Origin of the sequence: Nocardioides sp. CFH 31398, assembly GCF_022436705.1 — a bacterium.
Taxonomy (GTDB): Bacteria; Actinomycetota; Actinomycetes; order Propionibacteriales; family Nocardioidaceae; genus Nocardioides.
The window spans coordinates 57,672-108,072 of sequence record NZ_JAKUHT010000025.1; the positions used below are offsets into that span (position 1 = coordinate 57,672).

The 50,401-nt window shown below is 74.3% G+C and carries 46 protein-coding genes and 1 pseudogene (1 of these 47 running past the window's edge); 21 read left to right on the forward strand and 26 right to left on the reverse strand.

The window, feature by feature from the left end; genetic code table 11:
* From MJ876_RS17535 to MJ876_RS17545, 3 genes are all read left to right on the forward strand, one after another.
* Positions 1-135 carry the end of an SIMPL domain-containing protein gene (locus MJ876_RS17535; RefSeq protein WP_240238350.1) on the forward strand. The gene continues 534 nt to the left of window position 1, outside the view, so 135 of the gene's 669 nt are visible here — the last part of the coding sequence; its start codon lies off the left edge, out of view; its stop codon occupies positions 133-135.
* A 33-nt stretch (positions 136-168) separates the two neighbouring features.
* The gene (gene coaE / locus MJ876_RS17540) at positions 169-777 is read left to right on the forward strand and encodes a dephospho-CoA kinase (protein WP_240238352.1); all 609 of its coding nucleotides are present in this window, start codon (positions 169-171) and stop codon (positions 775-777) included.
* A 146-nt stretch (positions 778-923) separates the two neighbouring features.
* Positions 924-2,090 (forward strand): glycoside hydrolase family 3 N-terminal domain-containing protein, encoded by a 1,167-nt coding sequence (locus MJ876_RS17545; RefSeq protein WP_240238354.1) that lies wholly within the window; start codon positions 924-926, stop codon positions 2,088-2,090.
* Positions 2,091-2,144: 54 nt separating this feature from the next.
* Here MJ876_RS17545 and MJ876_RS17550 read toward each other — a convergent pair.
* From MJ876_RS17550 to MJ876_RS17560, 3 genes and pseudogenes are all read right to left on the reverse strand, one after another.
* Positions 2,145-3,104 (reverse strand): annotated as a pseudogene (locus MJ876_RS17550) (RNA polymerase sigma factor RpoD/SigA); the annotation flags it as partial.
* 242 nt (positions 3,105-3,346) lie between these two features.
* Positions 3,347-5,539, reverse strand: a complete 2,193-nt coding sequence (locus MJ876_RS17555; RefSeq protein ID WP_240238356.1) for a S9 family peptidase — start codon at positions 5,537-5,539, stop codon at positions 3,347-3,349.
* A gap of 9 nt (positions 5,540-5,548) precedes the next feature.
* Positions 5,549-6,886, reverse strand: a complete 1,338-nt coding sequence (locus tag MJ876_RS17560; protein ID WP_240238358.1) for a DNA polymerase IV — start codon at positions 6,884-6,886, stop codon at positions 5,549-5,551.
* A gap of 111 nt (positions 6,887-6,997) precedes the next feature.
* On the opposite strand from MJ876_RS17560, the gene MJ876_RS17565 reads away from it, so the two are divergent.
* Complete coding sequence (locus tag MJ876_RS17565; RefSeq protein ID WP_240238360.1) at positions 6,998-8,029, forward strand: DUF4192 domain-containing protein; 1,032 nt, start codon at positions 6,998-7,000, stop codon at positions 8,027-8,029.
* An 8-nt stretch (positions 8,030-8,037) separates the two neighbouring features.
* Positions 8,038-9,510 carry a glutamate-cysteine ligase family protein gene (locus MJ876_RS17570; protein ID WP_240238362.1) on the forward strand — a complete coding sequence of 491 codons (1,473 nt, stop codon included), beginning with the start codon at positions 8,038-8,040 and terminating at the stop codon, positions 9,508-9,510.
* Here MJ876_RS17570 and MJ876_RS17575 read toward each other — a convergent pair.
* Positions 9,507-9,983, reverse strand: a complete 477-nt coding sequence (locus MJ876_RS17575; protein WP_240238437.1) for a hypothetical protein — start codon at positions 9,981-9,983, stop codon at positions 9,507-9,509. The genes MJ876_RS17570 and MJ876_RS17575 overlap by 4 nt on opposite strands.
* 131 nt (positions 9,984-10,114) lie before the next feature.
* Here MJ876_RS17575 and MJ876_RS17580 point away from each other — a divergent pair, with 131 nt between their 5' ends.
* On the forward strand, positions 10,115-10,513 hold the full coding sequence (locus tag MJ876_RS17580; protein ID WP_240238364.1) for a universal stress protein: 399 nt from the start codon (positions 10,115-10,117) through the stop codon (positions 10,511-10,513).
* On the opposite strand, the gene MJ876_RS17585 is transcribed toward MJ876_RS17580, so the two are convergent.
* Entirely contained in the window at positions 10,503-10,940 is a 438-nt protein-coding gene (locus MJ876_RS17585) for a VOC family protein (RefSeq protein ID WP_240238366.1), read from the reverse strand. The genes MJ876_RS17580 and MJ876_RS17585 overlap by 11 nt on opposite strands.
* Before the next feature lie 10 nt (positions 10,941-10,950).
* Complete coding sequence (locus MJ876_RS17590) at positions 10,951-11,373, reverse strand: GNAT family N-acetyltransferase (protein WP_240238368.1); 423 nt, start codon at positions 11,371-11,373, stop codon at positions 10,951-10,953.
* Positions 11,374-11,404: 31 nt separating this feature from the next.
* Here MJ876_RS17590 and MJ876_RS17595 point away from each other — a divergent pair, with 31 nt between their 5' ends.
* The gene (locus MJ876_RS17595) at positions 11,405-11,965 is read left to right on the forward strand and encodes an HhH-GPD-type base excision DNA repair protein (RefSeq protein ID WP_240238370.1); all 561 of its coding nucleotides are present in this window, start codon (positions 11,405-11,407) and stop codon (positions 11,963-11,965) included.
* Between the two features lie 160 nt (positions 11,966-12,125).
* Complete coding sequence (locus tag MJ876_RS17600) at positions 12,126-13,589, forward strand: RNA polymerase sigma factor (RefSeq protein ID WP_240238371.1); 1,464 nt, start codon at positions 12,126-12,128, stop codon at positions 13,587-13,589.
* Positions 13,590-13,974: 385 nt separating this feature from the next.
* Here the strand turns inward: MJ876_RS17600 and MJ876_RS17605 are convergent, their stop codons facing one another.
* The 3 genes from MJ876_RS17605 to MJ876_RS17615 form a co-directional block, all read right to left on the reverse strand.
* Positions 13,975-14,223, reverse strand: coding sequence for a hypothetical protein (locus MJ876_RS17605; RefSeq protein WP_240238372.1), 249 nt, complete (start codon positions 14,221-14,223; stop codon positions 13,975-13,977).
* Between the two features lie 53 nt (positions 14,224-14,276).
* Entirely contained in the window at positions 14,277-15,242 is a 966-nt protein-coding gene (locus MJ876_RS17610) for a FlgD immunoglobulin-like domain containing protein (RefSeq protein WP_240238373.1), read from the reverse strand.
* A 182-nt stretch (positions 15,243-15,424) separates the two neighbouring features.
* Positions 15,425-16,159, reverse strand: a complete 735-nt coding sequence (locus MJ876_RS17615) for a FlgD immunoglobulin-like domain containing protein (RefSeq protein ID WP_240238374.1) — start codon at positions 16,157-16,159, stop codon at positions 15,425-15,427.
* A 340-nt stretch (positions 16,160-16,499) separates the two neighbouring features.
* On the opposite strand from MJ876_RS17615, the gene egtA reads away from it, so the two are divergent.
* Genes egtA through egtD form a run of 4 tightly spaced genes read left to right on the forward strand, consistent with a single transcriptional unit; the run spans position 16,500 to position 20,789 of the window.
* Positions 16,500-17,777, forward strand: a complete 1,278-nt coding sequence (egtA, locus tag MJ876_RS17620; protein ID WP_240238375.1) for an ergothioneine biosynthesis glutamate--cysteine ligase EgtA — start codon at positions 16,500-16,502, stop codon at positions 17,775-17,777.
* Positions 17,770-19,074 (forward strand): ergothioneine biosynthesis protein EgtB, encoded by a 1,305-nt coding sequence (egtB, locus tag MJ876_RS17625; protein WP_240238376.1) that lies wholly within the window; start codon positions 17,770-17,772, stop codon positions 19,072-19,074. The genes egtA and egtB overlap by 8 nt, the downstream gene beginning before the upstream one ends.
* Positions 19,075-19,095: 21 nt before the next feature.
* Positions 19,096-19,821: an ergothioneine biosynthesis protein EgtC gene (egtC, locus tag MJ876_RS17630; RefSeq protein ID WP_240238378.1), complete on the forward strand. Its 726-nt coding sequence runs from the start codon at positions 19,096-19,098 to the stop codon at positions 19,819-19,821.
* Positions 19,818-20,789 (forward strand): L-histidine N(alpha)-methyltransferase, encoded by a 972-nt coding sequence (gene egtD / locus MJ876_RS17635; RefSeq protein ID WP_240238380.1) that lies wholly within the window; start codon positions 19,818-19,820, stop codon positions 20,787-20,789. Before egtC ends, egtD begins: the two co-directional genes overlap by 4 nt.
* Before the next feature lie 15 nt (positions 20,790-20,804).
* On the opposite strand, the gene MJ876_RS17640 is transcribed toward egtD, so the two are convergent.
* Together MJ876_RS17640 and MJ876_RS17645 are read right to left on the reverse strand one after the other, a co-directional pair.
* Positions 20,805-21,281, reverse strand: coding sequence for a DUF456 domain-containing protein (locus MJ876_RS17640; RefSeq protein ID WP_240238382.1), 477 nt, complete (start codon positions 21,279-21,281; stop codon positions 20,805-20,807).
* 94 nt (positions 21,282-21,375) lie between these two features.
* Positions 21,376-21,600, reverse strand: coding sequence for a hypothetical protein (locus MJ876_RS17645; protein ID WP_240238384.1), 225 nt, complete (start codon positions 21,598-21,600; stop codon positions 21,376-21,378).
* Positions 21,601-21,825: 225 nt separating this feature from the next.
* Here MJ876_RS17645 and MJ876_RS17650 point away from each other — a divergent pair, with 225 nt between their 5' ends.
* Complete coding sequence (locus MJ876_RS17650) at positions 21,826-23,889, forward strand: type IIA DNA topoisomerase subunit B (RefSeq protein WP_240238435.1); 2,064 nt, start codon at positions 21,826-21,828, stop codon at positions 23,887-23,889.
* A gap of 51 nt (positions 23,890-23,940) precedes the next feature.
* Here MJ876_RS17650 and MJ876_RS17655 read toward each other — a convergent pair whose 3' ends face one another.
* The 5 genes from MJ876_RS17655 to MJ876_RS17675 form a co-directional block, all read right to left on the reverse strand.
* Positions 23,941-25,437: a hypothetical protein gene (locus MJ876_RS17655; protein ID WP_240238386.1), complete on the reverse strand. Its 1,497-nt coding sequence runs from the start codon at positions 25,435-25,437 to the stop codon at positions 23,941-23,943.
* A 130-nt stretch (positions 25,438-25,567) separates the two neighbouring features.
* Positions 25,568-26,062 carry a carbonic anhydrase gene (locus MJ876_RS17660; protein WP_240238388.1) on the reverse strand — a complete coding sequence of 165 codons (495 nt, stop codon included), beginning with the start codon at positions 26,060-26,062 and terminating at the stop codon, positions 25,568-25,570.
* A 21-nt stretch (positions 26,063-26,083) separates the two neighbouring features.
* On the reverse strand, positions 26,084-27,841 hold the full coding sequence (locus MJ876_RS17665; RefSeq protein WP_240238389.1) for an MFS transporter: 1,758 nt from the start codon (positions 27,839-27,841) through the stop codon (positions 26,084-26,086).
* Positions 27,842-27,875: 34 nt separating this feature from the next.
* Positions 27,876-28,616, reverse strand: coding sequence for an LppX_LprAFG lipoprotein (locus tag MJ876_RS17670; protein WP_240238390.1), 741 nt, complete (start codon positions 28,614-28,616; stop codon positions 27,876-27,878).
* Positions 28,617-28,620: 4 nt separating this feature from the next.
* Positions 28,621-31,107 carry a DNA topoisomerase (ATP-hydrolyzing) subunit A gene (locus tag MJ876_RS17675; protein WP_240238391.1) on the reverse strand — a complete coding sequence of 829 codons (2,487 nt, stop codon included), beginning with the start codon at positions 31,105-31,107 and terminating at the stop codon, positions 28,621-28,623.
* A gap of 66 nt (positions 31,108-31,173) precedes the next feature.
* Between MJ876_RS17675 and MJ876_RS17680 the strand changes: the two genes are divergently transcribed.
* Positions 31,174-33,930: a bifunctional GNAT family N-acetyltransferase/acetate--CoA ligase family protein gene (locus MJ876_RS17680; protein WP_240238392.1), complete on the forward strand. Its 2,757-nt coding sequence runs from the start codon at positions 31,174-31,176 to the stop codon at positions 33,928-33,930.
* Positions 33,931-33,991: 61 nt separating this feature from the next.
* Here MJ876_RS17680 and MJ876_RS17685 read toward each other — a convergent pair whose 3' ends face one another.
* From MJ876_RS17685 to MJ876_RS17700, 4 genes are all read right to left on the reverse strand, one after another.
* Complete coding sequence (locus tag MJ876_RS17685) at positions 33,992-35,350, reverse strand: MFS transporter (protein WP_240238393.1); 1,359 nt, start codon at positions 35,348-35,350, stop codon at positions 33,992-33,994.
* 31 nt (positions 35,351-35,381) lie between these two features.
* On the reverse strand, positions 35,382-36,401 hold the full coding sequence (locus MJ876_RS22345) for a PDR/VanB family oxidoreductase (protein WP_240238394.1): 1,020 nt from the start codon (positions 36,399-36,401) through the stop codon (positions 35,382-35,384).
* A gap of 1 nt (position 36,402) precedes the next feature.
* On the reverse strand, positions 36,403-37,530 hold the full coding sequence (locus MJ876_RS17695; RefSeq protein ID WP_240238395.1) for an aromatic ring-hydroxylating dioxygenase subunit alpha: 1,128 nt from the start codon (positions 37,528-37,530) through the stop codon (positions 36,403-36,405).
* A gap of 81 nt (positions 37,531-37,611) precedes the next feature.
* Complete coding sequence (locus MJ876_RS17700; protein ID WP_240238397.1) at positions 37,612-38,418, reverse strand: IclR family transcriptional regulator; 807 nt, start codon at positions 38,416-38,418, stop codon at positions 37,612-37,614.
* A 112-nt stretch (positions 38,419-38,530) separates the two neighbouring features.
* Between MJ876_RS17700 and MJ876_RS17705 the strand changes: the two genes are divergently transcribed.
* From MJ876_RS17705 to MJ876_RS17715, 3 genes are read left to right on the forward strand one after another with little or no spacing between them, the layout of a single operon-like run.
* Positions 38,531-40,648 (forward strand): acyltransferase family protein, encoded by a 2,118-nt coding sequence (locus MJ876_RS17705; protein WP_240238399.1) that lies wholly within the window; start codon positions 38,531-38,533, stop codon positions 40,646-40,648.
* 53 nt (positions 40,649-40,701) lie between these two features.
* Complete coding sequence (locus tag MJ876_RS17710; protein WP_240238401.1) at positions 40,702-41,283, forward strand: DUF5998 family protein; 582 nt, start codon at positions 40,702-40,704, stop codon at positions 41,281-41,283.
* Positions 41,280-42,458: an alkaline phosphatase family protein gene (locus tag MJ876_RS17715; protein ID WP_240238404.1), complete on the forward strand. Its 1,179-nt coding sequence runs from the start codon at positions 41,280-41,282 to the stop codon at positions 42,456-42,458. The genes MJ876_RS17710 and MJ876_RS17715 overlap by 4 nt, the downstream gene beginning before the upstream one ends.
* Before the next feature lie 49 nt (positions 42,459-42,507).
* Here the strand turns inward: MJ876_RS17715 and MJ876_RS17720 are convergent, their stop codons facing one another.
* From MJ876_RS17720 to MJ876_RS17740, 5 genes are all read right to left on the reverse strand, one after another.
* The gene (locus MJ876_RS17720; protein ID WP_240238406.1) at positions 42,508-43,119 is read right to left on the reverse strand and encodes a hypothetical protein; all 612 of its coding nucleotides are present in this window, start codon (positions 43,117-43,119) and stop codon (positions 42,508-42,510) included.
* A 90-nt stretch (positions 43,120-43,209) separates the two neighbouring features.
* Complete coding sequence (locus tag MJ876_RS22350; protein WP_240238408.1) at positions 43,210-44,598, reverse strand: cell wall metabolism sensor histidine kinase WalK; 1,389 nt, start codon at positions 44,596-44,598, stop codon at positions 43,210-43,212.
* On the reverse strand, positions 44,591-45,268 hold the full coding sequence (locus MJ876_RS17730) for a response regulator transcription factor (RefSeq protein WP_240238410.1): 678 nt from the start codon (positions 45,266-45,268) through the stop codon (positions 44,591-44,593). The genes MJ876_RS22350 and MJ876_RS17730 overlap by 8 nt, the downstream gene beginning before the upstream one ends.
* Positions 45,269-45,374: 106 nt before the next feature.
* Positions 45,375-45,596 carry a hypothetical protein gene (locus MJ876_RS17735; protein WP_240238412.1) on the reverse strand — a complete coding sequence of 74 codons (222 nt, stop codon included), beginning with the start codon at positions 45,594-45,596 and terminating at the stop codon, positions 45,375-45,377.
* A gap of 53 nt (positions 45,597-45,649) precedes the next feature.
* Positions 45,650-46,312 (reverse strand): thymidine kinase, encoded by a 663-nt coding sequence (locus tag MJ876_RS17740; protein ID WP_240238414.1) that lies wholly within the window; start codon positions 46,310-46,312, stop codon positions 45,650-45,652.
* 43 nt (positions 46,313-46,355) lie between these two features.
* On the opposite strand from MJ876_RS17740, the gene MJ876_RS17745 reads away from it, so the two are divergent.
* From MJ876_RS17745 to MJ876_RS17760, 4 genes are read left to right on the forward strand one after another with little or no spacing between them, the layout of a single operon-like run.
* Entirely contained in the window at positions 46,356-46,997 is a 642-nt protein-coding gene (locus MJ876_RS17745) for a ribonuclease H (RefSeq protein WP_240238416.1), read from the forward strand.
* Between the two features lie 22 nt (positions 46,998-47,019).
* Positions 47,020-48,030, forward strand: coding sequence for an aldo/keto reductase family protein (locus MJ876_RS17750; RefSeq protein ID WP_240238418.1), 1,011 nt, complete (start codon positions 47,020-47,022; stop codon positions 48,028-48,030).
* Between the two features lie 8 nt (positions 48,031-48,038).
* Positions 48,039-48,863 (forward strand): sulfurtransferase, encoded by an 825-nt coding sequence (locus MJ876_RS17755; protein ID WP_275695259.1) that lies wholly within the window; start codon positions 48,039-48,041, stop codon positions 48,861-48,863.
* Entirely contained in the window at positions 48,860-49,777 is a 918-nt protein-coding gene (locus MJ876_RS17760) for an aldo/keto reductase (protein ID WP_240238420.1), read from the forward strand. The genes MJ876_RS17755 and MJ876_RS17760 overlap by 4 nt, the downstream gene beginning before the upstream one ends.
* Before the next feature lie 78 nt (positions 49,778-49,855).
* Here MJ876_RS17760 and MJ876_RS17765 read toward each other — a convergent pair.
* A partial coding sequence (locus MJ876_RS17765) for an HNH endonuclease signature motif containing protein (RefSeq protein ID WP_240238421.1) occupies positions 49,856-50,401 on the reverse strand: 546 nt, incomplete at its 5' end.

The following is a 50,401-nucleotide window of genomic DNA, read 5'->3' on the forward strand; positions in this document are numbered from 1 at the left end:
GACCCCTCCCACCCGGGGGCGTCCCCGATGGCCGCACGCACGGCCGCCGCCGTCGGCCCGGGCGAGGAGCTGTCGCTGGTGCCCGAGGACGTCGTGCTCACCGCCCGCGTCGACGCCCGGTTCCTGGCCGACTGAGGAGCCTCACCCCCCGGCTCCTACGGTGGGGCCATGCGAGTCGGACTCACGGGCGGCGTCGCCTCGGGCAAGAGCACGGTGGCTGCCGTGCTGGTCGACCTCGGTGCCGTGCTGGTCGACGCCGACGTCCTCGCCCGTGAGGTGGTCGCGCCCGGCACGGACGGCCTGGCCGCCGTCGTCGACGCCTTCGGGACCGAGGTCCTGACCGCCGAGGGTGAGCTCGACCGCCCCGCGGTGGGCCGCCTGGTGTTCGGCGACCCCGAGCGCCGGCGCGCGCTCGAGGCGATCGTCCACCCCCGCGTGCGGGCCCGTGCCGCGGAGCTCGAGGCCGCCGCGCCCGCGGGCGCGCTCGTCGTCCACGACATCCCGCTGCTCGTCGAGACCGGCCAGGCCGCGGACTTCGACGCCGTGGTGGTCGTCGACGCGCCGCCGGACGTCCAGCGCCGGCGCATGGTGGAGCGCCGCGGCATGAGCGCCGAGGACGCCGACGCCCGGATCGCCGCCCAGGCCGACCGCGCCACCCGGCTCGCCGCCGCCACCCACGTCGTGGAGAACACCGGCGACCTCGACGCCCTGCGCACCCGCGTCGAGGAGGTCCACGCCGAGCTGGTGGCGACCGCGGACACCCCGGGCCCCGCGTGAGGCGTCGTCGTGCGGCAGCGCCCGCCCTGGCCGGTCTCCTGCTCCTCGCGGCCTGCGGAGCCCCGGCGGCGGGACCGCCCGAGGTTCCCGACCCCGGCCGGGCCACGTCGGCGTCCCCGACCCCCGCCGACGGGTCGGAGGCCGACGTGCCCACCGCGTGGGGGCCGACGACCGCCGAGCTCGGGGAGGCGGCCGACCTGGTCGCCGCGATGGACGACGACGAGCTGGCCGGGCAGGTGATCGTGGGTCGCTACGCCGGCACCGACCCGGCGGAGCCCGCCGCCCTCGTCGACGACCTGCACCTCGCCGGGGTGAGCGTCACGAACGGCAACGTCCTGGACGCCGAGCAGGTCCGCGCCACGACCGCCGCCGTCGCCGAGGCCGCCGCGGACCGCCCCTACCCGCCGGTCATCGGCATCGACCAGGAGGGCGGCACCGTCTCGCACCTGGGCGATGTCGGCACGCGGTTCCCCGCCTTCGCCGACGCCGGGCGGGCCGTCGCGGGCGACCTGCCCGACCCCGCCACGGGGGAGGGCGGCGGCACCGCCGGGCGCAGCGCCGTCCGCGCCGCCGCCCGGGCCACCGGTCTCGAGCTCCGGTCGCTCGGCTTCACCTGGGTGTGGGCCCCGGTCGCCGACGTGACGATCGGCTCCGCCGACCCGACCATCGGCAGCCGCTCGGCGTCGTCGGACCCCGAGGTCGCCGGCCGCACGGCCGCGACCGCCCTCACCGGGTACCGCGCGGCGGCCGTCGTGTCGACGACCAAGCACTTCCCCGGCCACGGGGCCGTCACGGCGGACAGCCACGAGGTGCTCCCGGAGCTGCCCGGCAGCCTCGACGACCTGGCCGCCACGGAGCTGCCGCCGTTCGCGACGGCGGTCGACCGGGGTGCGCCGGCCGTGATGATGGGCCACCTCGACGTCCCGGCGCTCGACCCCGGCGTCCCCGCGAGCCTGTCGCCCGCGGCGTACGCGCTCCTGCGCGACGACCTCGGCTTCGAGGGCGTCGCGATCACGGACTCCCTCGGCATGGGGGCGGTCGCGGGGCAGGACCGGCCCGCCGTGCAGGCGCTCGCCGCCGGTGCGGACCTGCTGCTCATGCCCGTCGACACCCGCGTGACCCACCAGGTGGTCGTCGACGCCCTCGCGTCCGGCGACCTCGGGCGCGAGCGCGTCGAGGAGGCGGCCACCCCCGTCGTCGCGCTGCAGCTGTGGCAGCAGCGGTGGGCCGCGGACAACCCCGTGCCCGACGACGTCACCCTGAGGGCGCAGAAGGCCGCCGACGCGTTGGCGTCGGCGGCCTCCGGCTACTGACCACCCCCCCGGCGGGGGGCGGGGGAGGGCGCGCCGGCGTCGCGCCGGCGGGCAGGCAGCCAGGTCCGGGTCCGCGAACGTGCGCAGCTTCTGCAGCGCCTCCCGCTCGAGCTGGCGGACCCGCTCGGCGGAGATGCCGTGCTTGACGCCGATGTCGGCGAGCTTGTGCTGGCGGCCGTCGGTGAGGCCGTACCGCGAGCGGATGATGTCCGCGGCCCGGTCGTCGAGCAGCCCCACCAGGTCGTTCAGGCGGTCGCGGGACTCGGTGTCCAGCACCGTGAGGTCCGGGCTGGGCGCGGTCTCCTGGGCCATGAGGTCGCCGAGCGAGGTGTCGCCGTCCTCGTCCACCGGGGTGTCGAGGCTGACGTGCTCGCGGCCCCAGGACAGCAGGTCGAGCACGCGGTCGACGTCCATGCCCAGCTCGCCGGCGATCTCGGCGGGCTCCGGCTCGCGGCCGAGCTGGCGCTCCAGGGTGCGACGGGCGCCGCCGACCTGGTTGAGCTCCTCGACGACGTGGACGGGGAGCCGCACCACGCGCGCCTGCTGTGCGATGCCGCGCGTGATCGCCTGGCGGACCCACCACGTGGCGTAGGTCGAGAACTTGTAGCCCTTCGCGTAGTCGAACTTCTCGACCGCGCGGATCAGGCCGGTGTTGCCCTCCTGGATCAGGTCGAGCATCGGCATCTGCGAGCGGCCGTACTTGCGCGCGATGGACACCACGAGGCGCAGGTTTGCGTTGATGAACGTCTGGACGGCGCGCTGCCCCTCGGCGGCGATCCACTCCAGCTCCTCCTGGGTGGCGCGCATCGGGGCGCCGCCCTTGCGGCGCCCGACGCGACCCTCCTTCAGCAGGGCCTCGGCCATCAGGCCGGCCTCGATCGTCTTGGAGAGCTCGACCTCGGTGACGGCGTCCAGCAGGGGGGTCCGGGCGATCTCGTCGAGATAGAGACCGACGCTGTCGCGGCCCTCGATCTCGCGGTTCGCGCTGGGCCGGGTTGCGGTCCGTGTTGCCATGCGACGCCTCCTCCTCCGGTCGGTTCCGCCGTCTCTCGTCCGAGGCGGTGCACCGACATCCACACAACGGGTTCGGCCCCAGGTGGATTCCCGGATGGCCCGTTCGTGCCTGTCACCCCATCCGACGTCCGGTCCGACCCGGAAGTTGCCCGAACGGCGGAATCTCAGCGACTTCTCAGCCCCGGTACCCAGCGGCCCCGGGCACTCACCCGGGGCCGGCGACGGCGCGCAGCGGGGAGGGATCAGCCGGCGAGCCCCAGGCGGTCGAGGATCCACGCCAGGGAGAAGGCCCGGTCGTGCCAGGCGCGGTAGCGGCCTGAGACCCCGCCGTGGCCAGCGGACATCTCGGTGCGCAGCAGCACCTCGCGACGCCCGACGGCGCGGTCGCGCAGCCGCGCGACCCACTTGGCGGGCTCGACGTACAGCACCCGGGTGTCGTGCAGCGAGGTCTCGGCCAGGATCGGCGGGTAGTCGAGCGCCGCGACGTTGTCGTACGGCGCGTACGCCGCGATCCGGTCGTAGACCTCGGGGCCGGACGCCGGGTCGCCCCACTCCTCGTACTCCGTCACGGTCAGCGGCAGGCTGGCGTCGAGCATCGAGGTCAGCGGGTCGACGAACGGGACGGCCGCGACGACGCCGCCGAACTGCTCGGGGGCCTGGTTCGCGACGGCACCCATGAGCAGGCCGCCGGCGCTGCCGCCCTCGGCGACGGTCCGCTCCGGGGTCGTCCAGCCGGCGTCGACGAGGTGCCGGGCGCAGGCCACGAAGTCGTCGAAGGTGTGCTGCTTGGCGCCCAGCTTGCCGTCGTCGTACCAGCGGCGGCCCATCTCGCCCCCGCCGCGGACGTGGGCGATGGCGAACGCCGCACCCCGGTCGAGCAGCGAGAGCCGGGAGACGGAGAAGGACGGGTCCATCGAGATCTCGTAGGCGCCGTAGCCGTACAGCAGGAGGGGCAGTGGCTCCGCGGGGTGCTCGCCGTCCGGGCCCAGCAGGTCGCGGCGGCACACCACCGAGATCGGGACCCGCTCCCCGCCGGTCGAGGTGGCCCACAGGCGCCGCTCTGCGTAGTCGTCGGGGTCGTAGCCGCCGAGCACCGGCTGGCGGCGCAGCAGGGTGAGCTCGTCGGTGCGGAGGTCGTAGTCGTAGATGGACGTGGGCAGGGCCAGCGACAGCAGGCCGACGCGGACGGTGGGCTGCTCCCACGCGGGGTTCGACCCGGACCCGACCGTCCGGATCTCCCGCTCGAAGTCGACGAGGTGGTCGCGGGCGACCCCGGCCGGCAGACCCTCGCCGGTCTCACCGAGCTCGAGGACGCGCAGCTGGGTGAGGCCACCGCTGCGCTGGTGCACGACGAGGTGGGAGGCGAACGCGTCGACGTCCTCCAGCCGGACGGCGGGGTCGTGCGGCAGCAGCGGCTCCCACTCCTCGGCCGGGGTGGGATCGATCGGGGCGACGCCGAGCTCGTGGTCCGGACCGGTGTGGTCGTGCAGCACGAGCAGCACGTCGCGTCCGTCGAGGACGGCGTGCTCGAGGGAGTACTCGAGCCCCTCGCGGCGCTCGGCGAACACCCGGAAGCCGAGCTCGGGCCGGTCGGCGTCGAGGACCCGCCACTCCGCGGTGGTCTTCGAGCCCGTCGCGATCATGAGGAAGCGGTCGTTGCGGGTGCGGCCGATGCCGGTCCAGAACCGGGCGTCGGTCTCGTGGTGGACCAGCTCGTCGTCCGACTGCGCGGTGCCGAGCCGGTGGCGCCAGACCTTGTCGGGGCGCCAGGACTCGTCGACCGTCGTGTAGTAGACGTTGTCCCCGTCCCGGTCCCACGTGACGCCGCCCATGACGTCGGTCAGGACGTCGTTCGGGGCGCCGGCGGGCTCGGCGCCGTCGGGCGGGACCAGGGCGCGGAAGCGCACGGTGTACCGCTCGTCGCCGACGACGTCGACGGCGTAGGCGAGCAACCGGTCGTCGGGGCTGACGGACGCGCCGCCGAGGGAGAAGAAGTCGTGGCCCTCCGCGAGGGCGTCGAGGTCGAGCATGACCTCCTCGCCGGGCAGGGCCGGCGCCTCGGGGGCGCAGTCCTCGGCGGGGCGCGGCGGCGCCCAGTCCTCCGGGTCGGAGACCGGCACGCGGCAGGTGGCGCCGTACTCGCGGCCCTCGAAGGAGCGGCTGTAGTACCAGTGGCCGCGGCGCCGGGTGGGCACGGAGAGGTCGGTCTCGCGGGTGCGTGCCTTGATCTCGTCGAACAGCGTCTGGCGCAGGTCGGCCAGGTGGGCCGTGGACGCCTGCGTCCAGGCGTTCTCGGCCTCGAGGTAGGCGAGGACCTCCGGGTCCTCCTTGTCGCGCAGCCAGTCGTGGTCGTCGACGCGCGTGCGGCCGTGGTGCGTGGTCTCGACGGGCTTCTTCGCCACGGTGGGCGGCGAGGTGGGGGTGGCGGCGTCCATGCCGCGACGCTACCCAGCGTCCGGGTCGGGCTCGTCGGGGCGGCGCCACCGGTGCAGCCGGGGGTCGTCGTCGCGGAACGAGCGGACGGGGCCGGGCGGCGTGTCCGCCGTCTCGAACCGCACCGTCACCACGGACCGGCCGGCCCCCCACACCCAGCCGCGGCCGTGCTCGTCGTGGACGACGTCGGCGCCCGGTGGCCAGCCCGTCGGAGCGCCGCGCGGCGGGGGCAGGACGACCTCCTCGGCGGGCTCGGGCCCGGTGTCCTCGACCGCGGCGAACAGGTCCTCCTGCACCCAGTCGGCCAGGCCGGAGACGCCGACCCCCAGCAGCCTGACGCCGCCGGAGGTGTCGAGGTCGGCGAGCAGCCCGCGGGCGAGGCGCCCGATGTTGGCGGCGTCGTCGGTGGGGGAGGACAGGGTGCTCGACCGGCTGACGGTGGTGAAGTCGTGCATGCGCACCTTGATCGACACCGTGCGCCCCGAGAGCCCGTGCGCGCGCAACCGCTCCGCGACCCCGGTGGCCTGACGGGTCAGCAATCCCTCCAGCAGCCGGCGGTCCACCAGGTCGGTCTCGTAGGTGTCCTCCACGCTCACCGACTTCGCCTCCCGCCCGGCCTCGACGCCCCGGTCGTCCTCGGCGCGCGCGAAGCGGTGCAGGGCCGCGCCGTGGGCCTGGCCCAGCTCGCGGACCAGCTCGGCGGTCCCGAGGGCCTCGAGGTCGGCGACGGTGTGGACGCCGAGCCGGCGCAGCCGCTCGACGGTGGCCGGGCCGACCCCGGGGATGACGGAGACGTGCCGGGGCCGCAGCAGGTCCCGCTCCGTCCCGGGCTCGACGACGACCAGGCCGTCGGGCTTGTCGAGGTCGCTGGCCACCTTCGCGAGGAACTTGCTGCTCGCTACGCCGACGGAGGCGGTGATGCCGCCGGTCGCGTCGTGCACACGGGCGCGGAGCTCCTCGGCCAGCGCACGGACGGTCGGCGGCGTCAGGTCGGGCAGCGGCACGGTCGCGGCCGCCAGGTCGACGAACGCCTCGTCGAGGGACAGCGGCTCGATCTGGGGCGACACCGACCGGAGGATCTCCATGACGATCCCGCTGGTGCGCCGGTACTCGTCGAAGCGGGTGCCCAGGTACGCCGCGTGCGGGCAGCGCGCCCGCGCCTCACGGGTCGACATGGCCGACCGGACGCCGTACGCGCGGGCCTCGTAGGAGGCCGTGGCGACCACCCCGCGCCCGCCCGTGCCGCCCACCACGACCGGCTTGCCCCGCAGCGACGGCTTGTCCCGCTGCTCCACGGCCGCGTAGAACGCGTCGAGGTCGAGGTGGAGCACGCTGGCGTGGGGCCGCACCGACGCAACCTACCCGGCCCGTCACCGTCCACAGGCGCCCAGGAGGACGCCCCCTGCACAGGCCCGCGGGTGGCCCGGTGTGGGCCCGCCGGGCCGGGGGAGCCTGCGGGCATGACGACTCCAGACGCCCTTCCCGAGACCACCCCTCCCGACCCGGACCGGACCACGCCGATGGTCGCGCGGTGCCGTGACGACCTGCTCGCCCTGGTGCCGACGCTGATGGGCTTCGAGCCCGCCGAGTCCGTGACCATGCTGACCTTCGGCGCCGCGCGGCCCTTCCACGCCCGCGTCGACCTGCCGTGGTGCGACGACGACGACGAGGAGGTCGTGGGACTGCTGCTCGAGCCGGCACTGCGCCACCACGTGGCGCACGTCGTGCTCGTCGTGCACAGCACGCACGGGCGGGTCTTCGCGCGGCTCGGCCGCCGTCTCGTCGACGCCTTCTGCGCCGCGGGGATCGGCGTCGTCGAGGTCGTGCGCGCCGACGGCACGCTCGCGTGGTGCCTCGACTGCGTCGAGCCGACGGCCGGACGCGGGGGCCGCTGCCCGGGTCACCCCTACGACGTCTCGGCCCACCCCTTCGTGGCCGAGGCGGTGCTGCGGGGCCGCGTGGTCCACGCCTCCCGCGAGGCGCTGGCTCAGACCCTGGAGCCCGACGGGCCCGCGCGCGACGCCCACCCCCGGGTCTCGGAGGCCGCGACCCGGCACGGCGCGCGGCTGGCCGCCGCCGCGCACCCCCGGGAGCTGAGGTGGCTGCGCCGCTCCGTCCAGCGTCACGTCGAGCTCGGCACCCGGCCGGACGACGGCCGGCTGGGCCGACTGCTGGCGGACCTCGCCGTGGTCGCCATCCGCGAGGCCTGCTGGGAGGGCATGGGACGCGCCCGGGCCGAGCGCGAGATCGAGCTGTGGCGCGACGTGGTGCGGCGCGCGCCCGCGCACCTGGTGGCCCCGGCCGCCGGCGTGCTGGCGTACGCCGCGTGGCTCGTCGGCGACGGTGCGCTCGCGTGGTGCGCGGTGGACCGGGGCCGCGCGCACGGCGACCTGCCCCTGCTGACCCACGTCGCGGGGCTGCTGGAGCGGGCCGTGCCGCCGACCGACCAGCCCGTGGCGCAGGACGCCCGGGAGGGCCCGCAGGTGGCATAGTCCCCGTCATGGGCAAGGAGGTCGCGGCTCAGGAGTTCTCCCGGGCCGACCGCACCCGGCACCGGGAGAAGGTCAGGCTCTGCCTGGACGTCTTCGCGCGCATGCTGCGCGAGTCGGCGTTCGAGACCGACGACCCGATGACGGGGCTCGAGGTCGAGCTCAACCTCATCGACGACGCGGGCGACCCGGCCCTGAAGAACGGCGAGGTGCTGGCGAACCTGGCCGACCCCGACTTCCAGACCGAGCTCGGCCAGTTCAACATCGAGGTCAACGTGCCGCCGTCGACCCTGCGCGACGGCGGTCTCGGGGCCTTCGAGGCCAGCCTGCGCCGCAGCCTCAACGCCGCGGAGGAGAAGGCGTCGGAGGTCGGCGCGCACCTCGTGATGATCGGCGTCCTGCCGACCCTCGGTGAGGGTCACATGGCCACCGAGACGCTGAGCCCCAACCCGCGGTACCGCCTGCTGTCGGAGCAGATCCTCGCCGCCCGCGGCGAGGACATCCTCATCGACATCACCGGCCCGTCCGAGCGGTTGCGGACGACGGCGGACTCGATCATCCCCGAGGCCGCGTGCACGAGCACCCAGCTGCACGTCCAGACCACCCCCGACACGTTCGCGGCGTACTGGAACGCCTCGCAGGCGATCGCCGGCGTGCAGCTCGCCATCAGCGCCAACTCGCCGTACCTGCTGGGGCGCGAGCTGTGGCGCGAGACCCGGATCCCGCTGTTCGAGCAGGCCACCGACACCCGCAGCGAGGAGCTGAAGGTGCAGGGCGTGCGTCCGCGCGTGTGGTTCGGCGAACGCTGGATCACCTCCGTCTTCGACCTGTTCGAGGAGAACGTCCGCTACTTCCCGGCGCTGCTGCCGATCACCGAGGACCAGGACCCGCAGGCGGAGCTCGACGCGGGTCGCACGCCCGACCTCGCGGAGCTGCGGCTGCACAACGGCACCGTCTACCGCTGGAACCGTCCGATCTACGACGTGGCCGACGGCGTCCCGCACCTGCGCGTGGAGAACCGGCTGCTGGCCGCGGGCCCGACGGTCTCGGACACGATGGCGAACGCGGCCTTCTACTTCGGTCTGGTGCGCTCGCTGGCCGAGGCCGACCGGCCGCTGTGGTCGCAGATGTCCTTCTCCGCGGCGGAGGAGAACTTCCACTCGGCGGCGGAGCAGGGCGCCGAGGCCCGGCTGTACTGGCCGGGGGTCGGGCAGGTGTCGGCGACCGAGCTGGTGCTGCGCAGGCTGCTGCCGCTGGCCGCGCGCGGACTCGACTCGTGGGGCGTCGAGCCGGCCGAGCGCGACCGCCTGCTGGGCATCGTGGAGCAGCGCTGCCTGGCGCACACCAACGGCGCGGAGTGGTTCGTGCGGCGGGTCGAGGACCGCGAGGCCGCGGGCGACGACCGGTGGTCCGCCCTCCGTGGCACGCTGCTGGACTACCGGGAGCGCATGCACTCCAACGAGCCCGTGCACGCCTGGGACTAGGGCCCGGCCCCGACCCCCGCCGGCCCCGTGGGCGCGCGGCGCAGTCGCTTCCACGCCCGTCCGTCGCCCGTGGTCGGCTCGTACCACCCGGCGCGGGTGACGACCGCCAGCACCAGGTCGACCCCGGCCTCCCCGTACGCCGTCCGCGCGGCCGCCAGCCAGGCCAGGTCGTCGTCGTGGGGCTCGACGCCGCCCGTGCGGGTGAGCCAGCACCAGGGCTCGGCCGCCGCCCGGTGGCGGTCCAGCAGCGCCCCCACCAGGTCCGCGCGCAGGGCGTGGTCCCACGGCGGGCCGCCGACCCCGGGGTGCAGCGGCACGGTGGTCCCGGCGCAGGCGCCGCCCGGGCGACCGACGTGGACGACGGTGGGGAAGACGCGCCGGCGCTCGCCGTACCGCAGGTCGAGGACCGCCTCCCGCCACGCCGCCGCCCGGGCCCGCCGGGGCTCGGGGACTGGGGGCGGTCGGACGGTCACGGCACGAGCCTCCCCGCTGGACGCCGCCGGCGCACCCCGCCGTCCACAGCCTCCCCACGCCCCCGTCACTTCCGTTACGGTGCGGAAGCAGGACCGGGTCGAGGTGACCCGGCCAGCGACGAGGAGGATCGATGGGCACCGTGGTCGTCGGTTACGTGCCGAAGCCCGAGGGCGAGGCGGCGCTGCGCAAGGCGATCGAGGAGGCCCAGCTGCGTGACGCCCGCCTGGTGGTGGTCAACTCCCACCGGGGTGGCTCCGACTTCGACGGTGACGCCGCTGACGCGGCCCAGGCCCAGATGGGCGCGGCGCGCGAGCTGCTCGACGGCTCCGGCGTGTCCTACGACGTCCGCCAGCTCGTGCGGGGCTTCGAGCCCGCCGAGGACCTCATCAGCATCGCGGAGGCCAACAGCGCCGAGCTGCTCGTGATCGGGCTGCGCCGTCGCTCGCCGGTCGGCAAGCTGATCCTGGGCAGCAACGCCCAGCGGGTGCTGCTCGACGCCCACTGCCCGGTGCTGGCCGTCAAGCCCTGACGTCCCGCGGGCCGACCGGGTCGGCCGGGTCGGCCGGGTCGGCCGGGTCGGCCGCGACGACCTCGACCTCGAAGCCCTCCGAGCTCTCGAGGTAGAGCGCTGTGTGCGCCTCGCCGCCCGCGTGCGGGTAGCGGTCGGCGAACAGCTCGTGCCAGCCGTGCGCCGTCGACTCCGCGCGGAGCCGGTCGAGGGTGGCCCGGTCGGCGACGTGCAGCGCGACGTGGTTGACCCCCGGACGCCTCCGGTCGTGCTCGGCGTCGGTCATGTCGGGGGAGCGCTCCAGGAAGACGTAGGTCCCGTCGTCCGCGACCCACGACTGCCCCTCGAGGTCGACCGACCAGCCGAGCGCCCCCAGCAGCCAGCCCCACTCCTCGGCCGCGACCACGGCGTCACGGACCCACAGGTCGAGGTGGTGGACGGCGCGCACGACCTCGAACCTAGGCCCGGGGGAGCGCCATGGCCACCGTGCGCGGCGCGGTCTCGACGAAGCCCATGGAGGCGTACAGGCGGCGCCCCGGCTCGTCGGCGTTCAACGTCACGTACGGCCCCGGCGGGGCCTCGGCGGCGATCCGGTCCAGCAACCAGGTCAGCACCCGGCGGCCCAGGCCGTGTCCCTGGTGGTCGGGCAGCGTGGCCATGTCGGCGACGTGGAAGTACCACCCGCCGTCGCCGAGGACCCGCCCCATCGCGACCACCTCGCCGGAGGGCAGGTGCCGCACGTGGCAGAAGGCCCAGCTGTGCGCGAGGGCCCCGGCGCCCTGCTCGCGGGTCACCGGGGTGAGGCCGGAGCGGGCTCGCAGGTCGAGGTAGGCCTCGAGGGGCGGGGGATGCGGCACCAGGTCGTGGACGTCGTCGCTCACCGGGTCAGTCTGCCGGGTCATGATGGGGCCCATGGCGCTCCACATCACCGGCGACGACGCCGCCGACCAGGTCCTCGACTCCTCGCCGTTCGCCCTGCTCGCCGGCATGATGCTCGACCAGCAGTTCCCGATGGAGGCGGCCTTCTCGGGCCCGGCCAAGGTGTCCGAGCGGCTGGGCACGATCGACCCGGCCGCGGTGGCCGACGCCGACCCGGAGGAGTTCAAGGCCCTGTGCGCGACCCCGCCGGCGGTGCACCGCTTCCCGGGCTCGATGGCGGGACGGCTGCAGGAGCTGGCGCGCATCGTGGTCGACACCTACGACGGCGACGCGTCTCGGCTCTGGTCCGAGGCGGAGGACGCGAAGGAGCTGAAGAAGCGGCTCGTGGCGCTGCCCGGCTTCGGCGACCAGAAGGCGCGCATCTTCGTCGCCCTCCTGGCCAAGCAGTGCGGCGTCCGCCCCGACGGCTGGGAGGAGGTCGCGGGCGACTACGCGCTCGAGGGCCACCGGTCCGTCGCGGACGTGACCGACCCCGACAGCCTGCTGAAGGTGCGCGCCTACAAGAAGGAGAAGAAGGCCGCCGCCAAGGCCTGAGGGCGGCCCGTTCACCCGATGTACGTCTCAGGATGATTTCAGGTTGGTGTCAGCGTCGCCTCAGGTTGGGGTGGCGACCAGGTGCCTGTCACAATGAATGACGCGGCACTTGACGCCTCCGGGCCTGCCGCGCGCCAAACCCCGTCCACGAGAGGTATGTGTGTCCTCGACCGCTCGCTCCCCGCTCCCCGACGAGGTGCTTCGGCACCCGGCTCTCTCGGCCCTGGTCGAGCGTGGCTCGGCCACCGGGGTGATCAGTCCCGAGGACCTGCGCGTCGCCAGCGAGCAGGCCGCCGTCGAGCCCCGTCACCTGAAGGCCCTGCTGGGTCATCTCTCCGCCCTCGGCATCACTGTCGAGATCGGCCTGAACGCCTCCCTGCGTGCGGTCGCCGCGACCAGCACGAAGCGCGGCGCGACCGCCACCGCGAAGGCCCCGGCGAAGAAGGCCGCAGCCAAGAAGGCGCCGGCCAAGAAGGCCGCCGCGAAGACGGCCGCTCCCGCCGCCGCCGTCGCCCCGGCGCCCGTCACGGTGGACGACGCCGCCGCGCCCGCCGTCGACGCCGACGGAAAGAAGATCCTCCCGGACATCCCGGACGAGAAGTTCGAGGCCGACGTCAAGTCGGACCCGACGATCAAGGAGGACGAGCAGCAGGCGTTCGTCGTCTCCGCCGCGGACGACACCGACGAGCCCGAGCAGCAGGTCATGGTCGCCGGCGCGACGGCCGACCCGGTCAAGGACTACCTCAAGCAGATCGGCAAGGTGCCCCTCCTCAACGCCGAGATGGAGGTCGAGCTCGCCAAGCGGATCGAGGCCGGCCTCTTCAGCGAAGAGAAGCTCGCCAAGGGCGGCCGCATCAGCCCGAAGATGCTCGAGGAGCTCGAGTGGATCTGTGAGGACGGCCGCCGCGCCAAGAACCACCTCCTCGAGGCGAACCTCCGCCTCGTCGTCTCCCTGGCCAAGCGCTACACCGGCCGCGGGATGCTCTTCCTGGACCTGATCCAGGAGGGCAACCTCGGTCTGATCCGCGCGGTCGAGAAGTTCGACTACACCAAGGGCTACAAGTTCTCGACGTACGCCACGTGGTGGATCCGTCAGGCGATCACCCGCGCGATGGCCGACCAGGCCCGCACGATCCGCATCCCGGTCCACATGGTCGAGGTCATCAACAAGCTGGCCCGCGTCCAGCGTCAGATGCTCCAGGACCTGGGCCGCGAGCCCACCCCGGAGGAGCTCGCCAAGGAGCTCGACATGACCCCGGAGAAGGTCGTCGAGGTCCAGAAGTACGGCCGCGAGCCCATCTCGCTCCACACCCCGCTGGGTGAGGACGGCGACTCCGAGTTCGGCGACCTGATCGAGGACTCCGAGGCCATCGTCCCGGCCGACGCCGTCTCCTTCACGCTGCTCCAGGAGCAGCTGCACGCCGTCCTCGACACGCTCTCCGAGCGTGAGGCGGGCGTGGTGAGCATGCGCTTCGGGCTGACCGACGGCCAGCCGAAGACCCTCGACGAGATCGGCAAGGTCTACGGCGTCACCCGCGAGCGGATCCGCCAGATCGAGTCGAAGACCATGTCGAAGCTGCGGCACCCCAGCCGCTCCCAGGTCCTGCGGGACTACCTGGACTGAGGTCCGCCCGGACCACACGAGGGCCCCGCGTCGCCACGGCGACGCGGGGCCCTCGGTCGTCCGGGCGCGCGGACGACGCGGCGCGTCGGCGGCGGGCGCCGCCGTCGTGCTGTGCGGCGTCCTGGCCGGGCTGTCGGTGAGCCCGGTGGGCATGACGATGTTGGCGGTGATGATCGACTAGCGACGCGGCGCTTTCTCCCCTGCCGGGGCTCCCGGTGCCCTATCGTCGTGCGCAGAGGCCGTTCTCGGGCGGGACGGTGACCCCTCGGGAGGGTCGCCGCCGAGCCGCGTCCTCGTCCGCCGCTCCGTCCGGGCCGCTTCGGGACCGGACGGAGCGGCACCTTCCGGCACCGTTCGTCGGCGCACTCCGTCGGCACCCGCAAGATCAGCGGCCCGGGCGCAGGTACGTCGCGCGGACCCACCGCATCTCCAGCGCCCACGGGTGCTCGCCCCCGCCGCGGGCGAACGCGACGAGGCCCTCCCAGACGTCACCCTGCGAGGTCTCGGTCCGGCGCCACTCCAGCAGGATGGCCGGCATGGGCGGTCGGCCCGGCCCGGTCGAGCCGCGGTGGTCCCAGTGCACCCAGCAGGGGCGCGGGTCCGGCAGCTCGCGTCGCCTGACCCCACCGTGCACCCACCCAGGTTAGAACACGTGTTCGACTGCCGGTGAGCGGTCGAGGCGGCCGATCAGCGCAGGACGCGCGACTGCCAGGCGGCCGCGACCCGGTCGGTGCGCCACCGGGCGCCGGCGGGGACGCTGACCACGACCGCCGTGCCCCGCCCGAGGCGTCGGGTGGACCGCGAGGCCGTGCCGTCGCCGTCCACCCGCCACCGGACGGCGCGGGTCCCGGTCGCGAACCAGTAGCGCACCTCCGCGCCGTCGGCGGCGCCGCGACAGTCGACGTCCAGCCCACGACCCTCGGTGGCGGCCAGGCGGCAGCCGCCGGGGGACCGCGACGAGGTGGTCATGCCGGCCCGGTCGACCCGGCGGTCGACGAGGGCGCGGTACGACGCCACCCGGACGACGCGCGACTCCGTCACGGTCCGTCCGTCGGCGCTCGCCGTGACGCGCATCGTGTACGTGCCGCGGTCGACGACGCGGCCCGCCGCGACGCCGTCCCACGTCCAGCGCTCGGCCGCGCCCGACCCCAGGCGGCCCAGCGGGTCGCGTCGCAGCACCCGCCCGTCGGCGTCCAGGACCTCACCGACCACGCTCGACGGCCGGGCCAGCGCGAAGGTCAGGGTGGCCGTGTCGCGCAGGCCGTCCACCACGCGGGGGAGGAAGACGGCGGGCGGGGCCTGGTCGATGGTCAGCAGCGGGCCGTCGTCGCCCGCGACGACGAACCGCAGGTCGTCCACGGCGCCGTTCTCGTCGTCGAGGCGCGCACGGTAGCGACCGGGGGTCGTCACCGGCGACAGCTCGACCTCCTCGCGCATCGACTGACCCTCGTCCAGCTCGAACCGGTCTCGGAAGTCGTAGCCGCCGGGGCCCCGCACGCGGAGGCGGTACACGAAGTCGTCGGTGGTGCTGAACCCCGCCACCACGAGTGGCCCGGTCCAGCCGGTGCCGACCGTGCCGGGCGAGCCCTCGACGAAGCCCGTCATGGGCCCGGGCCTGGCCTCCGGGTCGGCGGTCGCCGGCGCGACGGTCACCCCCAACCCCAGGAGAGTCCCCGTCGCCGTCACCAGCGTCCTCCGGAAAGCCGAACCCATTACCACGACCCCGCCCCTGTCGTCCGCAGAATGCTGGGATCAGTAAAGCCTGGGGCGGGCTCCGTGGGAAGGGAGTGGTTCCTGAGGTGTGGGCGTGTCGTGTCGCGCCGGGCCGCGGTGGGTCAGCGGACGACGCGGAGAGCGACCTTGGTGGTCGACCGGGCCCCGGCGGCGCTCGCGACGAGACGCATCGTGTAGCGGCCGGCGGCGACGACGCGGCCGGCGGCGTCCTGGCCCGACCAGGTCCAGCGCATCCGCTCGCCGGCCTCGCGGGAGCCGAAGGCCCGCGTCAGCACCGTGGCACCGGACGCGTCGACGATCGTGCCGGTGACGCCGGCGGGGGCGTCCACGCCGAAGGTGGTGACGGCCCGGCGCTGGGCGGCCAGACCGGAGGGCGCGATCGCGCGGGTGCTGGCCTCGACGTCCACGATGTGCGGCGTCGCGGCGGAGCCGACGCGGACGTCGACGAAGGACAGGACCTCGTCGGAGCCGGCGAGGGACAGCTCGGCGCGGTAGGTGCCGGCGGTCGTGAGGGCCGGGACGGCGACCTCCCGGCGGAACGCGGTCTCCTCGGCCGGCACGGCGACGTCGGCCGCCCAGTCGAGGCCGGGACCCGTCAGCTCGACCCGGTAGGTCTGGGCCGCGTCGGAGAAGTTGCGCCACGAGACGGTCAGCGGGCCCTGCCACCCGGCGTCCACCGCCGACGGGACGTCGACGAAGCCCCACACCTGGTCGTCGGAGGCGGCGTCCGCACGACCGGCGCCGAGGCCCAGAGCAGCGCCGAGGGCGACCAGCAGGGTCAGGACGACGACGGGGACACGCACGACGATCGGGGCGACGGGGGACGCGACGTTCATGGGCTGGTGCCTTCCGGTGGGGGTGCATCCAGGCTAGGAACGACCGAGGGGCCGGGGTCACGGGTGCTCGCGCAAGAGTTCCTCCAGGCGCGACAAGAGCACCTCTGCGTTGCCTCGATCGCCTGCGCACACGTCCTGCGTGCGCTAGGACGGAGGAAGTTGGCACGGGCTCCTTGGGAATGTCGGCGTTCTTGGGCAAGGTGGGGCGTGCACGACGAGGACGGCTCCGCGCCGCCCCCGAGTAAGACCCGCGGTCTCGAGGACCGGTCCGGACCTGAAGGGGGCGATCCCGATCGCTTCGGCCACCACGCACGCCACCACCACGCACTCCACCCTGCCCGTGTCGCCCGCGGCCGGGCTGGCGCCCGACGAGCCCCTCGCGGCCGCCGGTGACCCGCTCGAGGTCGCCCGCGCGCACGTGATGGCCACCGCGCTGACCCCGGACGACGGGGGACGGGTCGGGCTCGAGGTCGAGATGCACCTCGTCGACCTCGCCGAGCCCGGCCGTCGTCCGCGGTGGGACGAGGTGCAGGCCCTCGTGGCCACGCTGCCCGCGATGCCGCGCGGCAGCACCGTCACCCTCGAGCCCGGGGGACAGGTCGAGCTGTCCTCCACGCCCGGGGCCGACGCCGCTGCCGCCGTCGCCGACCTGCGCGACGACGTCGCCGCGCTGCGCGCCGCCCTCGCGGCCGCCGGGTACGGCGGCGCCGGCCTCGGCACCGACCCGGCCCGCCCGGTCGCCCGGGTGAACCCCAGCGGCCGCTACGACGCCATGGAGAGGCACTTCGACGCCCTCGGGTGCGCGGGCGCGGGGCGCTCGATGATGGCCGCCACCGCGGCGCTGCAGGTCAACCTCGACGCCGGCCCGCCGTCCGGCTGGGACGAGCGGCTCGCGCTGGCGCGCAGCCTCGTCCCCGTCCTGGTCGCCCTGTCGTCGACCTCGCCGTACCTGGCGGGCCGCCGCTCCGGCTGGCACTCCATGCGCCAGGGCACGTGGCAGGGCATCGACCAGGGTCGCTGCGCGCCCGTGAGCGCGGGGGAGCCCCGCGCCGCCTGGGCGTTCTACGCCATCGGGGCGCCCGTGATGCTCGTGCGCCGGGGACCAGCAGCCACCGACGTCGCGGCGGTGACGGACCGGGTGCCCTTCGCGGCGTGGCTGCGCGGCCTGGTCACCCAGGGCCCCTTCGACCGGCCGCCGACCCGCGCCGACCTCGACTACCACCTGACGACGCTGTTCCCGCCCGTCCGCCCCCGGGGCTACGTCGAGATGCGCTGCCTGGACGCCGCCCCGGACGCCTGGTGGCCCGCGCTGGCCGCGCTGACGGCGACCCTCATGGACCACCCGGTGGCCTCGGCCGCCGCGGCGGAGGCCTGCGCGCCGGTCGCGGACGCGTGGGTGGCCGCCGCTCGCGACGGGCTCGGCGACCCCGCGGTCGCCCGCGCCGCCCGCGCGTGCACCGCGCTGGGTGCCCTGCACGGACCGCCGGCGCTGCGCGACGACCTGGCCGCGCTCGCGGGGATGACGGCCGACGGCCGCTCCCTCGCCGACGACGTACGACGACGCGCCGAGGGTCCGACCGGCCCGCTCGGACTGCTGGAGGAGGAGGCACGTGGCTGAGCGCACCACCCTGCACGAGGAGGCCGCCCGGGGACTGGAGGACGCCCGGCGACGCACCGAGCGGCTCACCGACCTGGACGTCGCCGAGCTGACCGCCCAGCACAGCCCCCTGATGAGCCCGTTGGTCTGGGACCTCGCGCACATCGGCCAGCAGGAGGACCTCTGGCTGCTGCGGGGCGGCAACGCCCTCGCCCAGGGCCGGCTGTCCGCCGAGGTGGAGAAGCTCTACGACGCGTTCGAGCACCCCCGGGCCAGCCGCGTCGCGCTGCCGCTGCTCGGCCCCGACGAGGCGCGCGGCTACCTGGCCGACGTCCGCGGCCGGGCCCTCGAGGGGCTGGACGGCACGGCGACGACCGACGGCCGCGAGCTCTTCGCGTTCTCGATGGTCGCCCAGCACGAGCAGCAGCACGTCGAGACCATGACGGCCACCCACCAGCTGCGCCGCGGCGAGCCGCTGCTCGGTGGGGGCACGCCGCTGCCGCCCGGCCGACCGGTGGCGCCGGACGACGCCGTCCTGGTGCCGGCGGGGGAGTTCATGCTCGGCGTGGACGGCACCGACGAGCCCTGGTCCCTCGACAACGAGCGGCCCGCCCACCGCGTCCAGGTGCCCGCGTTCCGGATCGGCCGGGTGCCGGTGACGAACGCGGACTGGCAGCGCTTCGTCGACGCCGGCGGGTACGACGAACCGCGCTGGTGGTCGGCCCGCGGCTGGGAGCACCGCCTGGCCGCCGACCTCGAGCGCCCGCTGTTCTGGTCCGCCGACGGCTCGCGGCGCCGCTTCGGGATCGTCGAGGAGGTCCCGGCCGACGAGCCGGTGCAGCACGTCTGCTTCTTCGAGGCCGAGGCGTACGCCGCCTGGGCCGGCGCGCGGCTGCCGACCGAGGTCGAGTGGGAGAAGGCGTGCGTGTGGGACCCCGCGCTCGACGACGGCCGCGGCGCCCGCCGCCGCTGGCCGTGGGGCGGGGCCGAGCCGAGCGGGGCCCTGGCCAACCTGGGGGGCGAGGCCCTGCGGCCCGCCCCCGTGGGCGCCTACCCGGCCGGCGCGTCGCCGTACGGCGTGGAGCAGATGATCGGGGACGTCTGGGAGTGGACGTCGTCCGACTTCCACCCCTGGCCGGGCTTCTCCCCGATGCTGTACGCCGACTACTCGGCGCCGTTCTTCGGCGGTGACTACAAGGTCCTGCGCGGCGGCTCGTGGGCCGTCGGCGCCCCGTCGCTGCGCCCCTCGTTCCGCAACTGGGACCACCCGGTCCGCCGGCAGGTCTTCTGCGGCCTGCGGCTGGCCTGGGACGCCTAGCCACACCCCGAGAGGACCCGTATGTGCCGTCACCTGGCGTGGCTCGGCGAGCCGCGCACCGTCGCCTCCCTCGTGCTGGAGCCCCCGCACGGGCTGCTCACCCAGTCCTACGCCCCGCGCCGCCAGTCCCACGGGCTCATGAACGCCGACGGGTGGGGGGTGGGTCTGCACCACCCCGAGACGGCCCCCGGCTCGGCGCCGGTGCGCTGGCGCTCGTCGCGGCCGCTGTGGGGCGACCCGTCGTTCCACTCCGTCGCGCCCGTGCTGTGGGCCGGGTCGGTGCTGGCCGCCGTCCGGTCCGCGACGCCCGGCATGCCCGCCGACGAGACCGCCGCCGCGCCCTTCACCGACGGCACCTGGCTGGTCTCGCACAACGGGCGGGTCGACCGGTCGGTGCTGCCCGCCACCGCCGCCGCGGCGGCCGAGTCGACCTGCGACTCCGCCGTCCTGACCGCCCACGTGCTCGACCGCGGTGTCGACCGGCTGGGGGAGACCGTGGCCGAGGTCGCGGCGGCCGACCCCGGCGCCCGGCTCAGCCTGCTGCTGTCGGACGGCGCCCGCGTCCTCGCGGTCACGTGGGGCGACACGCTGTCCTACCTCCGCACCGCTGCCGGCGTGGTCGTGGCCAGCGAGCCGTACGACGACGACCCCGGCTGGGTCGACGTCGCCGACCGGCACCTGGTCGTCGCCACCCGCGACGGTGTCCGGGTGACGCCGCTCGAGGTCCCCGCGAGGGCGGCCTCGTGAGCGTCCTCGACCCCGTCCTGCACCTCGACCCCGCCTCCCTGGCGGGTCAGATGGCGGACGACGTGCGGCGGGGGCTGACCGCCTCGCCGAAGTGGCTGCTGCCCAAGTACCTGTACGACGCCCGCGGCAGCGAGCTGTTCGACGAGATCACCCGTCTGCCCGAGTACTACCCGACGCGTGCCGAGCGGGCGATCCTGCTCGAGCAGGCGGACGCCGTCGCGGCCGCGTCCGGGGCCCGCACCCTGGTGGAGCTCGGCAGCGGCACCTCGGAGAAGACCCGTCTGCTCCTCGACGCCCTCACCCGGGCGGGCACGCTCGAGCGCTTCGTGCCGTTCGACGTCGACCCCGCCGTCCTGGCGGACGCCTCCCGCGCCGTGGCCGCCGAGCACCCCGGGGTCGAGGTCGCCCCCGTGGTCGGGGACTTCGAGCAGCACCTGCGCCTGCTGCCGCGCCACCCGTCGCGGCTCGTGGCCTTCCTCGGCTCGACCATCGGCAACCTCGAGCCCCCGCACCGCGCCCGGTTCCTCGCGGACGTCCGCGCCACGATGGGGCCGGGCGACTCGTTGCTGCTCGGCACCGACCTCGTGAAGGACGTCGGCCGGCTCGAGGCGGCGTACGACGACGCGGCGGGCGTGACGGCGGCGTTCGGGCTGAACGTGCTCGACGTCCTCAACCGCGAGCTGGACGCCGACTTCGACGTCGCGGCCTTCCGACACCGTGCCCGCTGGTCACCGGCCGACGAGTGGGTCGAGCTGTCCCTGGTGTCCCAGCGTGACCAGGTGGTCCGGATCGGGGCGCTGGACCTCGAGGTCGGCTTCGCCCGTGGCGAGCCGGTGCGCACGGAGGTGTCGACCAAGTTCCGCCGTGAGCGCGTCGAGCGGGAGCTTGCCGACGCCGGCCTGCGCGTCACCGCGTGGTGGACCGACCCCGACGGTGACTTCGCCCTCAGCCTGTCCGAGCCGGTCTGACCGGCGCGGTCGGGGTCAGGTCGCGTAGACGCCGACGCCCCAGGCGACGGCGGCGAGCAGGCAGGCCGTCAGCTCGATGAGGATGCTGAGGCCCACCGCCTTGAGGGCGTGCACGGTCGACGGCCAGGCGTCGCGTCTCCCGAGGCGCTGGTGCTCCGCGGCGTACACGCCGACGACGAAGCCCACGAAGAGGCCGACGAGCGGGATCACGAAGAAGCCGACGACGCCGACGGCGGCCGCGATCCACAGGGTCCGGTTCGGGACGCCGGCGGCCTGCAGGCGGCGCCCGGGGAGCAGGTACTGCAGGACGGTGCCGAGGCCCAGGATCGCCAGCGCCGCCACCATGACCGACCACCCGACGGGGTCGGCGACCGCCACGGCCCACACCACCACGGCGACGGCCACGACGGCCGCGCCGGGCAGGACGGGCACCACGGTGCCGACGATCCCGAGCAGGATCGCGGCGCCGATCACGACCTCGAAGGCGATCATGGGTCGACCCTCTCAGACGCCGCGACGTGACCCGGGACACGACGACGGCCCCGGACCTGTCGGTCCGGGGCCGTCGTGCGGGTCGTCCGGCGGGTCAGCCGTTCGACTCGCCGGCCGGGGTGGCCTCGAGCTTGTGGGTCTCGTCGGTCACGCTGGCGGCGACCTCACGGAGCTTGTCGCCGTGCTCGCGTGCGTGGTGGGCGCAGAACAGCAGCTCTCCGCCGCTCTGCAGCTCGACACGGAGGTAGGCCTGGGCACCGCAGCGGTCGCAGCGGTCGCTCGCCGTCAAGGCTGAGCCGGGGGCAACGGCAGTAGTCACGATCGGCCTCTCTTCCTGTCGTGGACTCTCGGATATCCAAAGTACCGGTCCGCTCGAAATGTTCCCCGCCTTTCGGGTCTCTACACCATGACGACTTGGTCACGCCGACCTCGCGACGCCGATCGGGGCGTCCCGGCGGGGCGTGGCGCGGCCGGCGCCGTCGGCGGCCTTGAGTAGATTCGGCGTGTCGCGCCGCCGCGACGTCCCCCGACCCAGGAGCGCACCATCTCCGACAACACGTACAACGCCGCGCACCTCCTCGTCCTCGAAGGGCTGGAGGCGGTGCGCAAGCGCCCCGGCATGTACATCGGGTCGACCGACACCCGCGGCCTCATGCACTGCCTGTGGGAGATCATCGACAACGGCGTCGACGAGGCGCTGCAGGGCGTCGCCGACCGCATCGAGGTGACGCTGCACACGGACGGCTCCGCCGAGGTGCACGACAACGGTCGCGGCATCCCGGTCGACATCGAGCCCCGCACCGGCCTGCCCGGGGTCGAGGTGATCTTCACGAAGCTCCACGCCGGCGGGAAGTTCGGCGGCGGCTCCTACAACGCCTCCGGCGGCCTGCACGGCGTCGGCGCCTCGGTGGTCAACGCCCTGTCGTCCCGGCTGGACGTCGACGTGGAGCGCTCGCCCGCCGTCCGCGGCATGTCCTTCCGCCGCGGCGTCCCCGGCACGTACGACGGCGACGGCCCGACCGCGCCGTTCACGGCGGTCTCCGGGCTGACCCGCAAGGGGGCACGGACGAAGAAGGGCGTCACCGGCACGCGGATCCGGTTCTGGCCGGACCGCCAGGTCTTCACCAAGGACGCCGCGTTCACCTACGACGAGCTCGTCACCCGTGCCCGCCAGACGTCGTTCATCGTCCCCGGCCTGGAGATCGTGGTCAGCGACCTGCGCGGCGACGAGCCCCGGACCGAAAGCTTCCGCCACGACGGCGGGATCAGCGAGTTCTGCGACTTCCTCGCCTCCGACGAGCCCGTCAGCGAGGTGCTGCGCCTCAGCGGCCAGGACCGCTTCACCGAGACGGTGCCGCTGCTCGACGAGAAGGGCCACATGACCTCGACCGAGGTCGAGCGCGACCTGGTGGTCGACGTGGCGCTGCGGTGGGGGACGGGGTACGACACCGAGCTCCGCTCGTTCGTCAACGTCATCGCCACCCCCAAGGGCGGGACCCACGTCAGCGGCTTCGAGCAGGCCGTGACGAGGACGGTCAACGAGGCCCTCCGGGCGTCGAAGACCCTGAAGACCGCCGAGCCCGACGTGATGAAGGACGACGTCCTCGAGGGCATGACCGCCGTGGTGACCGTGCGGCTGGCCGAGCCGCAGTTCGAGGGCCAGACCAAGGAGGTCCTCGGCACCCCCGACGCGCGCAAGATCGTGCGGTCCGTGGTCGCCCAAGAGCTCAAGGCGTTCCTGACCTCCACGAAGCGCGGCGACAAGGCGGTCGCCAAGACGGTGCTCGAGAAGGTCGCGAACGCCTCCCGCACCCGCATCGCGGCTCGCACCCACCGCGAGACCCAGCGCCGCAAGAACGCCCTGGAGTCGTCCGCGCTGCCGGCCAAGCTGGCCGACTGCCGCGCCACCGACGCCGAGCGCAGCGAGCTCTTCATCGTCGAGGGCGACTCCGCGCTCGGCACCGCGAAGCTGGCGCGGGACTCGGAGTTCCAGGCGCTGCTGCCGATCCGCGGCAAGATCCTGAACGTCCAGAAGGCGACGATCGCCGACGTCCTGAAGAACGCCGAGTGCGCCTCGATCATCCAGGTGGTCGGCGCCGGCTCCGGGCGGACCTTCGACCTCGACGCGTGCCGGTACGGTCGCATCATCTTCATGGCGGACGCCGACTCCGACGGCGCGCACATCCGCTGCCTGCTCGCGACGCTGTTCTTCTCGCAGATGCCGGAGCTCATCCGCGCCGGCCGGGTCTTCACCGCCGTCCCGCCGCTGCACCGCATCGAGCTGACCAACCCGCGCAAGGGCATGGACAAGGTCGTCTACACCTACTCCGACGGCGAGCTGCAGCGGAAGCTCGCCGACCTCCAGCGCCGCAACCTGCGCTGGAAGGACCCGGTGCAGCGCTACAAGGGCCTCGGCGAGATGGACGCCGACCAGCTGGCGGAGACCACGATGGACCCCCGCCGCCGCACCCTGCGCCGCATCACCGTCGACGACGCCGAGGACGCCACCAAGTGGTTCTCCCTGCTCATGGGCTCCGACGTGGCCCCGCGCAAGGAGTTCATCACCACCTCGGGCGGCCAGCTCACCGAGGACGAGCTGGACTTCTAGGCCCCGACCGCCGGTCGGGCGTGTCGAGACCCCCGCCCCGCCGGGCCTGGCTCAGAACTGCATGCGGACCAGGGTCACCGAGTGGGCGGGGACGCCGACCCGGACGAGGCCACGGCTGCGGCTGGGGCGCCCGTTGACCTGGCCGATGCCGCCCGTCTTGGCGACGAACCAGCGCTGGAAGGACACGGTGCGCGGGGTCTGCTGCCTGCCGCGGGCGTTGCGCAGGTCCAGCGCCTTCGGGGCGTAGCCGTTGGCGCGGTCGTTGACGATCCACAGGTTGACGACCCGACCCCGCTTGAACGCGCGGGTGGTGACCTGCTTGTCGTTGGTGTTCGCGCCGTCGAAGTCCGTGGTCCGCATCAGCTGGGCCTTGAAGGTGCTGGCGAACAGCGCGTTCGTGATGCGCGACTTGTTCCTGCGCGGTCCGCTGCTGTCCCCGCCCTCCGGGATGTGCGCCCAGATGGAGAAGCCGCGGAAGCCGACGTCCAGCTGGTCGAAGACCGACCGCAGCGACTGGGCGACGCCGTCGAACGCCCACGGGGTCTTCTCCCAGTGCATCTCCGTGTTGTACGGCGTGAGGCCGCGCTGGCGTGCGAGGGTCGCGAACCTCCCGGCCACCGCACGCTCGCGCAGGCGACGCTTCGGGTGGCTGTGGGACGTGGCGAAGTCGATGTGGCGCAGGATCCCCGCGTTCGCGTTCTGCAGCCAGCGCAGGTCGGGCTTGTTCGCGCAGTTCATCATCAGCCGCGGCATGGGGGTGGTGACCTGGTTGCGCAGCGCCTTGGCGGCGGCCAGGAAGCGGGGCGGGTTGAGCTGGCCCTCGTTGTTGTGCGGCTCGTTGTCCAGGCCGAGCACGTTGATCTTCACGCCGTGGTTCTGCATGTAGTCGACGTAGTCGGCCGCGATGGCGCCGTACCGGGCGGGGATGACCTTGCCGCCGTGCCTCTCACCCTCCTTCATCCAGGGGTGGAAGTCGGGGCACGTGGTGGGGTTCTTCGGGTCCACCGGCTGCGCCATCGCGTCGTAGCTGCCGCGGTAGTTGCCCGGGGTGGGGTCGCAGTCGGTGACGGTGTCCCGGCTCGCCCACACGCGGACCGACGGGTCCACCGCCTGGATGCGCTTGATGGCGCGCAGCGTCGGGCGGTACCAGCTCCAGTCGATGATCGGTCGGCCGTCGGGGTTGTCGGGGTTCTCGACGAGTCCACGACGGTCGGCGCGGAAGCTGACTCGGATCCACGAGAAGCGACCGCTGCCGAAGGTGCGCTCGACGATGTTCTTGCGGTTGGTCGCGAACGCCTGCGCCCGGGAGCGGCACTTGGGCTTCCCGAAGCGGCACTTCTGCTTGAGGTCGATGCCCCAGCCGTCGATGGGGCCGAAGCGGGGCTTGGCGAGGTCCACGCGGATCGAGTCCGACGCCTTCGGCGCCTTCACCGCACCCTGCGAGGGGGCGGCCGGCCCACCACCGACGAACAGCGTCGAGACCAGCGCCGCGACGATCAGGGCCGGGACCACGCGTCGCCAGGCGACGGCGGGCAGGGCAAAGGTCATGGAAGGGTGCTCCCCGAGAGTCGGCGCAGGGGGTGGACGGGTGAAGCGTAGGTGGTCGTACCGGACTGCGAACGTCATTCGTACAACGCTTCGGTATCGGCCTGCCCCAGGCGCGCCGCGCGCCCGCCCCTCAGCAGACCTGGTCGAGCAGGCCCGAGTCGACGTCGTACAGGAAGCCGCCGACCTTGACGTGGTCGGGCACCAGGGGGTGGGTCCGGACGGCGGACACGTCGGCGCGCAGGGTGGCCTGCTGGTCGCGCACGACGTTGAAGGACTGCCACGAGGCGTCCACGCCCGCTGACTCGCCGACCCGCTGGCGGAGCTCCTCCTCGGTGGCGCTGGCCACGGCGCACCGGGTGTGCGGCACGACCAGGACCCGGTCGACGTTGAGCAGGTGCACGGCCAGGACGAGGGCCTCCAGCGCCTGCGGCGTCACGCGCCCGCCGGGGTTCCGGAAGATCTTCGCGTCGCCCGGCTTGAGGCCGACCATCCCGAGCGGCTCGATGCGCGAGTCCATGCAGGTCACGAGGGCCACGCCGGCGTGCGCGACGCCGTCGAAGCCGCTGAGGGAGAAGTCGGAGGCGAACTCCTGGTTCGCCGCGAGCAGGTCGTCGAAGTCACCCATGGCGGCAGGGTAGGACACACCTCAGGTGCCCGTGCGGAGCGCCCCGGCCGCCGAGACGTCCCGGGTGGCCGCGCCGCGCAGCAGCACGAGAGCGAGCCCCGCGGCGAGCAGGGCGCAGACCGCCGCCCCCAGGAACACGGTCTGCTCCTGGGCGATCCCCGCCTCCTTCAGCGCCTCGACGTACGCCGGGCACGAGCCGCCCCCGCCGCAGACCTCGGAGAGCGGCGGGATCGCGTCGCGCTCGGCGTAGAAGCGGCGCAGGCCGATGGTCGTGAGGGCCGAGATGCCGACCAGCATGCCGATCATGCGGGCCACGACCACCAGGGCGCTCGCCACGCCGTGCACCCCCGGGTCGGTCGCGGCGAGGACGGCGGCGCTCACGGGCGCCAGGGCGAGACCGAAGCCCAGCCCTCCGACGAGCAGCGGGATCGTGGCGCTCGCCCGCTCCAGGCTGTCGAGGCCCCAGGTGCTCATCCACGCGAAACCGACGGCGGCGAGGACCATGCCGACCGACGCGACCACCCCCGCCGGGAGCAGGCGCAGCAGCCAGCCGCCGAGGACGGCCCCGACCGGCAGGGCCACGAGGAAGCGGACGAGCACCAGGGCCGCCATCAGCTGGGAGTCGGGGTAGACGGTCGTGCGGGCGAACAGCGGGATGTCGATGAGGGCCGCGATCAGCGCCGCGCCGACGAGGAAGCTGACCACCAGGGCGCCCCACGCGGGCCGGGCCCGCAGCGCGGCCCGGGGGAGGAGCGGCGAGTCCGCGCGCCGCAGGTGCAGCACGAGGGCCAGCAGCGCCACCGCGGAGCCGCCCACGTAGAAGACGGCGCGGTCGGAGACGAGCTGCACCTCGGGGTCGGCGGTGGCGAAGGTGAGGATGACGCCGGCGAGGACGGCGGCCAGCAGCAGCGACCCGAGGAGGTCGGCCTCGCGCATGCTGCGGCCCCAGGCGCGGACGTCGACCAGCGGACGTCGCGCGAACGCCCACCGCAGCAGGGTCAGGACGGCGAGGGCCGCCGCGGCGGCGCCGACCGGGGAGAGCCAGCGCCCGTCGGGCACGAAGGGGATCCACAGCCGGCCCCAGAACAGGTCGCGCAGCAGCACCGAGGGTCTCAGGAACACCAGCGAACCGACGGCCAACGTCGCCAGCGCCAGCAGCAGGCCCAGCCAGTCGGGGCGGCCCGGCGCCGTCGGCGCCGGGACCCCGGCACCTCGGCGGGCCAGCGCACGCACCGCGACGGCGAGCGCGAGACCGACGACGAGGTTCAGGGCGAAGATGGCGCGCCAGTCGGCGACGGCGAGCACCAGCGCGCCCACCAGGGGCCCGAGGACGGCACCCACCTCCTGGACCGCGGACACGAGGCCCAGTGGGACGCCGCGACGCCGGGGCGGGTAGAGGTCGGCGACGAGCGCCAGGGTCGCGGGCACCAGTCCGCCACCGCCGAGGCCCTGCAGGAAGCGGCCGGCCACCATGCTGGGCAGGTCGTAGGCGAGGGCCGTGACCAGCGACCCCAGCGAGAACACGACCAGCGAGGCGACGAGGACCGGCACCCGCCCGCGGAGGTCCGCGATCCGCCCGATGAGCGGCAGCATCGCGACGTAGCCGAGCAGGAAGCCCGACACGATCGGGGCGGCCCGCTGCAGCTCGGCGACCGAGATGCCGGCGCTGGCCATCATGTCCGGCAGCGCGAGCACGACGACGTACGTGTCCGCCGCGGCGAACGCCACCGCGACCGCGGCGAGGACGAGCAGGGCGCGGGAGCCGCGGCTGACGGTCACGGGGCTGGGTCGGGACGGTGGGTCGGCGTCCGCGTCAGGACGGCGCGGTGATGTCGACGTCGAGCCCGTAGTCGTCGAAGGTGATGACGTAGGTGATCGGGTCGGTGTCGGGGTAGAAGGCGCCGGTGAGCTCGGTGCGGCGCAGCAGCGTCTCGTCGTCGACGGTGTAGACGGCGTCGAAGTCGCCCTCGGCGCTGGGGATCAGGAACTGGACGGCCTCGCCGGGCACGGTGCCCGTGTACTCCGTGAGCACCTCGCTGTTGTCCTCGCCGCCGCGGACGGTCTCGCCCTCCTCGACGTCCTCGGTGGCGGTGAGCAGCGCCGAGAAACCGGTCTCGGTGTCCAGCAGCCGGGCGGGGTCGGGGGCGCCGTACTGCTCCGGGTCGACCTCCTGCCACCCGGGGCCGAGGGGCAGCTGGGCGTAGACGGTGTCGTCGACGGCGACGACGGGGACGTCGGCACCGCCGAAGCTGGTCTCGACACCGAGCGTGCCCTCGAAGGCGGGCTGCCGGTTCACCGCGCCGTCGGCGGACGAGACGCCCTGGACGCCGTCGGGAAGCTCCTCGGTCTCGACGGTGAGGTTGAGCCCCGGGGTGTCGTCGAGGTTCTGCTTCGCCTCGGCGAGCACGTCCTCCGGGCTCTGGCCCTCCTCGCCGGGCCCGTCGTCGCCACCGGAGCAGGCCGCCAGCAGGCCGGCGAGCACCGTCAGTCCCGCCGCGGCCGCCGCCGTGCGGCGGACGCGGGACGGGCGGGGAGCGGGGGCCGACTGCGACATGCCGTCAGGATTCCACAGCGTCGGTGGTCGAGAGCCCGGCCGCGGCGGCGCGCGCGGACAGGGGGCCGGCGACCGCGTCGACCGGCTGGGCCAGCGGGACGCCGGATCCGTCGCGGCGCCCGTCGGCCGGCGGCAGGTCGACGGGGACGCCGCTCGCGGCGGCCGCGCGGGCGGGGGCGGGCCCGGCCCAGGCGGTGAGCAGGACGTCCTCGCCGGAGCGGAACCGGTGGCAGCGCACGCCGCCGGTCGCCCGGCCCTTCGCCGGGTACTCCGTGAAGGGGCTGACCTTCGCGGCGCCCGACTCCGTGCCCGGCAGCGCCGTGGAGGAGCCCGAGACGGTGACCACGACGCGGTCGCCGTCCTGACCGAGCGCCCCGAACCAGACCACCCGGGCGCCCGCGGCGAGCTTGACGCCGGCGATGCCCCCGCCGCTGCGGCCCTGGGGCCGGACGGCGTCGGCCCCGTAGTGCAGCAGCTGGGCGTCGGAGGTGATGAAGCACAGCTCCTCCGTGCCGTCGTCGAGCGCGACCGCGCCGACGACCTCGTCGTCGTCCTTGAGCCCGATCACGGGCCACTCGTCCCGCCCGAGCACCTCGGGGTTGACCCGTTTGACGACCCCCTGCCGGGTGCCGAGCGCGAGGCCCGGCCCCTCGGTGGCCAGCGGGGCGAGCGCGACGGCGCGCTCGCCGGCCTGCAGCGCGACGAGCTCCTTCAGCGGCACGCAGCCCTGCAGGCTGGGGTGGTTGGCGGTCGGGGGCAGCGGCGACAGCTCCACCACGGGCAGTCGCACCAGTCGCCCCAGCGAGGTGATGACCCCGACCTCGCCGCGGGCGGTGGTGGGGACGGCCGAGACGACGACGTCGCGGGTGGCGCGGCCGCCGGCGTCGCCGAACCCGTCGAGCCCGGTCGTGCGGGCCAGGAGGCCGTCGCCCGACATGAGGGCCCAGCACGGGTCGTCGGCGACCTCGACGGGCGCCGAGGCGGCGGTCGTCGGCGCCGCGCCGAGGATGACGGTGCGACGCGGTGTCCCGTAGGTCCTCGCGACCTCGGCGAGCTCCTCGGAGACCTTCGCGCGCAGCAGCGTGTCGTCCGCGAGCAGGGCGTCGAGCCCCGCGATCCGCTCGGCGAGCTCGTCGCGCTCCGACTCCAGCTCGATCCTCGAGAAGCGGGTGAGTCGGCGCAGGGGGATCTCGAGGATGTCGTCGGCCTGCAGCGTGCTGAGGTCGAAGACCCCGATGAGCCGCTCACGGGCCTGGGCGGTGTCGTCGCTGCCGCGGATGACCTGGATGACCTCGTCGATGTCGAGCAGCGCGACGAGGCGGCCCTCGACCAGGTGCAGGCGGTCGGCGGCCTTGCCCCGCTGGTACACCGAGCGCCGGCGCACGACGTCGTAGCGGTGGCCGAGGTAGACCTCGAGCATCTCCTTCAGCGTCAGCTGGCGCGGCTGGCCGTCGACGAGGGCGACGGCGTTGACGCCGAACGACTCCTCCATCGGGGTCTGCCGGTAGAGCTGGTCGAGCAGGGCGTCCGGGTTGATGCCGCTCTTGACCTCGATGACGAGCCGCAGGCCGTGCTCGCGGTCGGTGAGGTCCTTCAGGTCGCTGATGCCCTGCAGCTTCTTGCCCTGCACCAGCGTCTTGATCCGTTCGATCACCCGCTCGGTGCCGACGCCGTACGGCAGCTCGGTGACCACGATGCCCTTGCGCCGCGGCGTGACCTGCTCGACGCGCGCCGTGGCGCGCATCTTGAAGGACCCGCGGCCCGTCTCGTAGGCCTCGGTGATGCCGTCGGTGCCGAGGATCTTGCCGCCGGTGGGCAGGTCCGGCCCCGGGACGAAGCGCATCAGCGCCGCGGTGTCGGCGTCCGGGTGCTCGACGAGGTGCCGCAGCGCCGCGACGACCTCGACCAGGTTGTGCGGCGGGATGTTCGTGGCCATGCCGACCGCGATGCCCGCCGCGCCGTTGACCAGCAGGTTCGGGATCGCCGACGGCAGCACCGACGGCTCGGTCTCGCGGGAGTCGTAGTTGGGGCGGAAGTCGACGGTGTCCTCGTCGATGGACGCCGTCATCTCCACCGCCGGGGGTGCCATGCGGCACTCGGTGTAGCGCATCGCCGCCGGCGGGTCGTCGGAGCTCCCGAAGTTGCCGTGGCCGTCGACCATCGGCAGCCTCATCGACCACGACTGGGCCATGCGCACGAGGGCGTCGTAGATGGCCCCGTCGCCGTGCGGGTGGAGGCGACCCATGACCTCACCGACGACGCGGGCGCTCTTCACGTGGCCACGGTCTGGCCGCAGGCCCATGTCGGTCATCGTGTAGAGGATCCGGCGCTGCACCGGCTTCAGGCCGTCGCGGGCGTCGGGCAGGGCGCGGGAGTAGATGACGGAGTAGGCGTACTCCAGGAACGAGGTCCGCATCTCCTCGCCGACGTCGATGTCGACGATGTGCTCCTCGAAGTCGTCCGCCGGGGGACTGGTGCCGCGTCGTGCCATGGCCTCATCATCGCCGGGCCCGCCGACACCCGCGCCGGGGGCACGCCGGGCCGGTACGTTGCAGACGTGACCGACGAGGCGACCGAGCAGCACACGGCCCCGACCGCCCCGCGCCACTGGGAGGCCGACGTCCTGCTGCGCGACGGCCGCACGGCGCACCTGCGCCCGATCCGGCCCGAGGACGCCGACCTGCTGGTCGAGTTCTACGCCCGGGTCTCGGACGAGTCGAAGTACTACCGCTTCTTCACCCCGATGCCGCAGCTGTCGGCCCGCGACGTGGTGCGGTTCACCCAGGTGGACCACCACGACCGGGTGGCGTTCGTGCTCACCGTGGCGGAACGCATGATCGCGGTCGGCCGCTACGACGTGGTCGGGGACGGCGAGGCCGAGGTCGCCTTCCTGGTCGAGGACCGTCACCAGGGCCGCGGCATCGCCCAGCTGCTGCTCGAGCACCTCGCGCAGGCGGGCCGCGAGCGGGGCCTGTCCCGCTTCAGCGCCGAGGTGCTGCCCGACAACCAGCGGATGGTCCAGGTCTTCCGCGACGCCGGCTACCACATGGCCTCCGGCTACGAGGACGGCGTGATCCGTCTCGAGTTCGGCATCGACCCGACCGAGACGGCGATCGGGGTGATGGAGCAGCGGGAGCACCGCGCCGAGTCGGCCTCCATCCAGGCCTTCTTCCACGCCCGGTCCGTCGCCGTGATCGGGGCGAGCCGCCGCTCCGACACCATCGGGCAGACCCTGGTCCGCAACCTGGTGACCGGCGACTTCACCGGCCGCGTGTACGCCGTGAACCCGGGCGCCAAGGCCGTGTCGGGCATGCCGGCGTACGAGTCGGTGACCGACATCGACGACCCCGTGGACGTGGCGATCGTCGCGGTGCCCGCCGACAAGGTGGAGGAGGTCGTCCTCGACTGCGCCGGCAAGGGCGTCCACGGCCTCGTGGTCATCTCCTCCGGCTTCGCCGAGACCGGCGACGAGGGCCGGCAGCGCCAGCGTCGCCTGGTCGGCCTGGCCCGCTCGTACGGCCTGCGGCTGATCGGCCCGAACTGCCTCGGCATCATCAACACCTCGCCGGACCACTCGCTGAACGCGTCGCTGTCGACGGTGATGCCGCCGCGCGGCCGCGCCGGCTTCTTCTGCCAGTCCGGCGCGCTGGGCACGGCCATCCTGGAGAAGGTGCAGAACCGCGGGCTCGGGCTGTCGACCTTCGTCTCGGCGGGCAACCGCGCCGACGTGTCGGGCAACGACCTCCTGCAGTACTGGCAGGACGACGACTCCACCGAGGTCGTGCTGCTCTACCTGGAGTCCATCGGCAACCCGCGCAAGTTCTCCCGCATCGCCCGGCGGGTCTCGCGCCGCAAGCCCGTGATCGCCGTCCGCTCCGGCCGTTCCAGCCAGGGCGTCCCGATGGGCCACGCCGTCCGCACCATCGCCGCCCCCGGGCAGGCCGTGGACGCCATGTTCCGCCAGGCCGGGATCATCCAGGTCGACACGCTGGAGGAGATGTTCGACGTCGCCCAGCTCCTCGCCCACCAGCCGCTGCCGGCGGGCGGCCGGGTGGCCGTGGTCGGCAACTCCGACGCCCTCGGCCTGCTGGCCACCGACGCCGCGGCGGCCGTGAACCTGTCGGTGACCCGCAGCCTGTCCCTGGGCGCGGACGCCACCGCCGAGGACTTCGAGGACGCCCTCGACGAGGCCATCGACGACCCCGAGGTCGACTCCGTGGTGGCGCTCTACGTGCCCCCGCTCAACGTCTCCGGCGAGGACGTCGCCAACGTGCTCGCCGCCGTGGGGGAGCAGTCCGACAAGCCGCTGGTGTCGTCGTTCCTCGGCGCCGAGGGGGTGCCCGAGCTGCTGCGGGTGCCCGACGTCGCCGGCTCGACCGCGGGCCGCGGCTCGGTGCCGTCGTACCCGGCCGTCGAGTCCGCGGTCCGCTCGCTCGCCTGCGTCGTCGGGTACGTCGAGTGGCTGCGCGGCGCGGAGGACGACCACGCCGAGCACGACGCCCAGACGGTCGCGGCGGACGACCAGCCGGCCGACGGCGAGGACGAGATCGACGCCAGCACCGCCAAGCGGCTGGTCAACCAGGTCCTTATCGACTCCCCCGAGGGGCGCGAGCTCACCCGCGACGAGCTGCGCACCCTGCTCGGCGCGTACGGCGTCGAGCTGAGCCGGTCGGCGCGGGTCGACGACCTGTCCCAGGCCCTCGACGCGGGCGAGCGGATGGGGTGGGACGTCGTCCTCAAGGCCACCGCGGAGCGCCTGCGCCAGCGCCCCGACCAGGCGCACGTGCGTCGCGGGATCAACTCGCCCGAGGAGATGCGCGAGGCCTGGCACTCGCTGACCGCGCTGCTGACGGACCCCGAGGACGCCGGCTTCGTCGTCCAGGAGACCGCGCCGCCGGGCGTGCCCGTCGCCATCTCGAGCACCGAGGACCCGCTGTTCGGGCCCGTCATCTCGTTCGGCATCTCCGGGCCGCTGACCGAGCTGCTCGGCGACAAGGCCTACCGGATCCCGCCGCTGAGCCGCCGCGACGCGGCCGCGATGGTGCGCGAGGTGAAGGGTGCGCCGATCCTGTTCGGATACCGGGGCAGCGAGCCCGCGGACGTCGACGAGATCGAGCGCCTGCTGCGCCGCGTCGCGGGCCTGCAGAACGACCTCCCGCAGCTGCAGGCGGTCGACCTGCCTCTCGTGCTGGTCGGCACCGAGGGCGCCCGCGTCCTGAACGCCTCCGCCCACGTCGCCCCGGTCGTCGACCCGCGCTCCGACTGGTTCGTGCGGCGGCTCTCCACCATGCCGGGCGACACGCTGCAGGACTGAGCCGGCCGGTCACGGGCCGGGCGCCCCGGGCGCCCCGGGCGCCCCGGGCGCCCCGGGCGCCTCACACGGCCGGCGAGGGCTGCTTCGGGTCGGTGGCCCTGTCGGACGTCGCCGTCGCGGCGGCGGGCCGGCCGAGGGCGAGGACGGCGACCGCGGCGACCACCATCGGCACGAGGAAGACGACGAAGAGGCCACGTCCGCCCATGCCGGTGGCGAGCAGCCAGCCGGCGATGGTGGGCGCGAGGATGGCGCCGAGGCGCCCCACCCCGACGGCCCAGCCCACGCCGGCGCCGCGGATGGCCGAGGGGTAGCGCGTCGCGACGACGGCGTACATGCCGGCGATCGCGGCGTTGGTGAAGAAGCCGACCAGGGTCGCGGCGGCCAGCGCGGGCACGGCCTGGCTCAGCGCCAGGGAGAAGACGACGAACATCACGGCGCCGCCGAGCAGGGCGCCCGCCTCGACCAGCTTCGCGGGGACCTTCACCGCCACGGCCGCGAAGACCAGTGCGCCGAGCACGCCCCCGACCGAGAGCAGGACGCCGCCGTAGATGCCCTGCTGCTCCGACAGCCCGGCGCCGGCGAGCAGCTGCGGCGTCCACGAGTTCGCGAAGTAGAACGACGCCATCACGCAGAAGAACGCGACCCAGATGAGCACGGTGGTGCGGCCGAGGTCGCCGCGGAACATGTCGGCCAGCCGCGCGCGGGCGACGGTCTCCTCGGGCGGCAGCGCGTCGACGGGTGCGCGGCCGATCCGGCGCAGCACGCCGTTGACGCGGTCGAGGGCGTCGGCAGGGCGTCGGACCACGAGGTGGTGGACGGACTCCGGCACGAAGGCCAGGGTCAGGAGCAGGCCGGTGAGGCCGAAGGCGGCGCCCAGCCAGAAGGCCGCGCGCCAGCCGTACGCCGCGATCAGCGGGGCGGCGAGCAGCCCGCCGATGGTGCCGCCGAGGGCGTAGCCCAGCGAGTTCAGCGTGATCGCGGGCTCGCGCCAGCGGGCGGTGCAGAACTCCGAGACGAAGGTGCTGAGGTTCGGCAGCATCGCGCCGATCCCGAGCCCGGTGAGGAACCGGAGCACCCCGAGCGCGGTGGCCGACGGCGCCAGGGCCGAGGCCGCCATGAGGACCGTGATGAGGCTCAGGCTCGCGATCGTCACCGGACGCCGTCCGACGCGGTCGGCGAGGGGTGCGAGACCCACCGAACCGATGGCCATGCCGACCAGGCCGGCGGACAGCAGCAGCCCGAGACCGCCCGGGCCGAGACCGAACTCGGCACTGACGGAGGCGCCGGTGAAGGCCATGACGAGGATGTCGAAGCCGTCGACGACGTTGAGGAAGATCGCGACGACGACGGCGGTCGTCTGGCGTCCGGTCATGCGGCCGTGGCTGATGACGTCGCGGACGTCGGTGGGTGTGGTGCTCATGGTGCTCCTGGATCGGTACTGGATCGGTCGGTCAGGGGAGGTCGAGGGTGAGGACGGCGGCGCCGGCACTCGCACGGTCGTCACCGCGCGCGGCCCGGGAGACGCAGGTGCACATCCGGCGGGTGGTCCGGTGCTCGTCGGCGGAGAAGAAGACGTCGCGGTGGTCGACGTGGCCGTCGACGTCCACGACGTCGACCTGGCACAGCCCGCACTCGCCCTTGCGGCAGTCGTACATCATCTCGACGCCGGCCTCGGCGAGCGTCTCCAGCACGGTGGAGTCGGCGCGGACGGTGCGGGTGAGGCCGAGACGGGGGACGACGACCTCGAACTCCTCGGGGGTGAACCACCCCGACGACCCGAACGTCTCGAACCGCAGGTGGTGGGTGGGCAGCCCGGCGTCGGCCCAGGCGCGCCGCACCGCGTCCATGAGCCGGATGGGGCCGCACATGTAGAGCTCGGTGTCGTGGCCGGCCGGGTGCGCCGCGATCTCCGCGACGAGCGTGGGGACGTCGAGGGGGGTGCCCTCGTCGTCCACGTGGATCCGCGCCGCGTCGCCGTGGCGCTCGACGACGTCGTCGAGGTAAGCCATGGCGCCGCGGGTGCGGCCGGCGTACACGAACGCGTGGTCGGCGCCGCGGCGGGCGAGGATCTCGCCCATCGCGAGCAGGGCGGTGATCCCGACGCCGCCGGCGAGGAGCACCTGGCGGGCGTGCCCGGGCCGCAGCTCGAAGTTCTGCAGCGGCTGCGTGCAGCGCAGGCGGTCGCCGGTGGCGAGGGCGTGCATGTGGCGCGACCCGCCGCGGCTGTCGGCGACGGCCAGCACCGAGAGGCTGACCTCGGTGGCGGTCTCGTCGGAGGAGACGATCGAGTACGACCGGACGTCCCGGCGCCCGCCGCCCAGGTCGACCTCGACGTCGAGGTGGGAGCCGGCAGGCGCGCGGCGGGGCTCGCGGGCCCCACGGCGCAGCGTGATGCGCCGGATCCCGTCGGCGACGTCGACGGCGGCCACGACCTCGGCGTCGCCCCAGCGGGGCCGGGCCTCGGCGACCACGTCAGCCCGCCCGGGTGAGGTCGGTGGGCCGGTCGGCGGGCTCGTCGAGGCGTCCCTCGGCGCGCAGCATCGCCTCGAGGATGCGACGCACCCACATGCCGCCGGCGTCGATGTTGAGGCTGTAGAACTCGTAGTCCGGGTGCGCGTCGATGGCCCTCTGCTGCGCCGTGAGCATCGCCTCGTCCTCGGCGAAGACGCCCTCGACGCCCTGGCGCAGCTGGGTGGTGATGAGCTGCGACTCGAGGCGGTAGTTGCGCATGAACGCCCAGAAGTAGTGGCAGCTGCGGTCGGTCTCCGGGGTGATCGTGTTCATCACGTAGCCGTTGACGCCCTGCGAGCGGTCGCCCTCGGGCGCACCGGTGCCGGCCTTGGCGACGCCGACGTCGATGCAGATCGTGGACGGCGCCCGGTAGTGGATGATCTGCCAGCGGTCGACCCTGCCGGTGAAGTCGGGGAACTTGTCGCGCATGTTCTTCGCCCAGAACGGCGGCGGGTCGATGTCGCGCATCCAGCGTGAGACGGTCACGGTGTCGCCGTCGTGCGTGGTGTCGAACTCCGACTCCGACAGCTCGGCCTGCCCGATGCTGCTGCCGTGCACGAACTCCTCGTGCGTGAGGTCCATGAGGTTGTCCAGCACCAGCTGGTAGTTGCAGGGCGCCTCGATGAGCAGCCCGTCGCCGGCCCACTCGGGGGAGTCCATCTGGCTCATGTCGGGGACCAGGTCGGGGTCGGCCTTCTCGGCGTCGCCGACCCAGACCCACACGTAGCGGTACCGCTCGACCACGGGGTACGACGGCACGGCCGCGGACGGGTTGACGGTCTGCTGGGCCGGCATCGACGTGCAGCGGCCCGACGCGTCGTACCGCAGCCCGTGGTACGGGCACTGGATGCCGCCCTCGGGGGTCAGCTCGCCCATCGACAGCGGTGCCAGGCGGTGCCAGCAGGCGTCGGCGAGGGCCGCGGCGCGGCCGTCGGGGGTGCGGAAGAGCGCCAGCGGGCGGCCGGCGACGGTGCGCGCCAGGGGCTTCCGCGCGGTGACCTCGTGGTCCCACGCGGCGACGTACCAGGCGTCGAGCGGGTGGGGGAAGATCTTGGCGGTGGTGGTCCGGTGCTGGTCCAGCACGCTCACGGCGGCTCCTCGGTGACGGTGGGTCGGGTGACGGTGGTCACGACTGTGACCGCCGCCACGGGCCCCCCGGAACCGCAGATTTCACTCAGTGAAAGACGACTCGAAGCGTACGGCGACCTCGTCGTACGCCGACCCGCCCAGCTCGCGGGTCACCGACCGCGCCGCGGTCCGCACCGCTGCGGCCAGCGCCGGGACCTCCGCGCCCTCGGCGAGCACGACGAGCGACAGGGCGGCCAGGACCTCACCGGCCCGGTCACGGACCGGCGCCGCGACCGACAGCGCGTTGTGGGTGACCATCCGGTCGCTCACGGCGAAGCCCCGCCGGCGGACGTCGGCGAGGAGCAGCCGCAGCCGTGCGGGGTCGGTCACCGTGTGCTCGGTGTAGCGGGGCAGCGGCCCGGCCAGGACGGCCTCCCGCACGTCGTCCGGGGCGTGCGCCAGCAGCACCAGGCCCACCCCCGGCGCGTGCAGCGGGAACCGGGAGCCCACCCGGGTCATCACCGGCACCGCGAAGCGGCCGGCGATCCGCTCGACGAAGACCAGCTCGGCGCCCTCGCGGACGGCCAGCTGGACGTTCTCCCGGGTCACGACGTACAGGTCCTCGAGGTAGGGCAGGGCGGCCTCCCGCAGCCGCTGGCCGCGGGGAGCCAGCGAGGCGAGCTCCCACAGCCGCAGCCCCACCCGGTAGCGGCCGTCGGGCAGCCTCTCGAGCGCTCCCCAGGCGACGAGCTCGGCGAGACGGCGGTGCGCCGTGGGGGTGCTGACCCCCGAGCGGCGGGCCAGGTCGGCCAGGCTCAGCACCGGGTGGTCCCGGTCGAACGCACCGAGCAGCGCCAGCACCTTCGCGGTGACGCTGCTGGCCGGGCTGCTCGTCGGGACGGCGTCCACGGAGCCCATCCTGCCCGAGTTGCGTCGCGCCGAAGCGGGTTGACAGGGTCGTCGGCGAGACGGGGCCGACCCGGGGACAGGCCCCGTGCGCCCGCGTCCGGAGAGGCGGCGGGTGCCGACCAGCCACGGACACGAGACCCCCACCGGGGCCGCACGACCGGGAGCCACGACGACCGGGGGCGGCCTGCGCGCCGACGTCGAGGGGCTCCGTGGGGTGGCCGTCGGGATGGTGCTGCTCTACCACCTCGGTCTGCCCGGCCTGGGCGGCGGCTTCGTCGGCGTCGACGTCTTCTTCGTCGTCTCCGGCTTCCTCATCACCTCGCTGCTGCTGCGCGAGATCGACCGCACCGGCTCGGTGTCCCTGCGCGCCTTCTACGCCCGCCGCGCCCGCCGGCTGCTCCCCGCCGCGAGCTTCGTCCTCGTCGTGACCGCGGTGGCCGGTTGGTGGGTGCTGCCCGGCTCGGCCCACGAGAACCTCGGTCGTGACGTCGCCTCCTCGGCGCTGTACGTCGTGAACTGGGAGCTCGCCGGACGCTCCGTCGACTACCTCGCCGAGGGGGAGAGCCCCTCGGTGCTGCAGCACTACTGGTCGCTGGCCGTCGAGGAGCAGTTCTACGTGCTCTGGCCGCTCCTGGTCCTGCTCGCGCTCGCGGTCGCGCGTCGTCGTGGGCTGCGGGCACGGCCGCTGCTGCTCGGGGCGGTGTCGGTGGTCGGGCTGGCCTCGTTCGGCTGGTCGGTGCACCTGACCGCTACCGACCCGGCGGCGGCGTACTTCGTCACCACGACCCGGATGTGGGAGCTCGCGATCGGCGCCGCACTGGCGTTCGCGGTGCCACGCCTGGGCTCGCTGACGCCGCGGCTCCGCGCCCTGGTCGCGACCGCCGGCCTCGCGGCGGTCGTCGCCGGCGGGCTGGCCCTCAGCCCGGCCACGGCCTGGCCCGGCTCGGCCGCGCTGCTGCCGACGCTCGGCGCGGCGGCGATCATCGCCGCCGGCACCGGCGGGCCGACGGCCGGGGCCGCGCGCCTGCTCACCTGGCGCCCCCTCGTCGCCCTGGGCGGGATCTCGTACGCCCTGTACCTGTGGCACTGGCCGCTGATCGTCCTCGCCCGCGCCTGGCACGGGCCGCTGGGCTGGTTGGACTCGGTCGCCCTGGGCCTCGCCGCGTTGTCGCTGGCCTGGTTCACCGGCCGGCTCGTGGAGGACCCGCTGCGCTTCCGCCCCCGGCTCGTGCGCCGCGCCGGGACGACGCTGCTCGCCGCCGCCCTGGTCACCACGGTGACCGCGGGCACGGGGGTGGCGCTGGTCCGGACGGTCCCGGCGTTCGTCGTCCCCGACGGCGCGGACGCGCCGGGCGCCCGGGCCCTCGTCGACGACCCCTCCGCCCGGCCGTGGCGCGTCAACCGGGACCCCGGCCGCTTCTATTCCACCGAGGGTCGCGTCCTGCCCGACCCGTCGGTCGCCAAGAAGGACGGCCTCCTGCGGCGCTGCCAGGTCAGCCGGGACGTCACCGAGCCCCGCCTGGGCGGCGAGTGCACCTTCGGCGACGTCGACTCCGATGAGCGCGTGATGCTCCTCGGGGACTCCAAGGCGGGCCAGTGGTTCCCCGGGCTCGAGCGCATCGCCGAGCGTGAGGGCTGGCGCCTCGACGTGCACCTGAAGTCGTCGTGCCCGGTGTCGCGCACCGGGGTCGAGCGGATGTGCACCGACCACACCGACGCGCTGCTGGCCGAGATCGCCGACGACCCACCGGACCGCGCGATCCTGTCGCAGCACCTCGGCAAGGGCCAGTACGACCACGACGACCGCGGGCTCGAGGAGGCCGTGGGGGAGGTCGTGGACGCCGGCGTCGAGGTGCTGGTGCTCGCCGACAACCCGGCACCCCCGACGGACGCCACCTTCGCGTGCGTCGAGCAGCACCCCCGGGCGTACGACGCGTGCGCGTTCGACCGGGACGACGCCCTGGCGAGGAGCGGGACGCCGCGGCTCACCGCGCTGGCCGAGCGGCTCGGCCTGCCGGTCGCCGACGTCAACGAGTGGATCTGCCCTCCCGGCGTCGGTGCGCGCGGTGGGGAGTGCCCCGCGGTCGTGGCCGGCACCCTGGTCTACCGGCAGGGCAGCCACCTCACCGGGACCTACGTCCGCTCGCTGACGCCGATGCTGCACCGGGAGCTCGCACGCCTCGGCTGGGCCGACACCCCGGCCGCGGAGATCCGCCTCGGCCGACGGTGAGGGCCCGGGTGGGCGGCCCGGGGGCCCGCGGCCGACGTGGCAGACTCCCACGCATGCGCAGCCGCACCGCGGGGGACCGCGCCGCCGAGCTCCGGGCGGCCATCGACCAGACGGGGTACTACCCCGACGTCGTCGGTGACGGCGTCCGTGCGGCCGTGGCCGGCGAGGAGGTCACCGCCTTCTACGTCCACCACGAGCCGACGTTCGACCGCGACGAGGTCCGCCGCCACATCACCGTCGTGGCGCTGACGCCGACGCGCATGATCCTCTGCCACACCGACGAGCACGCCGGCGACGACCTGCTCCCCGAGCCGTACACCTCGACCTCGACCGAGGCCATCCGGCTCTCCTCGGTCCGCTCCGTCGTGGTGACCCGCATGATCGCCAACCCCACGGGCGGCCCGAAGCCCCCCGCGGAGGCCGTCGTCACCGTCGGGTGGGGCGGCGGCGGGCGGGTCGACCTCGAGCCCGCCGGCTGCGACGACCCGGAGTGCGACGCCGACCACGGCTACACCGGCGTCATCGCCCCCGACGACTTCTCGCTGCGGGTCTCGGCCGCGGCCGACGGTGGTGACGCCGTCCCGCGCCTGCTGGCCTTCGCCGAGGCGCTGTCCGCCGCGACGCACCAGCAGTGACCGACCTGCCGGGGGCCGGGGGCGCCGCCGACGAGCTGGTCGAGCCCCGGTACGGCGACCGCACGCTGGGTGACGTCCTGCCCGCGGTCGCCGCGGGCCTCGGGCTCGATCCCGACGTGCTGGGGGAGGCCCCGGCCGGGCTCGCCCTGCCGCCGTCCACGGCGTACGTCGTCCTGCTGATCGACGGCCTCGGGGCCCGCTTGCTCGAGCAGCACGCCCACCTCGCGCCGTACCTCTCGGCGCTGCCCGACGCCACCGGGACCGGGCCGGGGGCGACGGCCGGCGTGCCGTCGACGACGGCGACGAGCCTGACCTCGCTCGGGACGGCGCTGACGCCCGGCACGCACGGCGTGGTGGGGTTCACCTCGCGGATCCCGCACACCAAGCGGCTGCTGGAGGCCCTGCGCTGGGACGACGCGGTCGACCCGCGGGAGTGGCAGCCCCACCCCACGGCCTTCGAGCGGCTCGCCGAGGCCGGCGTGACCACGACGACGGTGAACCAGCGTGCGTTCCGCCGCTCAGGCCTCACGGTCGCCGGTCACCGGGGCGCGGAGTGGGTCGGCGCGGACAAGACCGGCGAGCGGATCGCGGCCGTCGCGACCGCGGCGGCCCGGACGCCGTCGGTCACCTACTGCTACGACGGCGACCTGGACTGGGTGGGGCACCGTCACGGCGTCGACTCCGACGCCTGGCGCGCCCAGCTCGTGGCCTGCGACGCCGACGCGCAGCGCCTCCGGGCGGCGCTGCCGCCGCGTGCGACGCTCGTCGTGGTCGCCGACCACGGCATGATCGACGCCCCCCAGGCCTCCCGCGTCGACGTGGCCGCGGTCCCGGCCCTCCGGGAGGGCGTCGACCTGCTGGCCGGCGAGGCCCGCTTCCGGCACCTCTACGTCCGCCAGGGCGCCCTGGACGACGTCGTCACCGCCTGGTCGGCGCACCTGGGCGACGGTGCCCTCGTGCTGCCGCAGGAGGAGGCCGTGGCCCGCGGCTGGTTCGGGCCGCCCGGCACCTCCCTCGACACGGACGTGTCCCCCCGGGTGGGCGACGTCGTGGTCGCCTGCCGGGGGGACGTGGCCGTGTTCGACTCCGACCGCTTCGCCTACGAGACGCGGCTGGTCGGGCTGCACGGCTCGCTCACCGCGACCGAGATGCTCATCCCGGTGCGGGTGGACTGAGCCGGCCCGCCCGGCCCTCCTGGCACGTCCTGCTCGGTGGTCGTGGTGCTCAGCGGTCCTGGCGGCTGTCCAGGACGGCGAGGTCCTCGCCGAGGGTGACGTCCCACTCGGTGCCGTCGGCCTCGACGACCTCGACCTCGTAGGCCTCCGGGGTGCCGTCCCGGACGTCGTCCGAGCGCTCCACCGAGACGGCCTCGCCGCTGCCGACCTCCTCGACCGCCGCCGCCTCGACGCGCTCGCGCTCGCCGCCGGTCACCGGGCGGTCGTCGGCGTCCGGGGTGTCGGTGGTGTCGCTGGTGTCGGTGGTGTCGTCGTACCGGTCGTCGCCGTCGTCGTCGGCGTCCTCGCGCTCGCGGGTGACGACCTGGAGGTCGTCGTCCAGGCTGATGCTCCACTCGACGCCGGTCGCGTCGAGGACGTCGACCTCGTAGGCCTCACCCCGGTCGTCGCTGGTCTCGGCCTCGAGCACCTCGCCGCCGCCGACGGCGTCCAGCGCGGCGGCGCCGACGCGGTCGCGGTCGCCGCCGGTCAGGGGGCCGTTGTCGCCGTCCGCGGCGTAGGCGACGCCCGCGCCGCCCAGGCCGAGGACGGCGACGGTCGCGACGGCGGGGATCCAGACGCGCTTGCGGGTGAGGGTATGCTTCGCGGTGGTGGTGTTCATGATCGGGTCCTCTCGGGTGGGGTCCGTGCTGATGACCCCTACGTTCGACCGAGGTCGCTGAACCGGACCTGAAGCCGCCTGAAGACCCGTTCAGGAAGGCCGGGTCGTGGGCAGGCGGACGACGAAGCGCGCGCCGCCGAGCGGCGAGGTCTCGACCCACGTCCCACCGCCGTGGCGGCGGACGACGTCGGCCACGATCGCGAGCCCCAGGCCGCTGCCGCCGGCGTCGCGGCTGCGCGCCTCGTCGAGGCGCACGAACCGCTCGAAGACGCGCTCCCGGTCACCCTCGGCGACGCCGGCGCCGTCGTCGTCCACCCGGAGCAGGGCGCCCTCGGGCCGCTCCTCGGCGCCGAGGGCGACGCGGGAGGTGGCGTGCCGGGCCGCGTTGTCGACGAGGTTGCGGACCACCTGGCCCAGGGCCACGGGGTCGCCCAGCACGCGCACCGCGCCGACGCCGGACGCGTCGACGGTGACGGCGCCCACCCGCGTCAGGCGGGTGGCCTCGGCGAGCAGGAGGTCGTCGAGGTCGACCTCGGTCTGCGGCGCCCGGCGCCCCTTGTCGGCGCGCGTCAGCAGCAGCAGCGACTCGACGAGCCGCTGCATCCGCACCGTCTCCTCCAGGGTCGCCTCGGCGAGCTCGCCCTCGTCCATCGCGCCCGGGTGGGCGGTCGCGACCTCGGCGGTCTGACGCAGGCTGGCCAGCGGCGAGCGCAGCTCGTGGGAGGCGTCGGACACGAAGCGCCGCTGCTTCTCGGCGGAGTCCTCGAGCCGTCCGAGCATCCGGTTCATCGTCTCGGCGAGCCGGTGGACCTCGTCGCCGGACGGCGGCACGGGCACGCGGCGGTGCAGGTCGTCACCGCCGATGGCGTCGGTCTCCGCGCGGATCCGCTCGACGGGTCGCAGCGCCCGGCCGGTGACCACCCAGGTGGTCGCGCCGACGACGAGCAGGACGGCGGGCAGGCCCAGCGCGAGCAGCGGGACGAGCGCGGCGACGGAGTCGTCGACCTCCTCGGCGGGGACGGCGACGGTGACGACGTACTCGCTGTCGTCGCCCGTCTCGGCGTCGGTGGTGACGACGACCCAGTCGCCCGGCACGCCGGCCACGCGGGTGGCGCCGTCGTCGAGGGGGAGCCCGGCCGGGAGCCCGGTGGTGGCGACGACGAGGCCGCCGTCGACGGTCGCGACCTGCTCGAGCACGTCCTCGGACAGGTCCTCGGCCCGCTCGGCGGGCTCGTCGTCCTCGTCGGGGTCGGGGGCCTCCCCGAGGACGTCGGGCGGCCCGGAGGCCTCGACCTGCGCGGCGAGCGCCTCGGCCCGCTGCTCGGCGTTCGTCTCGAGGCCGTCGGTCAGCGAGTCACGCAGCAGCGCCACGAGGACGACGGCACCGAGCGCGAGGGCGACGGCCACGACCAGGACGGCCGCGGCGGTCGTCCGGGTGCGGACGGACGCGCGGGCGAGGACGCCCGGGCGCTCAGCCACCGTTGCCCGCCAGCCGGTAGCCCGCGCCGCGCACGGTCTGGATCGCCTCCCGGCCGAACGGGCGGTCGATCTTGTTGCGCAGGTGGCGGACGTAGACCTCGACGATGTTCGGGTCGCCGAGGAAGTCGTCGTCCCAGACGGAGTCGAGGATCTGGCGCTTCGAGACGACGTCGTCCGCGTGCCGCAGCAGGTGCTCGAGCAGCGAGAGCTCGCGCGAGGTCAGGTCGAGCGGCGTCTCGCCCCGCCAGGCGCGGCGGGCGGCGGGGTCGAGGGACAGGTCCCCGGCGCGGAGCACCGTGGGGCGCGCCCGGGCGCCGCGGCGGGACACGGCCCGCAGCCGGGCGACGAGCACGGGGAAAGAGAACGGCTTGGTCAGGTAGTCGTCGGCCCCGGTGTCGAGCCCCTCGACCTGGTCCCACTCGCCGTCCTTGGCGGTGAGCATGAGGACGGGGGTCCAGTTCTCCTCGGCGCGGAGCGTCTCGCAGACCTTGTAGCCGTTGACGCCGGGCAGCATCAGGTCGAGGACGATCGCGTCGTAGTCGTTCTCGCGGGCGTACCAGAGCCCGTCGGTGCCGTCGTGGGCCACGTCGACGGCCATGCCCTCGGCCTCGAGGCCCACCTTCACGGCGCGGGCGAGCCGCACCTCGTCGTCGACGACGAGCACGCGCACGACGCACCTCCTGGTCCGGGAACACCCCATCGTCCCGGACCCGGGCTGAACGCCGGCTGAAGACCCGCGAGGGCCGAGCGCGGCGACCACCGAGCGGTGGTCGCCCTCAGAGGTAGTTCTGGCCGTGCGCCTGGTTGCCGATGTTCTTCGAGTGGTGCTGGTGGGCGTCGAGGCCGTGGCGGGCGTCCGGGCTCGGGGTCGCGCTCGGGTCGGGGGCGTGGCCGGACCCGGTGGCGAGGTCGCGCTTCAGGCGCGACGTGCGGCGCCAGTCGTAGGCGAAGTACGCCACGACGACCACGACGACGGCGAGGCAGATCCAGAGAAACATGCGGTACCCCCGTACCTCGAGGGGTGCCCGAACAGCGCCCCCGGAGGACCAACCTAGCCGAACGGCAGTGGATCGGCTGTGAGCGAGGTGGCGCGGGCGCGGGCGGCGGTGAGTCGTCGGCGGTGGTGACGACGGCACAGCACCTCGTACGCGACCTCCGGCTCGTCGTCGGCCGACGGCGGCGCCGGCTCGACGTCCCCGACGACGATGACCTCGCCGTCGGTGACCATGACGCCGTCCTCGGTGCGGGCGTTGTGGGTGGCGCGCTCCCCGCACCAGCAGAGGGCCTCGACCTGGAGCGTCAGCATCCGGTCGGCCAGCTCCACGAGCCGGGCGGTGGCGGGGAAGAGCCGCCCGCGGAAGTCCGTGAGGATCCCGAACGCGAAGACGTCGATCGACAGCTCGTCGACGACCTTCGCGAGCTGGTCGACCTGGTCGGGGGCGTAGAACTGGGCCTCGTCGCAGATGAGGTAGTCCACGCGGCCACCCGCGGTGAGCAGGCCGACGACGTGGTTCCAGAAGTTCAGGTCCTCGGTGACCTCGGCGGCGTCGTGGGTCAGGCCGAGCCGGCTCGACAGCGTCGCCGTGCCGGCGCGGTCGTGGGCGGTGAAGATGCGTCCGACCCGGCCCCGCGAGCTGTGGTTGTGGTTCGTCTGCAGGGCCAGGGTCGACTTGCCGGAGTCCATCGTCCCGGTGAAGAAGAGGAGGTCCGCCACGGGCGGCGATCCTTCCACACACCACGGGTCCGATACTGGCGGCGTGGAAGCGAGGTATCCGGGCACCTGCCCCGCCTGCGGCGGCGCGGTCTTCCCCGGCGACACGATCGTCCGAGCGAGCGCGAAGGACCCCTGGGTGCACGAGGGGTGCCGGACGACGGCCGCCACGACGCCACCGGCGAAGGCCGGCGCGAGGACGTCGAAGGCGGGCCGCTCGCGCTTGCAGCGCGACGCCATGAGCGAGCCGACCGGCGCCGTCGAGGTCTTCACCGACGGCGCCTGCAAGGGCAACCCCGGCCCCGGCGGCTGGGCGTGGGCGCGTGACGAGCACACGTGGGACTCCGGCCATGAGGCCGCCAGCACCAACCAGCGGATGGAGATCCGCGCGGCGTACGAGGCGGTCAAGGCGCACCCGGGGCCGCTCGTGGTGGTCAGCGACTCGACGTACGTCGTGAACTGCTTCCGCGACGAGTGGTGGAAGGGCTGGCGTCGCCGCGGCTGGGTGAACGCCGCGAAGAAGCCCGTGGCGAACCGCGACCTGTGGGAGCCGTTCGTCGACCTCGTCGCCGAGCGGCTGGACGGCGGGGAGCCCATCGCCTTCCGGTGGGTCAAGGGCCACTCCGGCGACCGCATGAACGACCTCGTCGATCGTCTCGCCGTGGAGGCCAGTCACCGCGCTGGCTAGTGTCCCCACCTAGTGTCGTTGCATGGACTACAGGCACCTCGGCAACAGCGGTCTCAAGATCTCCGAGATCACCTACGGCAACTGGCTCACCCACGGTTCGCAGGTCGAGAACGACGTCGCCACGCAGTGCGTGCGCGCCGCCCTCGACGCGGGCATCACGACGTTCGACACCGCGGACGTCTACGCCAACACCCAGGCCGAGACGGTGCTCGGCGACGCCCTCAAGGGCGAGCGGCGCGAGTCGCTGGAGATCTTCACCAAAGTCTACTTCCCGACGGGCCCGAAGGGCCCGAACGACACCGGCCTGTCGCGCAAGCACATCATGGAGTCCATCGACGGGTCGCTGACGCGCCTGCAGACGGACCACGTCGACCTCTACCAGGCCCACCGCTACGACTCCTTCACCCCGCTGGAGGAGACGATGCAGGCCTTCGCGGACGTCGTCCGCGCGGGCAAGGCGCACTACATCGGCGTGTCCGAGTGGACCGCCGACCAGCTCCGCGCCGGTGTGGAGCTCGCGCGAGACCTCGGCTTCCAGCTGGTGTCGAGCCAGCCGCAGTACTCGATGCTGTGGCGCGTCATCGAGGACGAGGTCGTGCCCACCAGCCGCGAGCTGGGCGTCTCCCAGATCGTCTGGTCGCCGATCGCCCAGGGCGTGCTGTCGGGCAAGTACAAGCCGGGCGAGGACCTGCCGGAGGGCTCCCGCGCCACCGACGAGAAGGGCGGCGCCGACATGATCAAGCGGTACATGCGCGACGACGTCCTCGAGCGCGTGCAGCAGCTGGTCCCGATCGCGCAGGAGCTCGACCTGACCATGGCGCAGCTCGCCGTGGCGTGGGTGCTGCAGAACGACAACGTCGCCGCCGCGCTGATCGGCGCCTCGCGGCCGGAGCAGGTCCACGAGAACGTCGCCGCCTCCGGCGTGACGATCCCCGACGAGCTGATGAGCCGCATCGACGAGGCCCTCGGCGACGTCGTGGAGCGCGACGCCTCGAAGACCGCCGAGCAGACCCCGAAGGAGCGGTTCAGCTGAGCGGCCCGCTGGTCTCCGTCGCCGACCTCGCCGACCTGATGTCGGCGGGGCCGGTGACGCTGCTCGACGTCCGCTGGCGGCTCGGCGCGACCGACGGGCGCCAGCAGCACGAGGCGGGACACCTGCCCGGCGCGTCGTACGTCGACATGGACGAGGCCCTCGCCGACCACACCGTCGTCGACGACGCGATCAGGGGAGGCCGGCACCCGCTGCCCGACCCCGAGCTCTTCGGGTCGTTCATGCGGGCCCTCGGCGTACGACGTGACGTGCCGGTCGTCTGCTACGACGACGTCGGCGGCACCTCCGCGGCCCGCGCGTGGTGGCTGCTGCGCCACCACGGCCACGAGTCCGTGGCGGTGCTCGACGGTGGGTACTCGGCCTGGGTCGCCGAGGGCCGGCCCGTCGAGACCGGGCCCGGGCCCGAGAAGGAGCCGGGCGACTTCGAGCCCGGCCCCGGCGTGATGCCGCTCGCGGAGCCGGACGACCTCCTCGACGGCCGCGTCGTCCTCGACGCGCGGCCGGGGGAGCGGTTCCGCGGGGAGAGCGAGCCGGTCGACCCGGTCGCCGGCCACGTGCCCGGCGCCCGCAGCGCCCCGGCCGCCGAGAACCTCGGCGAGGACCAGCGGCTGCGGCCGCTGGACGAGCTGCGGGAGCGGTACGCCGCGCTCGGGGCGCTCGACGGCGACGAGGTCGCCGTCTACTGCGGCTCCGGGATCACCGCGACGCACGACGTCCTCGTGCTGGAGGCGCTCGGCCGCACGGCGGCGCTCTACCCGGGGTCGTGGAGCCACTGGGTGACCGACCCCGACCGACCCGTGGAGGTGGGACCGTGACCGACCCGTCCAGCCACACCGACGACCCGGACCTGAGGAAGCTCGGGCTCGGGACCGCCGCCCTTGGCCGCCCGGAGTACATCAACCTCCACACGCAGGTGGCCGACGACCTCGGGGACTCGCGGTTCGACCGCGAGGCCCTCGAGCGCCACGCCCACCGCGTGCTCGAGGCGGCGTGGACCGCGGGCGTCCGCCACTTCGACACGGCCCGCTCGTACGGCGCCGGCGAGGCGTTCCTCGGTTCCTGGCTCGCCGCCCACCCCGGGCGCCGGGAGGAGATCCGGCTGGGATCGAAGTGGGGCTACACCTACGTCGCGGACTTCCGCCCCGGGGCCGACGTCCACGAGACGAAGGACCACTCGCTCGAGACGTTCGAGCGGCAGTGGGCGGAGACGCTCGAGGCGCTGGGCGGACCGCCCGACCTGTACCTCGTCCACAGCCTGACCTCGGACTCCCCGGCCCTCGACGACCGCGCGCTGCTGGCCCGGTTGGGCGAGCTGCGCGCGGACGGCGTGCGGGTCGGCCTGTCGACGAGCGGCCCCGACCAGGGTGACGTCCTGCTGCGGGCGCTGTCGCTGCCGGACTGCCCGTTCACGACCGTGCAGGCGACCTGGAACGTGCTGGAGACCTCGGTCGAGCCCGCCCTCGCCCGGGCCCACGACGCGGGCTACCTCGTCGTCGTGAAGGAGGCCCTGGCGAACGGCCGCCTCGCGGACTCCGACGAGCAGGCCGCGCAGGCGCTGGCCGCGGCGATGGCGCTGCCGTACGTCGACGTCGTCCTCTCGGGCGCGAGCAGCGTGGAGCAGCTGCGCAGCAACCTCGCCGCGGCGTCGTACGAGGGGGAGGCGTTCGACCTCCCGCCCGAGTCGCCGGAGGACTACTGGGCGACCCGGAAGTCGCTGGCCTGGTCGTGACGCCTGGTGGTCGAGGACCCGATGCCGAACGTCCACGACGTCGGCCGGCGGGATCATGGGTAGGACGCGACGGTCGGTCTACGTCCTGAGGTTGAAGGTGGCTTCGCCGTCGGTCCAGCGGGTGTCGTAGCGGGGGTCGTGGGCTCGTCGGTGGTGGTGGGGGCAGAGCAGGGCGACGTCCGCAAGGCGGGTGGTGCCGCCCTTCGCCCAGGCGTGGAGGTGGTGGCCGTCGCACCAGGCGGCGGGGATGGTGCAGCCGCGGGCCTGGCAGGTGTGGTGGGCGATCTCGGCGGCGCGGCGGATGGCGCCCTCGATGAGGCGGCGGGAGCGGCCGGCGTCGAGGATGACCGACGTCCCGGACAGCACGTAGGGGTGGATCCCCGCGTTGCACGCCAGGCGGCGTGCCTGCTCCAGGGTGATGTCGACGCCGGTGGTGGTGGTCGCGAACCCGGCGTGCTCGAGGTCGTCGCGGAGCTTCTCGGCGTCGATGAGGACCGCGACGGTCACGGCGTTGCCGTGGCGGTGGGGCAGGTCGGTGGTGTCGAGCTTCTCGAGCAGGGTGCACAGGGCCTGTCCGCGGCGCTCGGGGCCGGTGAGGTGCTGGCCGTCGACCGCGGGCTCCTC

Bases quoted from the DNA above. Each gene is read 5' to 3' on its own strand.
- MJ876_RS17580 (WP_240238364.1), top strand. From the start codon at position 10,115: ATGGGCACCGTGGTCGTCGGTTACGTGCCGAAGCCCGAGGGCGAGGCG.
- MJ876_RS17640 (WP_240238382.1), bottom strand. From the start codon at position 21,281: ATGATCGCCTTCGAGGTCGTGATCGGCGCCGCGATCCTGCTCGGGATC.
- egtC (WP_240238378.1), top strand. From the start codon at position 19,096: ATGTGCCGTCACCTGGCGTGGCTCGGCGAGCCGCGCACCGTCGCCTCC.
- MJ876_RS17565 (WP_240238360.1), top strand. From the start codon at position 6,998: ATGACGACTCCAGACGCCCTTCCCGAGACCACCCCTCCCGACCCGGAC.
- MJ876_RS17750 (WP_240238418.1), top strand. From the start codon at position 47,020: ATGGACTACAGGCACCTCGGCAACAGCGGTCTCAAGATCTCCGAGATC.
- MJ876_RS17720 (WP_240238406.1), bottom strand. From the start codon at position 43,119: ATGAACACCACCACCGCGAAGCATACCCTCACCCGCAAGCGCGTCTGG.
- MJ876_RS17660 (WP_240238388.1), bottom strand. From the start codon at position 26,062: ATGGGTGACTTCGACGACCTGCTCGCGGCGAACCAGGAGTTCGCCTCC.
- MJ876_RS17675 (WP_240238391.1), bottom strand. From the start codon at position 31,107: ATGGCACGACGCGGCACCAGTCCCCCGGCGGACGACTTCGAGGAGCAC.
- coaE (WP_240238352.1), top strand. From the start codon at position 169: ATGCGAGTCGGACTCACGGGCGGCGTCGCCTCGGGCAAGAGCACGGTG.
- MJ876_RS17615 (WP_240238374.1), bottom strand. From the start codon at position 16,159: ATGAACGTCGCGTCCCCCGTCGCCCCGATCGTCGTGCGTGTCCCCGTC.
- MJ876_RS17570 (WP_240238362.1), top strand. From the start codon at position 8,038: ATGGGCAAGGAGGTCGCGGCTCAGGAGTTCTCCCGGGCCGACCGCACC.
- MJ876_RS17595 (WP_240238370.1), top strand. From the start codon at position 11,405: ATGGCGCTCCACATCACCGGCGACGACGCCGCCGACCAGGTCCTCGAC.
- MJ876_RS17655 (WP_240238386.1), bottom strand. From the start codon at position 25,437: ATGACCTTTGCCCTGCCCGCCGTCGCCTGGCGACGCGTGGTCCCGGCC.
- MJ876_RS17670 (WP_240238390.1), bottom strand. From the start codon at position 28,616: ATGTCGCAGTCGGCCCCCGCTCCCCGCCCGTCCCGCGTCCGCCGCACG.
- MJ876_RS17685 (WP_240238393.1), bottom strand. From the start codon at position 35,350: ATGAGCACCACACCCACCGACGTCCGCGACGTCATCAGCCACGGCCGC.
- MJ876_RS17555 (WP_240238356.1), bottom strand. From the start codon at position 5,539: ATGGACGCCGCCACCCCCACCTCGCCGCCCACCGTGGCGAAGAAGCCC.
- MJ876_RS17735 (WP_240238412.1), bottom strand. From the start codon at position 45,596: ATGTTTCTCTGGATCTGCCTCGCCGTCGTCGTGGTCGTCGTGGCGTAC.
- MJ876_RS17710 (WP_240238401.1), top strand. From the start codon at position 40,702: ATGCGCAGCCGCACCGCGGGGGACCGCGCCGCCGAGCTCCGGGCGGCC.